The 41,195-nt window shown below is 43.3% G+C and carries 29 protein-coding genes; 12 read left to right on the forward strand and 17 right to left on the reverse strand.

What is annotated here, in order from left to right; all coding sequences use genetic code 11:
* Positions 1-121: 121 nt before the first annotated feature.
* From EO92_RS08650 to tatC (EO92_RS08665), 4 genes are all read right to left on the reverse strand, one after another.
* Entirely contained in the window at positions 122-643 is a 522-nt protein-coding gene (locus tag EO92_RS08650) for a Nudix hydrolase (protein ID WP_235283260.1), read from the reverse strand.
* A 145-nt stretch (positions 644-788) separates the two neighbouring features.
* A complete protein-coding gene (locus EO92_RS08655; protein ID WP_048131740.1) occupies positions 789-1,103 on the reverse strand; it encodes a twin-arginine translocase TatA/TatE family subunit in 315 nt (104 codons plus the stop codon).
* 346 nt (positions 1,104-1,449) lie between these two features.
* Positions 1,450-1,797 (reverse strand): twin-arginine translocase TatA/TatE family subunit, encoded by a 348-nt coding sequence (locus tag EO92_RS18805; protein ID WP_048170918.1) that lies wholly within the window; start codon positions 1,795-1,797, stop codon positions 1,450-1,452.
* 142 nt (positions 1,798-1,939) lie between these two features.
* On the reverse strand, positions 1,940-2,719 hold the full coding sequence (gene tatC, locus EO92_RS08665; RefSeq protein WP_048170920.1) for a twin-arginine translocase subunit TatC: 780 nt from the start codon (positions 2,717-2,719) through the stop codon (positions 1,940-1,942).
* Between the two features lie 487 nt (positions 2,720-3,206).
* Here tatC (EO92_RS08665) and tatC (EO92_RS08670) point away from each other — a divergent pair, with 487 nt between their 5' ends.
* From tatC (EO92_RS08670) to EO92_RS08685, 4 genes are all read left to right on the forward strand, one after another.
* Complete coding sequence (gene tatC, locus EO92_RS08670; RefSeq protein ID WP_048170921.1) at positions 3,207-3,968, forward strand: Sec-independent protein translocase TatC; 762 nt, start codon at positions 3,207-3,209, stop codon at positions 3,966-3,968.
* A 245-nt stretch (positions 3,969-4,213) separates the two neighbouring features.
* Positions 4,214-5,101, forward strand: coding sequence for a DMT family transporter (locus EO92_RS17110; RefSeq protein WP_082107994.1), 888 nt, complete (start codon positions 4,214-4,216; stop codon positions 5,099-5,101).
* Between the two features lie 494 nt (positions 5,102-5,595).
* The gene (locus EO92_RS08680) at positions 5,596-11,565 is read left to right on the forward strand and encodes a DUF3320 domain-containing protein (protein ID WP_048170957.1); all 5,970 of its coding nucleotides are present in this window, start codon (positions 5,596-5,598) and stop codon (positions 11,563-11,565) included.
* Between the two features lie 334 nt (positions 11,566-11,899).
* Entirely contained in the window at positions 11,900-12,871 is a 972-nt protein-coding gene (locus tag EO92_RS08685) for a DMT family transporter (RefSeq protein ID WP_048170923.1), read from the forward strand.
* A gap of 28 nt (positions 12,872-12,899) precedes the next feature.
* Here the strand turns inward: EO92_RS08685 and EO92_RS17685 are convergent, their stop codons facing one another.
* Complete coding sequence (locus EO92_RS17685) at positions 12,900-13,040, reverse strand: hypothetical protein (RefSeq protein WP_156165769.1); 141 nt, start codon at positions 13,038-13,040, stop codon at positions 12,900-12,902.
* A gap of 120 nt (positions 13,041-13,160) precedes the next feature.
* Here EO92_RS17685 and EO92_RS18505 point away from each other — a divergent pair, with 120 nt between their 5' ends.
* The 3 genes from EO92_RS18505 (at position 13,161) to EO92_RS08695 (ending at position 14,532) form a co-directional block, all read left to right on the forward strand.
* On the forward strand, positions 13,161-13,475 hold the full coding sequence (locus EO92_RS18505) for a hypothetical protein (RefSeq protein WP_235283261.1): 315 nt from the start codon (positions 13,161-13,163) through the stop codon (positions 13,473-13,475).
* 63 nt (positions 13,476-13,538) lie between these two features.
* Positions 13,539-14,324 carry a lipopolysaccharide assembly protein LapB gene (locus EO92_RS18515; protein WP_255350339.1) on the forward strand — a complete coding sequence of 262 codons (786 nt, stop codon included), beginning with the start codon at positions 13,539-13,541 and terminating at the stop codon, positions 14,322-14,324.
* A gap of 46 nt (positions 14,325-14,370) precedes the next feature.
* Positions 14,371-14,532, forward strand: coding sequence for a hypothetical protein (locus tag EO92_RS08695; protein ID WP_200896756.1), 162 nt, complete (start codon positions 14,371-14,373; stop codon positions 14,530-14,532).
* A gap of 148 nt (positions 14,533-14,680) precedes the next feature.
* Here the strand turns inward: EO92_RS08695 and EO92_RS08700 are convergent, their stop codons facing one another.
* From EO92_RS08700 to EO92_RS08710, 3 genes are all read right to left on the reverse strand, one after another.
* On the reverse strand, positions 14,681-15,232 hold the full coding sequence (locus EO92_RS08700) for a pyruvoyl-dependent arginine decarboxylase (RefSeq protein WP_048134946.1): 552 nt from the start codon (positions 15,230-15,232) through the stop codon (positions 14,681-14,683).
* A 288-nt stretch (positions 15,233-15,520) separates the two neighbouring features.
* Positions 15,521-17,479, reverse strand: a complete 1,959-nt coding sequence (locus tag EO92_RS08705) for a hydantoinase/oxoprolinase N-terminal domain-containing protein (protein WP_048170926.1) — start codon at positions 17,477-17,479, stop codon at positions 15,521-15,523.
* 414 nt (positions 17,480-17,893) lie between these two features.
* Positions 17,894-19,816, reverse strand: coding sequence for a hydantoinase/oxoprolinase N-terminal domain-containing protein (locus EO92_RS08710; RefSeq protein ID WP_048170928.1), 1,923 nt, complete (start codon positions 19,814-19,816; stop codon positions 17,894-17,896).
* Positions 19,817-20,177: 361 nt separating this feature from the next.
* On the opposite strand from EO92_RS08710, the gene iscB reads away from it, so the two are divergent.
* A complete protein-coding gene (gene iscB / locus EO92_RS08715) occupies positions 20,178-21,215 on the forward strand; it encodes an RNA-guided endonuclease IscB (RefSeq protein WP_082107996.1) in 1,038 nt (345 codons plus the stop codon).
* A 13-nt stretch (positions 21,216-21,228) separates the two neighbouring features.
* On the opposite strand, the gene EO92_RS08720 is transcribed toward iscB, so the two are convergent.
* From EO92_RS08720 to EO92_RS08745, 6 genes are all read right to left on the reverse strand, one after another.
* On the reverse strand, positions 21,229-21,522 hold the full coding sequence (locus EO92_RS08720) for an ATP-binding cassette domain-containing protein (protein ID WP_048170930.1): 294 nt from the start codon (positions 21,520-21,522) through the stop codon (positions 21,229-21,231).
* 214 nt (positions 21,523-21,736) lie between these two features.
* Complete coding sequence (locus EO92_RS08725) at positions 21,737-23,458, reverse strand: ABC transporter ATP-binding protein (protein ID WP_048170931.1); 1,722 nt, start codon at positions 23,456-23,458, stop codon at positions 21,737-21,739.
* Positions 23,459-23,460: 2 nt separating this feature from the next.
* The gene (locus tag EO92_RS08730; RefSeq protein ID WP_048170961.1) at positions 23,461-24,429 is read right to left on the reverse strand and encodes an ABC transporter permease; all 969 of its coding nucleotides are present in this window, start codon (positions 24,427-24,429) and stop codon (positions 23,461-23,463) included.
* Positions 24,430-24,442: 13 nt separating this feature from the next.
* A complete protein-coding gene (locus EO92_RS08735) occupies positions 24,443-25,426 on the reverse strand; it encodes an ABC transporter permease (RefSeq protein WP_048170934.1) in 984 nt (327 codons plus the stop codon).
* Positions 25,427-25,453: 27 nt separating this feature from the next.
* On the reverse strand, positions 25,454-26,314 hold the full coding sequence (locus EO92_RS08740) for a class I SAM-dependent methyltransferase (RefSeq protein ID WP_048170935.1): 861 nt from the start codon (positions 26,312-26,314) through the stop codon (positions 25,454-25,456).
* Positions 26,298-27,989 carry an ABC transporter substrate-binding protein gene (locus EO92_RS08745; protein ID WP_048170937.1) on the reverse strand — a complete coding sequence of 564 codons (1,692 nt, stop codon included), beginning with the start codon at positions 27,987-27,989 and terminating at the stop codon, positions 26,298-26,300. Before EO92_RS08745 ends, EO92_RS08740 begins: the two co-directional genes overlap by 17 nt.
* A gap of 927 nt (positions 27,990-28,916) precedes the next feature.
* Here EO92_RS08745 and EO92_RS08755 point away from each other — a divergent pair.
* Together EO92_RS08755 and EO92_RS08760 are read left to right on the forward strand one after the other, a co-directional pair.
* Positions 28,917-29,654, forward strand: coding sequence for a M48 family metallopeptidase (locus tag EO92_RS08755; protein ID WP_048170941.1), 738 nt, complete (start codon positions 28,917-28,919; stop codon positions 29,652-29,654).
* Between the two features lie 264 nt (positions 29,655-29,918).
* Complete coding sequence (locus EO92_RS08760) at positions 29,919-30,428, forward strand: hypothetical protein (protein ID WP_048170943.1); 510 nt, start codon at positions 29,919-29,921, stop codon at positions 30,426-30,428.
* 181 nt (positions 30,429-30,609) lie between these two features.
* On the opposite strand, the gene EO92_RS08765 is transcribed toward EO92_RS08760, so the two are convergent.
* Together EO92_RS08765 and EO92_RS08770 are read right to left on the reverse strand one after the other, a co-directional pair.
* On the reverse strand, positions 30,610-31,374 hold the full coding sequence (locus EO92_RS08765) for a hypothetical protein (protein ID WP_235283263.1): 765 nt from the start codon (positions 31,372-31,374) through the stop codon (positions 30,610-30,612).
* A 489-nt stretch (positions 31,375-31,863) separates the two neighbouring features.
* The gene (locus EO92_RS08770) at positions 31,864-35,223 is read right to left on the reverse strand and encodes a tetratricopeptide repeat protein (RefSeq protein WP_048170945.1); all 3,360 of its coding nucleotides are present in this window, start codon (positions 35,221-35,223) and stop codon (positions 31,864-31,866) included.
* 584 nt (positions 35,224-35,807) lie between these two features.
* Between EO92_RS08770 and EO92_RS08775 the strand changes: the two genes are divergently transcribed.
* Complete coding sequence (locus EO92_RS08775; RefSeq protein ID WP_048170947.1) at positions 35,808-36,620, forward strand: HD domain-containing protein; 813 nt, start codon at positions 35,808-35,810, stop codon at positions 36,618-36,620.
* 693 nt (positions 36,621-37,313) lie between these two features.
* On the opposite strand, the gene EO92_RS08780 is transcribed toward EO92_RS08775, so the two are convergent.
* Complete coding sequence (locus EO92_RS08780; protein ID WP_048170949.1) at positions 37,314-38,234, reverse strand: Nif3-like dinuclear metal center hexameric protein; 921 nt, start codon at positions 38,232-38,234, stop codon at positions 37,314-37,316.
* A gap of 531 nt (positions 38,235-38,765) precedes the next feature.
* On the opposite strand from EO92_RS08780, the gene EO92_RS08785 reads away from it, so the two are divergent.
* Entirely contained in the window at positions 38,766-40,370 is a 1,605-nt protein-coding gene (locus EO92_RS08785; RefSeq protein ID WP_048170951.1) for a BatD family protein, read from the forward strand.
* Positions 40,371-41,195: the final 825 nt, after the last annotated feature.

Consider the following 41,195-nt stretch of genomic DNA (forward strand, 5'->3'; position numbering starts at 1 on the left):
TGAACGGTGTTGGCGAGACAAACATTATTTGCTCTAGGGCGGTATAGCATAGGTGCAATCCCTTAGATGCCTGCCAATTCATTGGCGGGAGCCGTCACTCCTTTTTTAGTCCTCTTAAATGTCAGAAAAGGTATTTTCCGCACCCTTCTTCAAAGATTTTTATTATCCCTGCCCTCAGGGAAGGTGTATATTTGCCAGGTTCGATTTTAACAGCCCTGTGCAGGTCTTCAAGTTCCACCCACTCAACTGAAACGGCTTCCTCAGGGTCATGCCGGATAAGGCTTGCTGTTTCTTCCGAACATCTGCCTGAAAATACCGTATGGTAGGCTCCTTTGTTTTCGAAGATGCAGGGAATTTTGAACAATTTTCCGAAAGGGACTGAGATTCCTATTTCCTCAAGCATCTCCCGCGCAATGCAGGCTTCGTAGGACTCGTCTGCGACAGTACCGCTTACGGAGTATGTGTAACGGTTCGGATACCATTTCTTTTGAGATGCCCTTTTCTGGATAAGCATTTTGTTTTCTGGATTCAGCAGGATTAGATGGGAGGCCCTGTGGACGTGATTTCCCGAGTAAAAGTCCTCCCTCGGGCGCAGTCCAAGAAAGTTATCATCTCTATCAACTTCACTGATCAACTCTGTCACAGGGGACCTCCGGATTACCTTTGATCTTTAACACGGATGCCTTATAGATACCACATAGTTAGAACGACAATAAAAAGAAATTCCGAGAAATAAAATTAAAAAATGAAATAATATGAAAAAAGAAAATTTTACTTTTCGGGCGCTTTCAGGGTTCTGAGACCTCTTTTGGCTTCTCTGCGGATCTCTGGATCTCTTCAAGCAGCTGGTCGTCAGTCTTGCCTTTTATGTCAAGCCCAAGCTTCTCAGCAGTTTCCTGTACCTTGGTCTTTGGAGCTACGGGTTCCTTTAAGGATTTCTCAAAATCCTTCAGGTTCTGTTCGGATTCTTTCTGGGCTTTTTTGAATTCTCCCACCGAACTTCCCATGGACCGTGCAAGTTCAGGGAGTTTGCTTGCCCCAAACAGGAGCATAACTACTGCTAATATAAGTATCAGTTCTGTGGGACCTACCCCGCCAAACATATCTATACCTCGAATCTTTACCTTTTTTCTGGTGTTTTTAAGTTTATCAGTAAATTAAGTAGATTATAATACTTTTAGTAGAACAAAAATTATTCTGAAAAACTGCTGTTTAGCAGAGAATGAGGATTTACTTCTACTATATAAACCTTTTATTTTATATTTATTATTTGTCGTATTTTTATATATTTAGTTATTTAGTTATTTAGTTATTTATGTATTTATTTATTAAATTAGTTATTTATTTAGTTGTATATTTACTTGTTTATTATGTTAACTCTTAAGAACTCATGCTATTTTTGTTTCTAATCAATAACTGAAGCTTTGAACCCATATACAGTAAGCTTTATTATTCCAGGATTTTTCCATTGGTACCGGAAGCTTCGTGATTTTCTATATCTGGAATGGAAGATCTGGCTTCCAGTGAATTTTTAAGGCTCTGGTCTGTCCCGATTTTAGTTTTCGGGGCTTCATATTTTATATCCTTTTCGTCCTCTTTTACCCCGGAAACAGCCCCAGATTCTGTTTTCCGGGTATATGAATCGAAGGTCGTGAGCTCCAGTTCAGCGGCTCTCTGTGCTTTCTTGAATTCTCCTACCGCACTTCCGAGAGACCGGGCAAGTTCGGGGAGCTTCCTTGGCCCAAAGAGAAAAAGCGCAGCGATCAGGATTGCAAGCACTTCAGTGGAACCTATCATTGTCGGCTATTATCGACGATCAAATATAAAAATTCTTGCAACAAGCAGGGAAGGCAGGTTTTACGCGGAATCAACTGTCTGTTTATTTTTTATATTTATGCTTTTTTGACCTGACAGACTACGTTAAATTCCCAAACTTGCCTTAAAACAACCTGACCAGTAGCAGGCTGAACTCAAAGAGGACTACAAGCAGAAGCGCGACCAATATCTGGGCAATGAAAGTCGGGTCCGGCGAAAGGAATAGGGATAGCGTTACAATTGCGCTATAGACCAGTATACGCTGTTTCTTGAGGGTTTGATACTTTACAAGCCCCATTTTCACGGCAAATATTACAAGAAGGGGAGCCTGGAACACAATTCCGAAGCCTGCAAGTATTGTGGTCACGGCTGAGAAGGTGTTTTGCACGGAAAGCTGGGCTGAAGCCACATCCCCTGAGTAAAAGATAACGTACCTGAACATCACAGGCAGGACAATGAAGTAGCCCAGGGCAGCTCCCAGGATAAACAGGAGGAAAGATACAGGGACAACTTTCAAGAAAAAGCGCTTCTCATGCGGATAAAGCCCTTTCCCTGCAAACCTGTAGAGCTGATAGAATAATTGCGGAATTGATACTGCAAGTGCAAAGACCAGGCAGAGCTTGAGGCGGGCAAAGATCCATTCAAGAGGCGAATATACTGCCATATCCAGTCCCGAGCTTATGAATTCTTTCCAGACAAGCATCATCCCTTTTTCAGAGAAGGGGTATGCGACCAGCATAGCCAGAAAGAGCCAGACAAAGACTACAGCAAGCCGGTTCCTGAACTCATACAGGTGAGCCATAAGGGGTTCTTCTATATCCCCGGGAACTCCGGAAGAACAAGCGTTTCCGTTAATTTTGTTTCCTGTATCAGGGAGCTGGTTTCCGGTATTATGAGAGGTCATGGTTTTTATCTGTATTATCTATTTTTCTGTTGAGTTTGCGATATGTTTTCTCTGTCTTACACTGCATTTTAATAAATATATTAATATCGGAACATCTGATTACACTTATATCCCAGACCTCGATGATATCCCGCATGCTCTGGATATTCTGAAGTAGGGATACTCTAAAACCATATATCCATGATATATATTTACCGTCATCAATATTTACAGTATTTATTCGGATATCCCCATGATCCCCGTCATCAATATTTACAGTATTTATTCAGATATCCCCATGATCCCCGTCATCAATATTTACAGTATTTATTCGGATATCCCCATGATCCGTTGCCGTGTTTAATATTGTCTAAAAACACAAAGCTTGAAATATTATGCTTTGATCTGGAATCTTGCATTTTCTATCCCAAACATAAAAAACATATAACGGAATAGTAAGTTCCTGAATGATAACCAGTTCATTTTATTTGCCGGATAGGTACTCCATATGTCTGAAGCAATTGAAAACTTAAGTGTAATCCTGCTGACCCTGCGAAAGAAATTGATTGTAGTTGCTGCAGTCCTTTTTGCAGGCGTTGCTCTTTCGTTCCAGTTTACAGGTCCGCTGATTGAGAGAATGAAAGAGGACCTCCTGCCTGAGGGTGCAAAGCTGGTGTACATATCCCCTCTTGAAGTAATGATGCTGAAGCTCAAGCTCTCATTTATAGTAGGGCTGCTCTTTGCCATTCCTGTGATTGCATTCTATGCTTACCGGGCTGTATCGAGGCGTTTTTCGATCAGAAATCCGATACAGGTCGGAAAAAACCAGTTTGTACTCCTGAGTGCGGCTGCTCTCGTAATGTTTGCCCTCGGGGCTTCGTATGCTTACTTCTTCATGCTTCCCCTCTTTCTGGACTATCTTTACCTGAACGCAGCAGGTTCAGGGGTAACTGCTACCTACTCGATCTTCAAGTTCATTTCGTTTGCAGCTGCAGGCACAGCTCTTTTCGGGCTGATATTCGAACTTCCTATAGTACTCACCTTCCTGACCAGGAACGGCTTTATACAGTACAGTACCCTTGTGACCTACCGCAAGCATATTTATATCGTCTTCCTGGTGATAGGAGCTGTAATTACCCCTCCTGACATACTCAGCCAGGTCATGGTTGCAGTGCCCATGATAATCTTTTTTGAGATCAGCATGGTTGTTGTAAGGGTACTTGGCGTGAAGAATAAAGTTACTCAGACTGAGGCCGAAAAAGTTTGCTGAGCGGGTTTTTGAGGAAAAGAATCGGGAAAAAGGGAAGAAGAAGTGAAAAGGGAAGAATGCAGGAAGACTGACACATCCTGCCAGAAAATTGTGCGATATTAAGATATGATGCACCCGCTCCCCCCAGATATGCAGAATTTCATATAGATTCCCCTGTACGCCTTGTAATCGTCGTGGGTGTCCCGGAATATCTTCAGTGTGCTCGGGAAAGTATTATTTAAGCAGACCCCTTATTTGCAGAGATCATGGAGCCAAAGCATATAAAAGCAAGTGCCCAGGTAGTTGCCGCATCAGTCATCTATGGGTTTGCAGGAATATTTTTCCTGTACATAAAAAACATGGCTGCAGGTCCTGTTGTTTTTTACCAGCTCCTTTTAGGTTTTCTTGCCCTTGCAGTTTATCTGGCAGCCACGGGACAGCTCTCCGGGATACAGCTAAGGGGAAAAAGAAAAGCCCTTTTGTTGCTCGGGGCCTGGCACGCCGGAGTCATGCTTTCCTATTACACGGCTGTAAACTTTACGAACGTCTCGATGTCTGTACTTTTGCTTTATACGGCTCCTCTTTATGTCCTGCTGATTGCCCCTGTCATCCTTAAAGAAAAAATCAGCACAAAAAACCTTGCTGCTCTTGCGCTCTCCCTTATAGGGGTGGTGGTGGTTGTGGGTCCGGAGAGTCTTGTTTCCGGTACGGCAGAAGCCGGATCAGGATATCTCTACGGTGTGCTGATGGGACTTTTCTCAGGTTTTTTCTATGCCTGCATTATTTTAACCTCCCGTTACCTCAGAGACGAATATTCAGGCATGGAACAGCTTTTTATCTCAACAGGCGTGACCCTTGTGATCCTTTTTCCCTTTATGCTGCAAATATCTCCCTCAGCCCTGCTTGAGAACCTGCCTGTCCTTCTCTTCCTCGGGGTAATGATAACCTCCCTCGGCTCCATTCTCTATTTCACAGGGCTTGAGCATGTAAAAGCCCAGAATGCGAGCATAATCTCCCTGCTTGAGCCCGTAAGTGCTATCTTTTTTGCCTATCTAATCTTAAACGACCCGGTATCCAGGACCACCCTGCTCGGATGCGTCCTTATTCTTGCAAGCTCTCTCCTTATGAGCCTGGAAAAAGAAAGCAAGGCCTAAGGTAAAATTCGCCTCTCTCGAATCGCGCCTCGAGATCACAGAAAATAGAAGATTTTCAGGGAGTTGCGATGTAATCGCAACAGTATGCGGTCCGTTCCAGCAGAGTTGCGACTCTGCAGTACGCTGCCCTTTTCGCTGCGCTTAAGAGGGCTAATCTATGGGTTTTAGCAGTGAGCTCAGCTCGCTCAAGCGGACGAATTAAAAATATCCGGGTCCATAATCAAGGTACAAGGATTATTTAATATTAAGACACCCTCTTAGAAAAACATTTTATACTCTGTGACTAATGTTGTACAGTAGCATATTTACGGAATTGAATTATTTCAGAGCCTGAAGAGACTTTAAGAGGAGTTCGTTTTCTTTTTAGTAGAATTCCTCCCTGTCCAGAAGTCTTATTTTCCGGCAAAACATTATAAAATTTATTAAAAATCCTGTGTTCTTATCTGTATCAGAAATATATTTTATTGATTTATTTGAAAAGGACCTGGTATTTTATGGTAGACATAGTTAAGGAACTGGAAACACTAAGGCAAAACTTGCTTGATCTATCTCTTCGTAATAACCTTCTCAATTACCGTCCTTCCCTGAGAAGGACAATCTCAATTACGGGCAGAACCCCGGAGGAGGTCTATGACCTTTTTGTTCTCCAGGAAAAATCAATGAAGTTCAGGGCAGCAAAGACCAGGCCCAGAAAAAGAGGGAAAAATGAAAATGGGGGAAATGGGGGAAATGGGGAAGATGATGATGCGGAAAATGAAAGCAAGCTTCTGAAAACAATAGGAAAAATCCCTGTTTCCGAAGAAAAGAATAAACCCCATAACTCCCGTTTCGAACCGTTTCTTGAGACCCCCGACGACAGCGAAACTCTTGATCGGAAACTTTTTTACGTTTATAACCAGGCAAATTCTATTTTTGAAGAGCAGGGTTATCCTGTTCTCTATCTTGCAATGGGCTTTCTGCAGTGGAGTGAGAACAAGTCTTCGGTAAAGAACCCGAGGGCTCCACTTGTTCTGGTCCCGGTCGAACTCAAAAGGATGGGAAAAGGCAGGAACTTCAGCATCCAGTGGACCGGGGACGAGATTTTCACTTCTATTACCCTTCAGGCAAAGATGAAAGATTTCGGGATCGAGGTCCCTGAGTTTGAAATGCCTGAGGAGGCTTTCGGGATACAGGAATACTTCAGGACAGTGCTCGGAGCAATCCTGGATAAAACGGACTGGAAGATCATTCCGGAAGTCTGCCTTGACCTTTTCAACTTCAGGAAATTTGTCATGTACAAAGACCTGGAACCTGCAACCTGGCCTGAGGACATGTCTCCTGCAGAGCATCCACTGATCCAGAAGGTCTTCAACCCTGAAGATTCTGAGTGCGAGATTCAGGGCTTTCGGGAAGAGGAGGTCGACCTGAAGCTTTCGGCAAAAGATACCTACCATATAATGGATGCCGACTCCTCGCAGATTGCAGTCGTTGAGGATGTGAAAGCCGGAAAAAACCTTGTTGTGGAAGGGCCGCCTGGCACAGGAAAGTCCCAGACCATTGCAAACACAATTGCAGAACTGCTTGCCCAGGGCAAAAGCGTGCTCTTTGTGAGCGAAAAGATGGCTGCCCTTCAGGTTGTAAAGAACAGGCTTGATAATTCGGGGCTGGGAGAGCTCTGCCTCGAGGTCCACAGCCACCAGACCAGAAAAAAAGCCGTGCTTGAGGAACTGGAAAAAGCCCTTAACCGGGCTGCTCCTCCTGCTATCAGCGCTGAGAGAGATCTTAACGAACTTGAAAAGCTTAAACAGGAACTCAACGGGTATGCAGAGACACTCAGGGAACCGGCAGGAAATATCTATCCCAGTCTCTATGCACTTTACGGGGTAAAGGAAAAGACCCGGATTTACTTTGAGTCAAAGGGCCTGAAAATACCCCATTTTAAGTTTCAGGGCTCTGATACGTGGGAACCCAAAGCCTGGATGGAAGCTGAATCTGTTCTGGAAAAAATGGGGCAGGTGCTTCCTGCTCTCGGGCCTGTCAGGAAGAATCCCTGGTATGGCTGCGAGCCCGGGCTTATTCTGCCTTCTGACCTGGGGGAAATCGGGTCTATTGCAGATGAATGCACTTTTGCTTTTGAAAACCTTGAGAAGTCAATAAAAACCCTTAACGACCTCTCTGCAACCTCAAAACCCCAAACACTTCAAGATATTGCAGGCATAACCGAAGCTGCAAAACTGATAAGCAAATCAAAACCCCTGCCTGAAAAAATACTCCAGAACCCTGAATGGGACTCCGAGGCTTCAATATCCGAAGCTGAAGCCCTGGTCTCAAAAATAAGGCAGTACCGGGAACTGAAAACCTTTGTGGACAGGACTTTTCACCTGTCAGTTTTTGACTTTGACCCCTCCGGGTTTAAGGAAGTATCCGGCAAGTTGTTCGGCATTTTAAATTCCAGGTACAGGAAACTAAAAAAGGAGATTTCAGCCTGCTATATCTCAGGGGCGCCTTCAAAAGACAGCAAAATCCTTCTCGACCTCGCCTGCGTTTCCGAGTGTAAGGCTCACAGGCTGGAGCTTGAGGGTGCTGAGATAACTGGCAAAAAGTTCTTCTGGGAGTACTGGAAGGGCCTTGAAAGCGACCCCGCCTCCCTGGAAGAACACTGCAGGTGGATGATCCCCTTCCGCAGGCATCTCAAGCAAGGTACTCTAACTGACAGATCATTCAGGCTGGTAGAAGGCGGGATTAATGCAACAGCTCTTGAGTCCGCTATAAACGACGTCCTGACAGCAAAACAGGTTTTTGTTTCCTCCCTGGAAGAACTCGGCTCCCTTGTAGGAGCAGATTTCGGGAAAATGTTCGGAAACGATATGGAAGCTGTAAAGCTCAGCCAGTTAAAGTCCCGTGTAACCAGATGGAAAGATGAGACTTCTTCCCTCGTGTTCTGGAGCCAGTACCTTGGATACAGGCAGGCTTGCCTTGAAACGCTTGCTTCTCCCATGATGGAGGACATAGAAGCCGGAAAAATAGAATCAGAAGACCTGATCCCGGCTTTTGAGGGAAACTATGCCGAAAGCATGCTGCACAGGGCTTTCAGGGAAAAGCCGGAACTCTCTGCTTTTATCAGGGAACTTCATGAAGGCAAGATAAGCAAGTTCACCGAGCTTGACAAAAAAGTCCTGCTTGAGAATAGGAAGAGAATTGTCTGTTCTGCTTATGAGCAGGCCCCCAGGCTGACCTCGGGAGCATCAAGAGCTTCCGAAGCCGGAATTCTGCTCAACGAATTCAACCGCAAACGCGGGCACATGCCTATACGTACCCTTATGAAAAAGGCGGGCAGCCTTGTACAGAAAATAAAGCCCTGCTTCCTGATGAGCCCGCTTTCCATTGCGCAGTACCTGGACCCGAGGAGTACAAGGTTTGATGTGATTATCTTTGACGAGGCAAGCCAGGTCAGGCCGGAAGATGCTGTCGGCGCACTCCTGCGCGGAAAACAGGTAGTGGTAATGGGAGACTCAAAACAGCTTCCTCCAACCGACTTCTTCGATACTGTTGTCGATTCCCCTGATAGCGAGCCTGATGACTATGCTTCCGCAGGGGACATGGAAAGCATCCTGAATGTCTGCAAGCGCAGCTTCCCGGTAAAGACACTGCGCTGGCACTACAGGAGCCGGCATGAGTCCCTTATTGCGATTTCAAACCAGGAGTTTTACGACAACCGCCTCTATGTTTACCCCTCTCCAATGCAGAAAGATGAAAGCCTGGGGCTGAAGTTCATTCACCTCCCTGATGCGGCTTATGACAGGGGCAAGAGTGGAGCCAACAGGATCGAGGCAAGAGCCGTTGCCAGGGCAGTGTTCGAGCATTTCCAGAAGTATCCTGGAAAAAGCCTGGGGGTCGGCACCTTCAATGTAAAACAGCAGGAGGCTATCCTAGAAGAGATCGAAGTTCTCCTGAAAGCAAACCCGGGCGTTGACCTTAACTCAGGGAATGATAGGGGCGAACACTTCTTCGTAAAGAACCTCGAAACCATCCAGGGCGACGAGAGGGATGTCATTCTTCTGAGTGTGGGTTTCGGTTTTGATAATAACAGGAAACTTTCCCTGAACTTCGGCCCCCTTAACCGGGAAGGAGGAGAAAGGCGCCTGAATGTGCTTATCACAAGGGCAAGGGAAAAGTGCGTTGTCTTTTCCAACTTTACTTCAAGAGACCTGTCCCTTGACGAAAACTCCTCTTTCGGGCTCAAAGCCCTCAAAGTCTTCCTTGAGTTTGCTGAAAGCGGCACCCTTCCGGCTCCTTCATGCGGCAGGCAGGAGCTTGATTCTCCTTTCGAAGAAGCGGTCTCCGATTTCCTGACTGAAAACGGGTGTGAGGTGCACAGGCAGATAGGATGTGCCGGCTACAGGCTCGATCTTGCAGTCCCTGACCCCCGCCATCCGGGCAGGTACGTGCTCGGGATCGAGTGTGATGGGGCAAGCTACCATTCTTCTCCTGTTGCAAGAGACCGGGACCGCCTGCGCCAGCAGGTTCTCGGAGGGCTGGGCTGGAAAATCTACAGGGTCTGGTCTACGGACTGGTACCTCCATCCAAAAGAGTGCAGGGAAAAACTGCTTGATACCGTAAAGGCAGCTGTTAAACAGGCAAAATTGCAGGCAAAATCCGAACCTGAACCCGAAGTTGTGATAATAAACGAACCTCCCGCCTGGGCAAAATCCGCCAAAACTAATGAGATCGCCACAACTTATGAGATAGCCGGAACTTATGAGGTAAAAGCCGTTCCTGCTGCAAGCCTGTTTTCACCTTTAGAAAGCAAAGCCTTTAAAGAGCCTGTAAAAAACTTTAACGAGCCTGAAATAAGACCCTTTGAAACGGCATCCCCGACAAAAGTTTCCCCTGAAGTCGAGTTTCTTTCGGGAAACTCATCTGAAATAGAGCACCTGGTCGAAGATTCACCTGAAAAGAAGTCTATTGCACAGATTTCCTTTGAAGCGGCATATGAAGAAAAAGAAAAAGCAGACGAAGAGGAAGTAAAAGAAGCAGATGAAGAGGAACTGGAAGACGAGGTGGAGTATGAAGACGAAGCAGAAGATGAAGAATCCTTTACTGCTGCTTTCCCCACGCTTGAAGGAGGATTTTCAACCTATTCAGGGCCGGACTTCCTTCCTGAAATGACTTTAAAAGCCGAGTCCATGGCTACTCTCGCTGACGAAAACTCCAGAAAGGAACCTGTCAGAAGGTTAAAGAAATCAAAGCTTCTTAAATTCAGTGTTGACCCACGCTCTAATTTCGAAACGGATATTGACGGAGGATCAGATCCCATTCCTGAGCCTGAATCTGAAAGAATAAACTTCTTCCAGGCTTACCCGGAGATCGATTTCAGTGCAGGTCCGGAAAAGAAACGAAAAAGCAGAAAGATTAACGAGTTTGCTTACATCTACGGCTCAGGAGGCTTCTTTGAACCTGAAGATCCTGAAGACGACGATTATCCCGATTCGGAATGGAGTTCTGAACCCGAAATAGGTCCTGAACCTGAAATAGAACTCGAACCTGAAATAGAACTCGAACCTGAAATAGAACTCGAAACTGAAATAGAACCTGAACTCGAAACAGGACCTGGAGTTAGAGCTGGATCTGACACCGAATATGGAGTAAAACCCGGCATCAAATCAGGACTTAAACCTGTTCTTGATAAACCTGTTCTTGAAGGCGCTTTTGAGCCGGAGCCCTCTATAGAACCTGAAACAGGGCCTGAATCTGAACTTAAAGTTAAATATGAAATTAAATCTGAAACTGGGTACGGCAGCGATCCAGAAGCTGAACCAAAACCCGATTTAGAATCAGGGCTTGAGACTAAAGATCCCGGAATCATCGAACCTCATGCTCCCGAGAATATGAAAGACGGAGATGAAAAACTGTCCGGGAAAGGGAATTCTCTGGAGGCTCTTGTGTCTCCCTACAAAACCTGCCTCTCCTCCAGACTTCCGCAGTCTGGAGACTTTTCTGAAGTTTCCGATGAGCAGATCGAGGAGGCAATTATAAGAATTGTGGAATGCGAAGGTCCTATTCACTCAGAGGAAATACTCCAGAGGATAAAATCCCATACAGGACTCTCCCGCATGCTCGGCAAAATCAAACAGAGAGTACTTGACTCCATGTCATCGGCTGAAAATTCGGGAAAAATCCTGGCAAGAGGAGAATTTTACTGGCCACTCTCGGAACCTGAATATCTCCTGCGCAGGCGTGATGCTGATGCATATGCAAAGATTGAATGGATCTGCGATGAGGAAATAAAAGAGGCTGTCCGTTTTGTCCTTAACAACCAGTACTCAACCCCTATGGAAGACCTGATTATCCAGACATCAAGGGTACTGGGGATTAAAACAACCCGCAAAAACACCTGGGATAGAGTAGAGAAACTTATTCAATCAGGAATTGAAAGCAACGAACTGACCCGCACTCCCAATGAAATGATTTATTTTGTAGAGTAAGTGAAGACACAGGTTAATTTGTTCAATCTGTTAAAGATATTTTTTTAATTTGACTTTATTTCGTTCTTTCGTTCTTTCTTTCGTTTACCCTTGTTCTACTTTTTAATTACTCTTGTTCTACTTTTTAATTACCCTTGTTCTACTTTTTAATTACCCTTGTTCTACTTTTTAATTACCCTTGTTCTACTTTTTAATTACCCTCGTTCTACTTTATAATTTTTCCATTGATTTGCTTGCCGTAACCCTCTTTTAACTATCTTAACTTTAATAATCCATCATAATTAATTATTTTCAAATAGTTATATATCCCGGATCTAATATTTATCTTGCAATCATGCCCCTAACAATTAAAGAAAATAACAAACCATTTGCAGCAGTTATCACGTCCTGTATCCTTTTTGGGATGATAGGCATATTTGTAAAAGAGATAAGAGGTATGGACGCAGGTTCTATCCTGTTTTACCGGCTATTTTTCGGATTTGCGGTCATTCTGGGGTATCTTGTGGTATCTGGAGGGATAAAGAAAGTTGGACTGAAGCATAAAAAATTCTATATGTTTTTACTTGGAGTTCTTAACACAGTAACGATGTTTGCGTACTTTTCCTCAATCAAATATACCGGCATTCCTGTAGCTGTGCTTCTCCTGTACACAGCGCCAATATATGTTACCCTGCTCTCTCCTTTACTCCTTAAAGAGCAAGTAACTTTTAGGGATATGCTTGCACTTATCCTGTCTATCTCGGGTATACTGCTTGCTGTCAATCCTTCAACTCTTTACGGGATTCCAGGTTCCGAAAATGGAAACTACATCATAGGAGTCCTTTTTGGGCTGCTTTCCGGGCTTTCTTACGGCTGTTCGATCATGACCATAAACTACCTGAAGGAAACCTATTCGGCTGTCGAACAGATGTTCTGGTCAACAGCAATAAGCCTCGTACTGCTCCTGCCTTTCGGGGTCTCTGTATCAGCACCGATCCTGCTCGAAAACCTGAATTTGCTGGTACCTTTAGGCGTTATAGCTACAGCTTTTGCCTCCATTCTGTACTTTAGAGGAGTGGTGCATATAAAGGCACAGACTGCAGCTGTGCTCTCCCTGCTTGAGCCGGTGAGCAGTATCGGTTTCTGCTGCATGCTCTTTGGAGAGCCTGTGCAGCCAAACACAATTGGGGGCTGCCTCTTCATCCTTGCAGGTGCCACACTTATTGGTTACGGTCCGATCCGGCCAGGAGCTTCAGAAACATATTTCAGGAACATGTGGGCAAGGTTCTTCCAGCCTTACATGCCTCTTAGACCGGGGAAGCTTTGATTTTCTTCCCCTTTATCCCTTTTCAAAATCAGCTTCTTCTTTCCTTCTTTAACTTCTTCTTTAACTTCTTCTTTAACTTCTTCTTTAACTTCTTCTTTAACTTCTTCTTTTTTACTTCTCGATTCTTCTCCCTCTTCTTCTTTTGATTTCTCGGAAAAATATACTGCATTTCAGGACAACTTTTTTGAAAACTCTTTCCTTGAGTCCGAATTATATAATAAAGTATTTATCGGCTGAAAACCGTGGATAAATAAGGAGGAAGCTGAAGCTTTTTCTCAGGGAATTATTTTTGAGGGAATTGATTTTTATGGACCTTGACATGATCAATAAGCTTGTTTTTGACGTTGTGGAATCGGTCAGGAAAAATGAGGACGAACCCGGTGCAGGAGTTGAATTTGCAGTCCAGTTTTCAAGGAAAAACGGGATTTCTCCCGATTATCTCCTGAACATCGCAAAGATATGTGACTCAAAGGGGATGTTCAGGGAAGAATACGTGTTCATGAAAGCCTGCGCCCTCCTGGGAGAAGGGGGACAGCGGGTTGAGGCTTATTTCCTTTCTGGTGTGCTTGCGTATTTCATGGGGAGGAAGGAAAATGCTCTTTAGGAATTCGATGAAGCCCTGAAACTTGATCCCGGACACGTCAACTCGCTCTGCAACCAGGGAATTATCCTTGCCGAGCTTGGACGGAAACTTGAAGCAGAGAGCCGGTACAAGAGGGCTCTTGAACTTGAGCCGGGGCATGTCAGCACCCACTGCAACTATGGAAATCTCTTTTTTGAGCTCGGGAAACTGCAGGAAGCGGAACGCGAGTTCAGGACAGTGCTTGAACTGGACCCTGGAAATGCAAACACCCGCTGCAACTATGCCAACCTCCTTGCCGAACTGGGGCGGAAAAAGGAAGCCGAAGAACATTTCGTACAGGTGCTTGAACAGGTGCCGGAGCACGTGTCAGCCAACTATAATTACGCCAATTTCCTCAAGGAGGAAGGAAAGGTTGAGGAAGCTGAAGTTCATTATAAAGAGGTTTTGAAGGTAAGCCCCGGTCACATAAGTGCTCTCTGCAACTACGGCAACCTGCTCTCGGAATCCGGCCGGACTGAGGAGGCGACAATGCAGTACAGGCTTATCCTCAAGTTGAAACCCGAGGATGCGGATACCAGGGCTAATTACGGGCAGCTCCTTTTTGAGCTTGGGCGGTATCATGAAGCTGAAATCCAGTACAAAAAGACCCTTGAAATAGACCCATGCCACGTCTCTACGCTCTGCAATTACGCCAACCTGTTGAAACGGCTAGGAATGTTCCGGCAGGCTGAAGCCATGTACCAAGAAGCCCTGGAACTGGATCCCGAAGACATTAACACCCGCTACAACTACAGCCTGTTCCTCTTCAAGCTTGAGCGCTTTGATGAGGCAAAGGAACAATATATTAAAGCTATATTCTCGGATGCTTGAACCGATGAGCAGTATATGTTTCTGCTGCATACTCCTTGGAGAAACTGTGCAACCAGACACAATTGAGGGGGGCCTCTTCATCCTTGCAGGTGCTGCACTTATTGGTTACAGCACTCCAATCCGGCCAGGAGCTTCAGAAAAATATTTCAGGGACATGTGGGCAAGATTCTTCCAGCCTTACATGCCCTTTAGACCGGGGAAGCTTTGATTTTCTTCCCCTTATCCTTTTTTAAAAACAGAGTATTTTTAACTCTACAGAGTATTTTTAACTCTATATCCTTAATTTCTTCTAAATTTATTTTCTTAAATTTCTTTTAATATTCATCTTCTTTAATATTCATCTTCTTGTGGGTTTTTCAACATTTACTTGTAACAAAGACCATAGCAGCCACTACTGTAGTCCAATTTCCGTCCTTGTCTCCTTTTGCGGTCTGGCACATATGGAAGGTATCAAAAATGTGTCCGCTTGCCTTGTACACCTGTTCTCTCTCATGCCAGGCCATCTCCGCATCAAACTCTATGCCGAGAGTTGTTGCCAGCATCGTTGCGGCCAGATCTTCAGCATATTCCCCGGCAATTACTTCTTCTTCTCCAAACGAGTGGTGTTCTGAAATGTAGCCGTAGTTATCCTCATTCACAGGTACAGCAGTTCCTATGGCTGATGCCATCAGGCGGTGCGGCTCGTTAGTATCGTTCCTCGCAAGAACACAATGGACAATGGCACCGGGTCTCAATTCTGAGACGCCTTCTTCTTTAGGTACGAGTTTACAGTTAGGAGGAAGAATACTTGAGACGCTCACAAGATTGTATTTTTCTATTTTTGCAGCCCTCAGTGCGAGTTCAAAAGATGCTAATCTGTCCTTATGGACCCCGGTACCTTTTGTCAAAAATGCTTTTCTAGGGATCATGTTAACTCCTTTAAGTATCTATATTTCATACATCTGTTGTGCGATTTTCCATTGTTTGGGCAACCAATACACAAATAAAGTATTTATAAATGATTTAAAATTTTTCTGCAGTATCAGGTGAACTATTAGGATTAGGCGTATAACCAATATTTCATGTTCCAAATGTACAGGAGATTTATGAACTTTCCCCTCTTTTCACGTCCAATTATCAGCTATGGAAGTCACTTCTGCATAGTTGCAGTCCTGAGATCATGTCTATCCTTAAGGTTCATCAAAACTTTGTAAAAATTATTTATGCTCGGATACCGCTTTCTCGTAAACATCTGAGTTTGAGGTTCCTTCGAAAATAAACCTGGTCTCAAGGGGAATATCGCCTGTATGAACCTTTATGTCCTTCTTTTCTACAGTGATTGTGACCTGGTCCGGAGAAAGCCCTGATTCAGCCATGTAGTCAAGAACAAGCTTTCTTCCGAACTCCTCAGCGAACTCGAGAGCCTCACTTCTTATGACGAAATGCCTTCTTCCCACAGGAGTGTAGACAAAAACCCCTTTTGTCCTCAGGTCATACTTTGATTCACTGTAAGTTGTACGGACTATGATTTCAACGCGTTTTGTCCCTTTTCCCACAAGAGCTCCCACCGCATTTCCTACATCGGAGTATTCCGGGACAATTATTTCGGCATCAACCAGGTTTTTCAGGTTATCCACATACGCTCTGACCGGCCCTCCCAGAAGTACTACAGGAATATCTACCTTAAAGCGGGAGAAAAATTTGCCTTCGAGCATTTTCTCAATCTCATTCCTGTCAACTCCTTCCATAAGGAAGGAAAGAAGATCTCTTGCCATATTCCTGGCAAAAAGCTGCTTCACGTTTATACAGAACTCCTGCCTACTGGTTCCTGTGAAGTTTGCAAGCAGCGTAGCCCCTATTTCCGAGGCTTCGGAATTCCATTCAGCATATTCCCCCAAGACATGCAAAGCATCAGTTGGGGTAAAGCCAATAACCTGGACAAGCCGCTTCTGGATCAGGGAGTCCATTACTTTTTTAGAAGGAAGGATATTTCTGTCCCAGTAGACGTCTTTAAGGGAAAGCGGTTCATTTCTTATAAGGGCAAGGAGCTCCTCTTCCTCCCGACTCAGGTCAACAGCTTTTTGTTTTGTCCTTACAAAGAATTTTGTTGCCTGGATATGCTCATTCATTTTCAGCCTGTCAGGAATCCAGCGCTTTTTCAGGGTATTCATGAACGAAGGGTAGAGGACAGCAGCCCTGCAGAGCGGAATAACCCTTCGAGGTCCTATGTTTGTCCTGCTGCCCTGGACCCAGATATGGCTGTCCCCTCCCATTGCCGAGGTCTCCATCCTGAGTGCCCTTACTTTTGTCTGCCAGCCTCCTACAATAGCTCCGGTTTCACTGAGGTAAGGAAGTCCTTTATGGATAAGGGAGACATCCGTGCTTGTCCCTCCAACATCGATAACAGCACAAGTCTCATGCCCTGAGAGGTAGGAAGACCCAAGAAGACTTGCAGCAGGCCCGGAAAAGACCGATTCTATGGGCTTTTTCATGGCTTCGTGCATGCTTACGACAGACCCGTCACAGCGGAGCATTGCAATTCTGGATTCAAGCCCTCTCCTTTCGATCTCGCCTACGACGGTCTTCAGGAAACCCTCTGCTACGGGCAGGAGCTGAGCATTCAGGTAAGCTGTAACCCCTCTTTCATAGGCTCCCAGGGACTGAGCAAGTTCATGCCCGCAGACAACAGGAAGCCCTGTAAGTTCCTGGATCAGGGCTTTTATGCGCAGTTCATGCTCAGGGTTGCGGACGCTGAAATATGAAGAGACTGCAAACGCCGAGACCTTGCCCTTTAGCCTCAGTACAAAGCTTTCAACTGTGGAAAGGTCGAGGGCTGCGACCTCATCTCCGTAGCTGTTGTGTCCTCCCTGCACCATTATGCAGTTTTCAATTTCAGAATCCGCAGGGATTTCATAATCTCCTACAAGGACAAGCCCTACAGGATATCCTGTCTTTTCAAGGATGGTATTTGTTGCAAGGGTTGTGGAAACCGAAACCATGGTTACAAGCTTCAGCTTTTCCTGGTCAAGCCCGTCAATAGAATTAGTAATTCCTTCAAGAAGGTCGGGATATGTTGTGAGTGCCTTGTTTGAGTCGACAACCTTTCCATCCGAGTTCCTGAGTAATATGGAATCGGTATATGTCCCGCCTGCATCGATGCCTAGACTGTATGCCATTTTTTAACTCCTGTTACACATATTAAATATCTACGGATCACTCATAAGGTGCCATTTTGTGATCCCGTTTATGATTTAATCTCTGAGTCATTCGTAAGTCATTTTTGTATATTCGTAAGTCATTTTATTTTTCATTCCATAGCTTCCTGCTCAAATCAAGGAAATACCTTAATTCCAGTTAGTTTCCTCCTGAAACTATTTCTTAGAATCAGAATCCTAAACGAGTAGCTAAAGAATAAATTTCGAGCTCAAAAGCAAATCTTGAGATTAAGAACAGTTCCAAACTCAAAGCTTCTATTCATCTGTATTTTTATCTTTACTTTTGAATCACTGTAATCCAAGACACAATATCTGCATTATTGCGGGAAAATATAAATGTTCCGGAGACTGTCCGGAACTCAGACTGTCCGGAACTCAGACTTTCGGCATCCCGACTCCGACAAAAACAAGTTTTGATTCTACGGGCATTGAGCCTGCCGCACTCAGGGAAATATCTTTTCTACTCATCTCAATCTGGACCTGCCCTTTGTCAAGACCAGCCTCGGTCATGTATTCCATTACAAGTTTTCTTCCGAGGGATTCTGCATATTCCAGGGCTTCCGGATAGCTCCCGAAGGTTACCCTGCCCTGAGTGGAAAAGAGGAGGACAAGCCTTTTTCGATCTTTTGAATAGGTACTCTGGATAAGGATTTCAATCCTTTTTATGCCCTTTCCGACAACAGCTCCGACGGCATTTCCTACTTCCGAGTACTGAGGGACTATAATGTCAGCATCAAGAATCTGTTTTAGTTCCCCGGTATAGGCGACTACGGGCCCTCCTATAAGCACGACAGGTATCTTCATCCTGAACTGTGCAAACCTATCGGAAAGAATAATTTTTTCAATTTCCTGGGAGGAGACGTCTTTTAAGACAAAAGACATCAGGTTTAATGCCATGTTTTTTGCAACATCCCTTTTTATGCGCTTGCAGAGTTCAATATAGTCTGTTTGAGTGTAGCGTTCGAGAAGTTTTGCCCCAGCAATTGAGGCTTCCACATCCCAGCTCCGGTATTCTCCAAGCACATGCAGGGCGTCAGTCGGGGTAAAGCCAATTGCCTGGATAAGGCGTTTTCTTATCAGGGAATCAAGCAGTCCGGGGGACAGAGTTTTCCGGGTCTCCCAGAAGATATCGTTAAGTGAAGTTGGGGTATCTCCTATACTGTCAAATAGTTCCTGCTCGAAACTTCCAAGATTTGAAGCCTCTGCCCCTGTCCTTATGAAAAACTTTGTGGGCTGCACATTCTCTTCAAGGTGCATGTTTCCGGGGATTCTTCCTTTTCTCAGGACTTCAAGAAAGCCAGGGTATTTGACAGCTGCAACGCAGAGTGGAATTACTCTCCTTGGACCTATATTGATTTTCATACTCTTTACCCAGACGTGGCTGTCCCCTCCCATTGCCGAGGTCTCCATACGGATAGCCTTGACTTTGGTCTGCCAGCCCCCAACCACAGCCCCTTCCGAGCAGAGTTCAGGAAGCCCGTTTTCAAGCATGGAAACATCCGTACTCGTCCCGCCCACATCTATGACTGCACAGGTCCCGAGCCCTGAAAGGTGAGCTGCCCCTACAAGGCTTGCAGCAGGGCCTGAAAAGATCGATTCTATGGGCTTTTCAAGGGCTTCATTGATGCCCACTACAGAACCGTCGCATTTGAGCATGAGCAGCCTGGAGTTCATTCCCCTGCGTGTGATCTCTTCCCGGATCGAACGGATAAACTGACTTGCAATCGGGATTAGCTGAGCGTTCAGGTAGGCTGTAACCCCTCTTTCATACGCTCCGAGGTCAAGGGAAAGCTCGTGCCCGCACACAACAGGAAATCCCGTAAGTTCCTGAATGCGGGTTTTGATTGCCAGCTCATGTGCAGGGTTCCGGATACTAAAGTATGAAGAAACTGCAAAAGCCGAGACCTGGTCTTTTACCTTTCCGACAAAAGCCTCAACTGCTTCCATATCAAGAGAAAACAGTTCAGCTCCGTGGTGGTCGTGCCCTCCTTTTACCACGGTATAAAACTCAGCATTCATTTTTTCCGGGATCTCGTAATCCCCTACAAGGATTAAACCTACAGGATAGCCATTTTGTTCAAGAATTGTGTTTGTAGCAAGAGTTGTAGAGACTGATACCATTTTCACATCTTTTAAGTATTTTTCATCCAGCCCATCAATGGAGTTTTTAATTCCTGCAAGAAGGTCTGGATAGGTCGTAAGAGCTTTGTTCGAGTCCATCACCTTGCCATCGGAATCCCGGATGATGATCGAATCGGTGTATGTCCCGCCTGCGTCAATACCCATGCTGTACTGCATTTGAATAGCTCCTGTTGATTTTTGTTCTTGAATGGGGTTCATGAAATATTCATGAAATATTCATCAGATTTATTTGCTAAATATAAAATAATACCTAAATATATAATAGTTAGTTAAAAAATAATGTATTTCCTTACTTTGAAATAAGGGTCAGAAACCTAATTCAGGAGTTTTTATAATAGGCAGTGTTTTTCTTTTCAGTCAGGTTTTCCTTATTCTAGTTACGCACTTGAGACGTAAAACCAGGTATCTGAGAGCTTGCCATGAATAATATGCTTTAGACAGTTTGGTGTTTCATGCTCTTATTTTTGTTCAACTGCTTAAATCCTAACATTTATATAGTCTCCGCCCTCCGGAAGAAATAACTGCTGGCGCAGACCATCAGAATCGAAAAACCAGGTATAGAAAACCCAGATTCAACAACAGAAAACGAAAAGAAGGTTGGCTTCCTCCATCCCTGCAAAGCAGGGTAGACAACATCCAAAATTGGGTTGCTAAACTGCAAAAGTTATGTCCTTTGACTCATATTTCGTATGAAAATGCCAAATTTGATACCCAGCTAATGCAAAATCCTGAAATTTCAGGTGTTGAATATCAGCAGGGAGAACTTCAGGGATACGAAGTTAGGGAATATTTGCTTGAAAAATGGGGGAGAAAATGCGCATATTGCGGAGCAGAAAATGTTCCACTTGAAATAGAACACATCACACCAAAAGCAAGACATGGAACGAGCAGAGTTTCTAATTTGACATTAGCCTGCAGGACTTGCAATGAAGCAAAAGGAACCATGACAGCAGAAGAATTCGGGTATCCTGAGATTCAAAAACAAGCAAGAATACCACTGAGGGATGCTACACTCGTAACTGCTACACGATGGAAAGTCTACAACACACTCACAGAAAAGGGACTTGAAGTCGAATGTGGGACAGGTGCAAAAACGAAGATGAATAGAATCAGGTTGAATCTACCCAAAGATCATCATTTTGATGCAATTTGTGTTGGTGCTTCAACACCAGATAAAATAATATTCAAAACAAATTCAGTACTTCACATCAAAGCAAAAGGCAGAGGATCACATTGCAGAACCAATCTTGATAAGTACGGATTTCCTAGAGGGTATCTGAGTAGACAAAAGAGTTTCTTTGGGTTCCAAACAGGAGATATTGTTAAAGCGGTTGTTCCGAAAGGAAAATACAAAGGAATTCTTTTTGGTGCTGTAGCTTGTAGAAAAACAGGGTATTTTGATATTAAAAATAAAGACAGTGTTAGAATAGGGCAGGGAATTAATCATAAATATTGCAATATTTTGAGTAGAGCAGATGGATACGAATATGCCACAGAGCATTTTGAAGTTGACGGAATTCCTCCTACGATTGAAGTCATAGGCATCCTTCCTTAATTTATCGTGAAATTCAAGATTTTTCCCTCCCGGTAAGTCCTATATCGAGCGAAGGATCCTGAAATATTATTCCGATACTATTCCTGATCTCACCAGGATCTCTCCTAAGGTCATATCCTGCAATTTCAGCATCACCTGCCGTAGGAAGAAGAAGAATAGTCAGCATATTGAGAATAGTCGTCTTTCCCGCACCATTAGGGCCTAAAAGTCCGAAAAGCTCTCCGGGCTCAACCGAAAATGAGACGCTGTCTACAGCAGTAAATTCCCCGAATTTTTTTGTTAGCTCTTTAATAATTATTGCACTCATATTAAACAAAACCTTCAAACTAAACAAAACCTTCAAACTAAACAAAACCTTCAAACTAAACAAACCTTCAAACTAAACAAAACCTTCAAAACGGGATTTTTGAACAATTATCAGAAATTCACATATCAGAAAATCACATATCAGAAACTCACCTTTCATTGACAAAAAATAAACAGTGCAGATATATGAATTGTAAAAACAAGATCCATAGGGCTTAATGATTATGACAGCACAGTCCTATTCTTGAACCCACCAGCCTTTTTGTATACTCATCAGAAGGTGAAAGCATCACATCGTGGGAATTCCCCATCTCTACAATCTTTCCGGAATTCATAACGGCTATTCTGTCAGCAATCTTCAGTGTCATAGAGAGATCATGTGAAATATATATCATTGCAAACCCTCTCCTGTTCTGAAGGCCCTTTAAAAGACGCAATACATTTGCAGAGGTTGAAACATCCAGGGCCGAAGTTATCTCATCGGCAATAAGAAGTTTTGGCTCCATAACCATTGCTCTGGCAAGTGCAACCCTCTGCCTCTGCCCACCGCTGAGTTCACCGCAATATTTTCCGAGGAAATTATCATTAGTGGGAAGACGAACAAGTTCAAGGGCATTTTTAACCATTTGCAGCCTATCCCCATTGGACCCGATCTTATTGATATAAAGAGGCTCTTTGATTGCATCAAGCACGGTAAACCTGTTGCTGGTCGAACTGAACGGGTCCTGAAATACTATCTGAATGCCGTTGAACCTGTTTCCATAATTTTCCCCACTGATATTTCCGTCCATAAACAATACGTCTCCAGATTCGGGCCTTATTACGTTTGCAAGGATATGTGCAAGGGTTGACTTGCCCGAACCGGTCTGACCAACAATTGCAAGAACCTCTCCTTCTCTTACTTCCAGATTAACATTATCAACCGCCTGGAGATATTCTCCATCTGGAAGACGATAGCTGAAATTCAGGTTCTTTGCTTCCAGAAGGCTTGCTATGCCACCTCTATGACACGCAATTTCCCTCCCACCTCCTACAGGCATCAGGACCGGAGAAGTTTTATTGCAAATATCGATTTTTTGCGTACATCTCGGGCTGAAAGGACATCCCTTAAACTCGTCCCCTGCCGGCACGTCCCCGGGAATTCCCCATAAATCTTTATAAACGAAAATATCCGGCGTCGAATGGACAAGCCCCCTTGTATAGGGGTGACGGGGAGATACGAGAATATCCCTTACAGGTCCGGTTTCAACAACCCTTCCTGAATACATAACAGCAATCCTGGACGCCACAGAAGACACAAAAGTGATATCATGAGAGATCATTAACATCGTATAACCGTTCTTCTTCTGAAGGTCAACCAGAAGATCCCTGATCTCCTTTCGGGTAAATGCGTCAAGGGCAGAAGTAACTTCATCAAGAATCAGTAATTTCGGATCGCATGAAAGAGCCATTGCCAGAAGAACCCTCTGCCTCATACCCCCTGAGAGCTGATGCGGATATGAATCCATCCATTTCGGATCAAGGCCGACAGTCCGGAAGAGATCAGCACATTTACTCCTGGCTTTTTCAGGGCTGAAACCAAGATGCCTGATCATCGGTTCCGTTACCTGAACGCCTACTTTCATAACAGGATTCATAACCTCCAGGCCGTTTTGAAAAACTATTGCGATATCCTTCCATCTGAATTTGTCCATCCCGGATTCAGGTAGAGAAGAGATTAGCTCATCTCTGTAAAGAATTTCACCGGAAAAGACTGTATTTTCCGGTAAAAGCCCCATGATCCCGAGGGCAACCGTTGTCTTGCCGCTTCCGGATTCTCCGACGATGCCAAGAATTTCTCCTTCTTCAATTTCAAAAGAAATGCCGTCAACAGCCTTAACAGTATTAATGTCGGTTAGATAGTGACATTTAAGATCATTGATTTTAAGCAGACTCATGGTCAGAACCCTTTCTTTATCTTTAATTTCGGATCAAGTATCCTTTCCATATCCCTGCTTATGAACGCAAGACAGAGCAGGAGGAAAATGAGCATAAACAACGGAGGCAAGAGCCACCATTGCCAGTAAGGCGTAAAATATATCGAACGAAACCCGGTTGCATGATTAAGCATCATCCCCCAGCTCTTGGAAGTGGGGTCCCCAAGGCCCAGAAAGGCAAGGCCGGCTTCAGCTATGATTGCGTGGGAGGATATTCCGATAACAAGCACAAGCAGAACAGGCATAACTTCAGGAAATATATGCCTCCAGAGCAGGTAAAATGGCTTTGCACCGTAATTCCTGGCAGCAACAATGTAGTTGTTCTTCTTTAATGACAGCGTCTGGGAACGTGCAATGCGTGCGGGTTTTGCCCAGCTGAAAAGAACAAGTACAAAGATTACGTTAAGAATACTCGGTCCGAGAAAAGCGGATATTACAATCAGAAGAGGAAAACCTGGAAGGGCCATTGTCACATCGATTATTCTCATCAGGCCCTGGTCAATGTGCCCTCCCATATATCCGGCCAGTATTCCGAGAGCTCCTCCTCCAAAACCTGCCGCAAAGGCTACTGCAAGCCCTATTGTAAGGCTCATTCTTGCCCCGTAACATATCTGTGACCAGATATCCATACCAAGTTCATCGGTTCCGAGTATGTGTCCTGGTCCCGGAGGTTCAAGGGAATCCCCTGTGATCTTCTGAGGAGGATAAATTGTTATCATGGGAGCAAAAACTGCCATTAAAATGATACAGAGAATACCAAGGACACCAATTTTGCCTTCGGTACTGAACCTGGAGAATGGCTTAACTATAGTACTAAATTTAGAAAATTTCCTGGCTATACTGCTGACAATTTGATTAATTTTATTAATATTCAAAGCCTGAATAAAAGAGAGTATACCGGCATTTCCAGAGGCAGCAATATCCTTTATCATATCCCCACTCTCATCATATCCCAACTCTCGGGTCAAGTTTCCCGTATATTTTGTCAACCAGCAGGTTGCAGATAAGTATGGAAACTGCAATTACCAGGAGAATGCCCTGGATAAGAGGATAATCCCGGCCGACTACAGCACTTCGGAGTGTCATCCCTATGCCGGGATAAGAAAAAACACTCTCAACAAGCACAACCCCACCCATCATTATGCCGATCATAAAACCTGTTCTTGTTACTACCGGAAGCAGTGCATTTCGGAGAGCATGCCGGATCCATACGGTATTTTCCCCCAGCCCTTTGGCCCGGGCAGTCCTGATATAATCCTTTGTGGTCACTGTAATCAGGGTATTTCTGGTGAGCAGGTACACACCGGTCAACTGTGAAAGTGATAGAGTCACAACAGGCAAAAAGGCATGGTACAGTATATCCCATGCCTGTTCTGCCGGACCAGTATAATCTGCGAAGGGGGTTACAGCACCTGCAAGCGGGAAAAGCCTGAGATATACGCTAAAAATCAGAAGAAGGATCAGGCCGAGCAGAAATGAGGGAATTTCTGCAAAGGCAATCATACCCATCATCATAATTCTGTCACTCCCCTTTTTCCGGTTCATTGCCGAAAGTGTTCCGAGAACCACACCGGAGATTGTACTGATCACTGTTGCGCCAACGACAATCAGCACAGTCCAGGGGAGATGGAGCATTATTACATCACTGACCGGCATTTTGTAATAAATGCTCCTGCCCAGGTCGCCCGTAATCAGATTTTTCATGTATACTAAAAACTGTTCATAAAGCGGCCTGTCAAGTCCGTAATAGTTCAGGTAATAAAGCCGCTGCTCTTCTGTCATTACGATAATTTCTTCCCCTACTTCATCTGCGGAGGTGGTTGAAAACGGGTCTCCGGGCATCATCCTCGGAAGGAAAAAATTAATGGCAAGAATTACAAAAAGGGTCGATAATAACCTTAAAATAAACGAATTCCTGTCCTTTTCCATCCAATCATCTGCCCCTTTGCCACCCTATCATCTGCCGTTAACTTCCCAGACCATCATCCCGGTATATACATCCGACTCGGAACGGTAGTTTCCATCCGGAGAGGCATTTTGATAATAGTTCATTATTTTTTCCTTTGTTTCGTCATCAAAATCCCGGCCTCTCCCAATGAACCCTATTGCCTGCTCTGCCGCTTCTTTCCAGTTTGTTTCGTCCTTCCATTCGGAATGGTTGATCTTGAGGGAGGGACTATAGCCTGAGAGGTAAAGATACATGAATGGGTAAATTATGCCGTTCATGTTATTCTCGGATTTTTCCCCGAGTATCGAACTCCGGATATCACGATACGCCTTATCCTCAACTCTTCTAAGGAAGTTACTGTAATAACAGAGATTTTTTGAGCAGGCCATCATCATATTAAAGTTTTCAACATCCTTTATTCCGGGGGTCATGGAGGCAATTACAAGGTCGAATTCGTTCCGGAATCCAAGCTCATCTATGTCTGCCGTCCACCAGGAGCATTCAATGACATCTACCGGAAGAGACTCATTTTTTATGGCATCTTTTAGTCTGTTAAGCATTCCGGACGAGATATCAAGTGCAGTCACCTCTGCTCCGAGCCTTGAAAGAGGAAGAGAAAGGGTACCGGGTCCACACCCGATATCCAGGACTCTGGAACCTTCCGGCTTAAAACCGGCTTCTTCAAGAAATTCGAGAATCTCATCGGTTCTCTTCTTTCTTTTATCTTTTTCAATGTTATTGGCATAGTTATCGGAACGTTTGTTCCAGAAATCTGCCATCCTGCCCTCATCATGGATCAGCCCGTTTCCTGTGGCTTTATTCCAGCATTCGATCAGGATATTAATATCATCTTTATTCTGCAATTCCATCCCTCTCAAGATATGAAAGAATGCTGTGTGTTCTTGCATGATGATCGTACATATTCATCCAGCCGTTGTATTTTGAAATGCGCCATACATCATACGATGTAGTATAATAGAGCGGAATTGCAGGCACATCATTTGCAAGCACGGTCTGCATGTCGTATACTATTTCTTTCCGTTTCTCATCGTCAAGTTCCTGCAGTTCCTGAGCACCAAGAGCATTCAGGGTGTCATTGTGGTAACCATACACTGCTGCACCGGATGACACACTGTTTGATGAATGTGAATCCGTATCACAGTACCTTGTACGAAGATAATCCGCATCCTGTCCCCAGCCTCCAAAGCCGCTTATCAGGAGTTCAAAGTCTCCGTTCTTCAGGTTTGTATCACGGGACTTGCTCTCAAGGGCTTTTACCTGAACGTCAACCCCCACTTCACTCAGCCTCTCTTTTATGAGTTCCCCGATACGAACTTCGCCACTGCCAAGGGACAATACATATGACAGTTTTTCCCCGTTTTTATCACGTATTCCATCCCCATCCGTATCAATCCATCCGGCCTCTTCAAGCAATGCTCCGGCCTTATCCGGATCGTAGCTATATTCCGGCTGGTCGGGATTATACCAGATGTGATCTTCTGGGAGTATGCCCATTTCACCGGGTTTTCCTGCACCTCTTGCGATCTTTTCCACCAGTTCCTCACGGTCAATGGCATAAGCAAAGGCATGCCTTATTCTGCTGTCATTAAGCTCCTGACATTCTTTCATGTTGAAATAAAACTGGTAACCCCAGAAAGCCGGCTGCTGGACTACTCTTACATCAGGTTCTGATGTAAACCTATCAAGAGTGTCAGGGGATATACTTGTGAAATCTATTTGCCCCTGTTCAAAAGCTATTAATGAATCACTGACCGGAATAAATTCAACGGACTTAACAGCAGTCTCCGGTCCCCAGAAATTGTCGTTTGTTACAAACCTGTATGAGCCGTGCTCTTTATTGTACTCATCAAGAAGGAATGGGCCAGTACCGATGACTGCCTGCGGACCCAGGAAACTGGAAGGGTCCGAGACATTTTTGTAAATATGCTCAGGTATGACATTAAAACCCGTGAGCTTGTAAAGGAATGTTGAAACAGGCTGGACCAGCACGAATTTGACGGTATTGGGATCCACAACCTGGACATTATCTATAACCCCTGACTCAATTCCACCTGAGATAGGTACATTTTCCTGCTCATAATCGAAAGTAAATTTGACATCATTTGCCGTGAAAGGTTCCCCATCACTCCAGGTGACACCTTTGCGGAGATGAAATGTATATTCTGTTCCATCTGCACTGACATCCCAGCGTTCAGCCAGCCAGGGAATTATACCGACTTCATCTCTTTCTAACAGACTGTCAAAGATCATTCCGACCTTTGATGAGCCAGGACCCCTCGGATATATAGTAAATGGCTGGGGATATCCATAATCTCCACCGCTAAGATAAGCAACATCCGTATGCTGTGATCCTTCAGCAGTATTCTCAGTCAGTGTCTCCTCAGCCAGGGCTTCTTCAGCTAGCGCCCCCTTAGCCGATATTTCCTCGGCCTGGGCACTGTCCTGACTAACGCAGCCTGCTGTCATTAAGATCAGGGCTGTCAGGAAAACAGAAAATAATACAAATAATTTTTTTTTCTCCATTACAAAACACCCTTTTTTGTGAATTACCCTATGAGCTCATCCCAAAACCAATTTTATTCTCAAATCAGTAAAGTTTCAGAACTATTTTCATGATCATAAACTCTATTGATTATTCTGAATACGGGATTTGGAGAAGCAATTTTGAGTTTTGGGATCGGCTCTATAATAACATGATAATTTGATATGGATATTAACAACGCATATGAGTATCACATATATATATAAAAGTATTACTAAATTGACCTGCTACAAAGAGAACCTCGAATTAAATCCCAAAATTCGGTTTAATATGACAATATTTTCATAAATATTCTGATTTCAGTAATATTTAATATTTCTATTAGTATTAGTTATTGAGGTTCTATGAAGATCTATAGAGAATAGTTTTCTACCTTTTTTCTTACACTTCTAAATGACATATAGAGTGGCAGTTCACCCATCAGTCCCCAGAAACCTGAAATAGCCGTACAGCCTCGATCAACCGTTATATGATTATGTAAAAAAGCGCCTCAGCCTCCTGGCTTATAAGCCTGAAATGGGCTGTTCTCTTGAGGCAGAGTTTCAGGGAAAGTGGAGGATTCATATAGGACCCTTTGTGCTTATTTACACCTTTGATAGTGCCGGCAATACCCTTACCCGTCTTTTTTTGAACACTATACAAAAGCATATGATATGGTACGGCTTATGTCTGAATCCTTTCTTTAATATGAAAGTGCTTTCAAGTACTTTCACTCATTTGTGCCTGTCATTCGAAAATTTCATTTGTGTTTTTGAGAAAGGCCGCTCTACTGCATCAGGTGTGATAAGAATGACCCGGTATAGAGAGTATGGTTATGCGGATCATAATATTTCTAATTAAAGAGACAGGTTTAAACAGGGTGAAATATAAAAACGGATGAAATTCAGAACTCGGGTGCGAGACCGGCTATGAGAAAAAATGATTGCATTAAAGCGTGCGGCAGGACAATAGACTACGAAATAGTCTACAGCAAAAAGAGGAGAAAAGCAGCTATCGTAGTCCGCCCGGACCTAAAGGTGGAGTTCCGAGCCCCTAATGGGTTAAGCCGTGAGGCTATCAGGGACATGGTAGAGAAGAAGGCTGGATGGGTATGGGAAAAGCTTGATTGGTTTGAGGCAAACAGGCTGCCCAACCAGGAGAAGCGATATACTGACGGCGAAAAGTATCTCTATCTGGGCAGAGAGTATCCTCTGAAAATTCTGCCTGTGGACGGAATTAAAAAATCCCTTGCTTCCTTCAGCGAGTCTGGACTTACTATTCTTATTCCTGAAACCGTTCCTGAGGAACTGAGGCCGGTACTTGTAAAAAAGGCTGTCTGGAATTTTTACCGAGACTGTGCCGAATCAGATGTTGACAGGCTCCTGAAGGACTATTCGGAAAAACTGAATATAGCTCCTCCAACATTTAAGGTAAAGCACCAGAAGAGACGCTGGGGAAGCTGCTCTGCAGACAATGTCCTCAGGATTAATTTCCAGCTTATGATGGCTCCACCTGAACAGCTTGAGTATGTGGTTGTGCATGAACTCTGCCATGTAAAGGAAAAAAATCACTCATCCCGGTTCTGGAAACTGGTAGGTGAACTTATGCCTGGCTATGAAGTACACAGGAAGAGCCTGAAAAAAGACGGCTGGAGATATGTACTTTAATTTTTGTGGTTCAACTGTGTTCAGGTTCTGTGCTTTAGGTTTTTGTTTAAGGTCTGTGCTTTAGGTTTTTGTTTAAGGTCTGTGCTTTAATTTCTGTTTTCAGGTCTGTGTTTAAGTTTGTTTTCAATAGAGTGCCTTAATTTTTTTAGTTGTTATTTTAAACCCTGAATTTATTCAATTTCATTCTTTTTTTCAGTATCCTCGCGTTTTAGAAGATAAGAAACATTAAATACGGTTACATGCCTCCACTTTGTAGAGATATTTATGACTAATTCGGAAAATATAAATTTTAAATATCTTCTTTTCTTTTTCATAGGGATATTTTCTTTTTTCCTGAGTGGGTATACCCTGAGAGGAATTCATCCTCCCACATCAATTTATCTTATGTTCGTGATTTATGGGGTCCTCTTTGCAGGTGGGCTGTTAGTTTCAAGGGAAAGGTCTTCGGGTTTTATCCTGAAAGCATTTGCCGTTTCTTTTACAGCCCTTCTCCTGATCTCCGTAGCTTTCTTTGCCCTCGGAGCTCTCAGCCATGAGTATTCCAAATTTATGGGAGCCGAAAAACTGGAATTTGCACCTGATGAATTTGTTATCGTGACAGAAGAGGAACTGGATGAATATCCTGCATTGAAAAGAGCTGTCGAATCCCCCGGAGAGTACTTTAGTGTGGATCCTGAGGAATGGAGACGGACAATTGATTTCCTTGACGAAAAAGGGGCTTATGAAATAAAAGTCGGGAATGAGTATTATAGCATCTCTTTCATGACAGCATGATATCCTTCCTGCAACCTGAAAATTGTTGGAAAGGATTGATGTCAATCCTTTTAAGGAATAAAGGGCAACCGGCAGCAAAACCGCAATTCCGATTTACATTTTTGATTACGGTGCTTTTACAGAGATATAAGCTGGCAGGCTCTGGTAAAAATGGTTCTTTTTCTGCTTTTAAACTTACTCTTCATGAACCGTGGGCATAAATGCTATGGTTAATCGTTTTTTCAATTTCGCTGATATCCTCATGCCCACACAGAGTACATTTATAATATCTTCTAATAATCCTCTTATTTCCAATCTCTTTTATATCTGGTTTCTTGAATTCTACAACTGTACCTGACAAGCTACATTTTTTACATTCAATACCTTTCAGGTAAATTACGGGCAACATTTCTCCTTTTTCAGTAAAGATATTCTCAGGTCCTTCCCTTGTATCCACATTCCCGCAGCACCTGCACTTCCAGTGTCTCGTAACTGTTAATGTATAGTCTCCGAAATTGCTTTTTTCCTTCATAACTGGCTCGCCTATTTCCTCACAGGCAAGCTTATTCCCACATTTTCTACAAAATGTGTCCTTATGATATTCCAGCACATTTTGTATACATAAAGAGATAATAAGCGGAACCAGGGATACCATTATACCCAGAATATAAAACCAGTCTAAAGTTTCATTATCCAGGAAATTAATTGTCGTGACCAGAGCTATGGTTATACAGAGAAGAACGAAAATTTTGCTCATTATTTCAAGGAGTTTTTCATCAAAAATGCTTATTAAAAAAAGAGATACAGTCTTGAACCTGTGTTTCTTATATTCAACTGTGCCAGTAAATATATGAACATCGGGGATTTGTTCGCAGCTGGTATTTTCACTGTATTTCTTTTCTAACAGATAATTTTCGAGGTTGCCAAACTCGGAGTGGTTGTACAATTCAAAAGCGCCTTCTGTCATTTTTTAAAATTACTATATGTGTACCAGTTTAACAGTACTTCTTCAATTGTTAAAAAAATTGCTATATTAATCTGTGAGAATTATCTGTTTAAAGAAATTTATTTAGTCATGATCTTACCAACATACCAAAAAATAGGACGAAATCTCCGCCCGTGAGGAATACTATACTGAGACCACACGGGCTATGTATACTCTTCTCTTTTATTTTGGGGAGGGGCTCAGATTAGAGAAGGATATCAACCGATCAACAAAGACCATCAAGCTGTATTAATTGAAGAAAAATCAGCTTCAGCAAAAAGAATTAAAGTTACACAAAAAAGGTACCGAAAAACTGCTGACAGGAATAATTTTGATCTGGTTTCTTTAGAAAAAGTTTACCGGTATGCCTGAAACCTTACACGCATACCGGAATAATTCATTATTTTCACCTTATTTTAAGTTTTCTTTTCAGCTTATTTCAAGCTTTCTTTTCACCTTATTTTAAACCTTTTAAACCTCATCGGGTTCCGGAACATACCAGTCTTCACTATTATCAGTTTTCTGATCTTCGTCAGGTTCAGGAATATACCAGTACCCTGTGTCATCATAATCGTCAGTAGTTTCATCAGCGTTATCATATTCCCCACCTTGTTCAGAGGAAGTGTTGTTTAACTGCTGATAAATTTCGGTCATGTTCACACTAACGTTTTCAGAAATATTTTCTTCTCCACCATACCATCTTGCAGGCAGCGGATAGTTAAGGTCGCCTCTGTATGTTTCGGGAAGGAAGATGCGGGTTCCCCTATTCTGAAGGGCTGCCACAAAGCCAGGGTCAACAGCATCAAGCCTTGCCTTATATACTGAAGCCTCCTCGTATTCCTTTATGCGGTAGTGGGCAAAACGCTTGTTATAAAGGGCAGAAGGTGCATTGGGGTTGATTTTAAGAGCACCGTCATAAGAATTGACTGACTCATTAACGTCTCCCATTACATTGTATAGATACCCCTGGTTGTACCATGCCGTTATGCAGTCTGGTTTAAATTGTACCACTTTATTAAAGCATTCAAGGGCAGCATTGTTACTGCTTATTGCGAAATAAGCGCATCCTTTGAAATACCAGGCTGCAGCATTGTCTGGAGCATACTCAAGGGCTTTGTCATAGCTGGCAATTGCTTCCTGATATCTCTCCATTTTAGAGAAAACAAAACCCTTGTTATTAATCGCATCAACATTTGTCGGGTCCAGCTTAAGAATCTGATCATAACAGGCGATTGCTGCTTCGAAATCTCCCATCGCTTCCAGAGCCTTGCCCTGCCGGTACATTATCTCTCTGTTTTCGGGCGTAATCCGGAGAATCTCCCCATAGGTTGAAGCAGCTTCCTCATACCTGCCAAGTTCTTCATACAAAGAGGCTTTCTCAGCCAGCACCTTTGAATTGGCAGGGTCAAGTTGCATGATTCTGTCGTAATCCTCCAGAGCCGCATCCTGCCTTCCGGATCTGGCTAAAGCAAAAGCTCGACCCTCCAGAGCCTCTATATTTTCCGGCTCAAGTTCAAGAAGAGGATTGAAACAGGAAACTGCTTCTTCGTACCTACCAAGGCTTACAAGGGCCAGAGATTTTCCCTGAAGGGCTTCAGGATCACTGGAATTAAGAGCAAGTAACTGATCGTAGTAAGCAACTGCTTCTTCTGATCTTCCAAGGGTGCTCGATGTAGAAGCTATCCCATACCAGGCATTGCTCGACTGAGGGTCAATATCAAGGGCTTTTTTGTAACACTCCAGAGCTTCCTCGCCTCTTCCGAGTTTGTCAAGGGCAGAGCCTTTCTCATACCAGGCCTCGGTGCGTACAGGATTAATCTTAAGAGTCATTTCGTAAGAATAAAGTGCATCCTCGTACATCTCAAGTTTGCTGTATGTTGAAGCTTTGCCGTACCATGCGGAATCGTAACTGAATTCCGGACTCAGGGCGTTAAAGCTCCCTGAAAAATCCGAGCTCTCTTCTGGGCTTGCATACTTGTAGCCCAGAAGGTAAGACCAGAAACCTCCTGAAATTGTCCTTTGTGGGCTGACATCCAGCCTATTACCTTCAACTGACCTGGAAGTCGAGTTTCCGGATAATACTTCCATATCCTTGTTCAATCTGAAACGGGCAATAGAATACCCTGAATTTATCTGGAGAGCCTGACTGTAGCAATCTGAAGCTTCCTGGTATCTTTCGAGCTGATCAAGGAGAAGACCTTTGTTGTACCAGATTTCAGCACTATCAGGGGCAACGGCAAGAACTCTATCATAGCACACAAGAGCATTTTCATATTCCCCTATTTTTGCCAGGGCAAAAGCTTTGCCGTACCATGCAAGTGTGTAATTTCCATTAAGATCGGTGGCTTTATTATAACTTTTTACGGCATCTTTGTATTGTTCGAGTTTTGAAGAATCATATCCTTTTCTATACCAGACTTTAGCATATCCTGAATCCAGTTTAAGGGCTTTATCGTAGCAGTCAGCGGCTTCTTCATACCTGTTAAGTCTGTCAAGGTCCTGACCTTTTAAGTACCAGATCACTGCATGATCTGATTCGGTCTCAAGAATCCGATTATAGCACTCAAGAGCAGATTCGTAGTTCTCAAGTTTATCAAAAGCCAGCCCTTTATCGTACCAGATTTTAACTGCAGAAGATTTAAACTCGGGAACTTCAGAATAACTGGCAAGTGAAGAGTCGTAGGCATTAAGCTTTCCGAGTACAGCATCTCCAGCCTCTTCTATCGCAATTCCTGCATTGGGGTTAAGAGCTCTATCATAGCAGACTATTGCATCATCGTACTTTCCCATATTATCAAGTATAGAGCCTTTGCTATGCCAGGCTTCAGAGTTATCAGGACTGTAAATGAGTATCTGGTCATAACACTGCAGAGCCTCTTCATTTCTACCAAGCTGTTCGAGACAGAGACCTTTCTTCTGAAGGGCACTAAAGTTTTCAGGCTCTGAAAGGAGGACAAATTCATAGCAGGTCAGGGCATCCTGATACATCTCCATCCTCTCAAGGTTTACGCCTTTATTATACCAGGCCTCCACAAGGTCAGGATTAAGGGAGATAGCCTGATCGTAACACTGTATTGCAGCTTCATAATCCCCGGACATATCATACATTATTCCTTTCTGAGTCCAGAGGTCAAAATCGTCAGGAGTAATGTTAAGAGCTCTTTCAAAACAGCTCATTGCTTCGCCGTATTTTTCAAGCCCGGCATAAGCCTTTCCCTGCATTTTCAGAGTTTCGGAAGAGTTGGATCCACGTTCAATTGAACTCTCATAAGAGGCTAAAGCCTCCTGGTCAAGGCTGAGTTTCTCAGAAGCAAGGGCTTTCTGGAACCAGACTCTGGAAAGATAATTATCCGTAGCGAGACTTTTCTCGTAACAGTTGATAGCTTCGACATAATTTTGTGTCAGAAGGTTCTCATTGCCTTTTTCATACCAGACCCCGGAAGAAACCGGAAAGGTTTCAATAGCCCTGTCGTAGCAGTCAATTGATTCTTCGTATCTCTCCAACGCGGTCAGAGCACATCCTTTTCCATACCATGCCATTGACGAGTTAGAGTCCATTTCAAGTGCATCTTCAAAGCATCCTATGGAAAGCTCATATTCATTAAGAGAATAAAGTTCATTGCCTTTACTTAACAGGCCTTCTACAGAAGCCGGGCGCTGCGCAAGTACCTCTTCAAGAGTGGGAATAGCAGCAGGTAAGTTATCTCCTACAATATTTGTCTGGCTTTCAGCTGCTTCCGCTGCAGGTAAAAAACCTGAGGTAAAAGATGAAACAAAGGCCAGAAGAATGAAAGAACAAACGATCAAAGAAGTTTTTTTAATTGAGCTCATTAAATACCCCGATTCATTCTAATGAGTTCCTGTGGAAAATTTTCATAAGCAGTCTATCAGTATCATCTAAGATCACTCTGATATGTAGTTTCCTAAATGATGTAAACGAGAACATCCAGAGATAAAAGTCACTGTACAAATTCCTTTTGTTCCCCCCGACGAGAATTTACCTAGTTAGAACCGGATTTCTTCCTATAACTTTCCAGTAGATACTCATTTAATTTGAAGAGCTCCTTCCATATATAATTAATGCAGTTTAAAAAGGGGACTACCGGGTTAATATAAGAATTATCAGTTTTTACTAATTTATAAATCTCATATTAGTGTCATATTTTTTTGGGTGTTTGGTTTGCAGATAACTGTTCAATTCACAGGAAAACGTTGAATTTATAGCAGATAGTCATGGTGTTTACAGGTAAGGGTTGGGTTCCGGTAAATTGCAAAGTTATTATCTTGAAGGAAACTATAATTATCTCATAATTGTCCGGAGTAATTAATATTATTATTTAAACAAAAACCTTTTCAGTACAAAATCTGCAAGATATGCATAAAGTATATACCTCAACATTTCTTATTGCAGAAGCATGCAGAAAGAAGACCTGGTTTATTTTCGGAGATGGTTTTTCGAGTATGTGAACAGATTATTTTCTCCCGACTCTTTCATCCAGGAAAATCTTGAGCTAAAGATCGAACACACGGGAAGAGTTTGTGAAAATATCCTTTTACTTGCAAAATCGACGAAAATCAGCGAAACGGAATGCATGCTTGCCGAAGCAATAGCCCTGTTTCATGACCTGGGTCGTTTTGAGCAGTTCATTAAATACAAAACGTTCAGAGATTCAGAATCGGAAAATCATGCGATTCTGGGCGTAAAAATTCTGAATAAAGAAAGAGTTCTCTCCCGCCTTTCCGGAGAAGAAGAAAACCTCATCCTGAAAGCTATAGAATATCACAACCTGATGGAAATTCCAGAAAATGTAGAGACCTGCAGTAAACTTTATTTTTTCTCCAGGCTGATAAGGGATGCAGACAAGATTGACATCCTGAGGCTTGCCAGTGAAGAATATGCAGAAGAGGGACGCAGGAACCCGGCGCTTGAACTATATCTGCCAGATGCTCAGGGGTATTCGGAACCCATAGTATCAGAGATCCTGAATAACAGAATGGCAAGAATTGGGGATATGAAAAACAGAAACGACGTAAAACTTCTTCGTCTGAGCTGGATTTTTGACATAAATTTTCCTGCAACTTATTCCCTTCTTAAAGAGTACGGATATCTAGAGGCAATAATGACCTCTCTGCCTGAAACAAAAGAAACGGGCATTTTGAGAAGGCATTTTGAAAACTATTTGAATGCAATAGAATCAGGGGCCAGAGACTGTAAAAGTAAGCCTTAAAATCGGAAATCAAGTCTTAAACAAGCAGGCTACTAAAAAAGCTGTTTGAAATACGTTGTCTCCGGGAGTATTGGTCATCCACCTTTACATGGTTGATATTTTTGAAAAAACAATGCCTGAATCAAACTCCCGGATTCTGACCCGGCAACGTTATTCGCTATCATGAACCGTTTTTGCCCCGCTCGACGCAGGAGAGCGGTCTTTCCCGAAAAGACTGAAAAGAAGAAGAAGAAGAAGAAAGAAGAGAAACAAGCCCGTAAGTAAAATCGACCTGATACCTTCAAGAACTAACAATTAAAACTGATAGGAGAAACGGATTACTTTCTGCTTTTTTTGCTTTTTGGAAAGGGCCGCCAGACAAGCTGGCGGAGGCGATGATATTTAGCTGTGAATTTTAATGAGGTCCCCCGGATCAAGATCTGAATTCGTCTGTTCATTTATTACGTTGCAGACGAGACAGGTTCAGTCTGCAAGAAGTAGAATCAATAATACAAAAAATTCCGGTTTAGGATATCCGAATAATATCAACCGATTAATAAGGGGCCACCGGGGTATTTGAGATACTATAAACGGTACCCTATTGAAATCTATTATTGAAACACATTCAGTTTAAATATATCCATGAATTGAACAATCTCTCAAAATTGAACCATCTTCAGGATATATTGTTTGGGTAATACTGGTTGAAGTAGCTTACTCGAGGTATCTTCTGCGATTTTCATTGCCAAGGCTGCGCCGATAATCTGAACGTATCTGGTTTCTTGACTGTTCTTCAAGCATGAACTCAAGAGATTCCTTCCCGGGTTCTTCCTGTTTACAGGCCTCCTTTCCTTCGTTCAGATCGAGTGCAACCTTATTTCTGTCAAGCCTGCAGTTAACCGCCAGGAGTCCGGAAGGCTGGTCAATGAATTCCACCTCAATTCCAGGAAGCCTGCGCAACCTGGAACATAGGGCTTCCATACCCGGGTTCTCCGTAGCATAATGAGTTGCGTCAATCAGGCAGAGATCTTCGTGAGTCCGAAGAATGTCATGCTTAAGTTCGGATGAGATAAAGGCATCAACTCCGTTTTCCCTGGCGATTTCAAGATATTCGTTCCGAAAGCCGCTGCCCCCTATAACCATCACCTTACTGATTTCATCCTTTTCTCCGGCGTACATAACGGGGGTCTGCAGACAATCCGAAACATGGGCTGCCAGTTCAGCTGAGGAACACGGTTTGATTTCCCCTATCCTTCCGATTTCTGAAGTCCGGATATTTTTGAGCCCCAGGCGGGTGGCAAGAACATCATTAATTCCTCCTTCAGCTCTGTCGTAATTAGTGTGCATGCTGTAAAGGGAGATCCCGTTTTCAAGAGCAATCCTGAGGGAAGCTGCCAGAGGCTTTGAAATTATATTTACCGGATGAAAGATAAGGGTATGATGAGTAATCAGCATGTCTGCTCTCATTTCTGCCGCTTTTTTAAGAACGTAGGAGTTTGCGTCCAGGGCAACTGCTATCCTGTTCACCTCATCCTCAAGACCAAGGATCAAACCAATTCTACCTGTATCAAAGTCATCAGCAAGCTCAGGTGGAGCTATCTCTTCAAGGATATGCACAATTTCAGTAAGTTTCATGGAAAAAACCTCCGGAAACCGGAAAATTTAAAAGTACTCGTTTTCGCCAGTCAGAATTCTAATTGCCAGAATTCAGATTAAGTGTTTATGACATTTAATCCCAGCCCTGAGTTAAAACTTCATTCATAAACTAAAAGCTCATCAACAGAACAAAGATTCCATTCTAAAGGAGGTCCTCTTTCAATCAAAATTTGGTAAATCATTAGCAAAAATTAAAATAGAATATGTGAAGATAATTTATAGAGATTTACTTAAGATATTTTGAAGAGATGGACAAACTTATAAAATTTATATTTATAAATACATTATTGAAAATAGAGATCTAAAACTAATAATTTAAGAGGGAGTGGGCTGGGGCGAAGACTATGCTACGCATAAAAATAATACGGCTGTTGTAGAATATCACATAAAAAATAAAAATATATACACATATAAAATATTGACTAAGCCGCGAATTTCACAGAAACGCAAAATGTACGTTTCCATTGCCCGGGCCCGATATAAACATAATCAAAATCAAGGAAGGTAACCATGGCTAAAAGGATTGCACTGATCGTATTACTTGCCGTTTTTATCTTCTCCGGCCTCTCAATGGCCGCTTTTGCGGCAGATGAAGTGGAGTGGGTGGAGAAACAGAATAATGCAAAACTATCTTGGGGAAGTACAATAACCGTAGACGGGTATGAAATAAAAGCAGAGGATTTCAACGAAGACAAGATGGTTTTCGTTTCGATTTCAAAGGATGGGGAAAAATTAAAGACTTCTCCTCTTACGGCAGGTCTGGAATTTGAATATAATGATGAGATAAAGGTTTATGCCCAGAGTGTAAATCCGAATTATGAAATACTTACCAAAGATGGAAAGGAATTCAAGACCGGAAATTGGAATCCATATGCTGAACTGGATGTTCTTGTAAGAGGAAAACCAGGTTTTGACATAAAGATCGAAACTAAAAAAGATACATACGATTCTAAATCTACAGGGGATGGCAGAATCGATGTAACGATAACAGTTAAAAATAACGGGAAAGCAAAGGCTGAAAACGTTGTGCTGACTGTTGATACCGCCGGGTTGGAAGTACTTAGTGGAAAAACAAAATACACATACACAAAGATCCTCAAAGATGAGACTGTTGAGCCCATTACTCTCACACTGAAAACGCCCACTCCCTGGGAAGATACAAATTTCAAGATAACTGCAAAAACCACATGCGAAGACATCAAGGGTAATAAGTATGAACACGAAGGTTCCAAAAATATAAAAGTCGAAAAAAAATGGGACCTCATCGTTTCGAAGAGTGCTACACAAGAGCGCCATATGGAAGAACAGGTATATGTTTCAGTCACTGTTCGGAACGCAGGTATATGCGACATAAACAATATCGACCTCAAAGATCAGATTGTTTCCGGAATGCACCTTAAAGAAAGTGTATCCCTTGAAAAGACACTTTCCCTGAAAGCCGGAGAAGTGGCTGAAAAGGTTTTTGAGTATACCCTCGTTCCGGAAAGACCAGGGAGCTTTACCGTCCCGAAAACCACAGCTACTTTCACCCTTGCAAACGGGCAGAGCGGGAAAGTGGATTCCGAGAAGTCGGATACGATAAAAATTTACGGGCCTTATATTGAAATTACGAAAAAGGTTGACAAACAGCAGCTAAACCCCGGAGACGAACTGACTGTAACGGTCACTACAAAGAACACTGGAAATGTTGATGCAAGTGTAACAGTAACCGACGTCGTGCCCTCCGAGGCCAAATTAATAAGTGGAGAAACGAGTTTCAAGCAGGTACTTGGAAGCGGCAGCTCAAAGACAATCACCTACATCCTGCAGATGCACAAAGAAGGAGAAGTCCAGCTTCCTGCCTGCAAAGCAACTTTCCTCGATCTCGATAAATATTCAGGAGAGGTCAACTCAGAAACTCCCGTTGTTTATGTAGGAACGCCAATGACCCTTGAAGGAAGCAGCTCACAGCCGGAAGGGACAACCGGATCCAACCAGGAGAAAAATGAACCTGCAAGCCAGACACAAACCGGCGGGACGGAAGAAGATTATGGAGATACCCCTGGATTCGGTTCCATACTTGCTGTAACAGGGCTTCTGGCGGGAACAGGGCTCCTGAGAAAGAGAAGCAACTGAATGACTATAAAAGTCAAATATTATTCCGGATGCTTCCGGGTTTTCCGGAGCATCCTTTTCCGCCCTGCCCACTACACTTATCTGAATGCTAAAACCAGCATCTTCAGTCATTAATTTTTTTGCATGGCACCCTTTTTACTTGTCTTTCAGATTCTCTACATGGCTCACTATATGCCCTGTGAACCAATCCATACACATTTTCCTTTGTAGCCATATTGCTGCTGTTCTAATCTATGGGTTATACTACTGGGCTCCACTCAAGAGGAACAAGTTACAATATCTCTGACCCATACTACGTCATTTGCTTTATTATGTATTTCTTGTTAAGCTCGACGCAGGAGAGCGTTCTTTCCAGCAAAAAAGCCCGAAAAGAAGATCGAAAATAAAAGTCAGCAAGCAAAAACTATCAAGGAAAACGTAATATCGAGGAAACCGTAAGACCCAACAAAAAAGAACAAATCAAATTCTACCTGAAAAATACTTTTTTAAGTCTCTTTTTCTGCTTTTTTTTACAGGGCCGCCAGACAAGCTGGCGGAGGCGCTTGTATTTACCTGTGAATTGAAAATCAGTTTCCGGGATTAAGGGAAGTATTCTCTCAGTCCCTGGGGCATTTCTCCAATGTATTGTTTCTCTTTATTGCGGTGTTGTTTTGCCGGGCACTTATTATCTGGCTGACGGCTGGCTCAGGTCCAGTGCGGCGCAGGAAGAGAGAACTGAAAGATTTCCTCAGAGGCTGTCTGAATATTCATTTTTCATTCGGGTAAAGTTACTATATTAGCCAGTCTTCTGCTCATTATATGGATCATAGCAGCATAAATGAAGGC

This window comes from Methanosarcina sp. 2.H.A.1B.4 (assembly GCF_000979385.1).
GTDB lineage: Archaea > Halobacteriota > Methanosarcinia > Methanosarcinales > Methanosarcinaceae > Methanosarcina.

Excerpts from the sequence above, each read along its gene's own strand:
- tatC (WP_048170920.1), bottom strand. The coding sequence starts at position 2,719 with ATGACCTCTCATAATACCGGAAACCAGCTCCCTGATACAGGAAACAAA.
- EO92_RS08655 (WP_048131740.1), bottom strand. The coding sequence starts at position 1,103 with ATGTTTGGCGGGGTAGGTCCCACAGAACTGATACTTATATTAGCAGTA.
- EO92_RS08725 (WP_048170931.1), bottom strand. The coding sequence starts at position 23,458 with ATGAGTCTGCTTAAAATCAATGATCTTAAATGTCACTATCTAACCGAC.
- EO92_RS08710 (WP_048170928.1), bottom strand. The coding sequence starts at position 19,816 with ATGCAGTACAGCATGGGTATTGACGCAGGCGGGACATACACCGATTCG.
- EO92_RS08775 (WP_048170947.1), top strand. The coding sequence starts at position 35,808 with ATGCAGAAAGAAGACCTGGTTTATTTTCGGAGATGGTTTTTCGAGTAT.
- EO92_RS17110 (WP_082107994.1), top strand. The coding sequence starts at position 4,214 with ATGGAGCCAAAGCATATAAAAGCAAGTGCCCAGGTAGTTGCCGCATCA.
- EO92_RS18805 (WP_048170918.1), bottom strand. The coding sequence starts at position 1,797 with ATGATAGGTTCCACTGAAGTGCTTGCAATCCTGATCGCTGCGCTTTTT.
- tatC (WP_048170921.1), top strand. The coding sequence starts at position 3,207 with ATGTCTGAAGCAATTGAAAACTTAAGTGTAATCCTGCTGACCCTGCGA.
- EO92_RS08785 (WP_048170951.1), top strand. The coding sequence starts at position 38,766 with ATGGCTAAAAGGATTGCACTGATCGTATTACTTGCCGTTTTTATCTTC.
- EO92_RS08680 (WP_048170957.1), top strand. The coding sequence starts at position 5,596 with ATGGTAGACATAGTTAAGGAACTGGAAACACTAAGGCAAAACTTGCTT.
- EO92_RS08735 (WP_048170934.1), bottom strand. The coding sequence starts at position 25,426 with ATGGAAAAGGACAGGAATTCGTTTATTTTAAGGTTATTATCGACCCTT.
- EO92_RS17685 (WP_156165769.1), bottom strand. The coding sequence starts at position 13,040 with ATGCAGTATATTTTTCCGAGAAATCAAAAGAAGAAGAGGGAGAAGAAT.
- EO92_RS08720 (WP_048170930.1), bottom strand. The coding sequence starts at position 21,522 with ATGAGTGCAATAATTATTAAAGAGCTAACAAAAAAATTCGGGGAATTT.
- EO92_RS08740 (WP_048170935.1), bottom strand. The coding sequence starts at position 26,314 with ATGGAATTGCAGAATAAAGATGATATTAATATCCTGATCGAATGCTGG.
- EO92_RS08755 (WP_048170941.1), top strand. The coding sequence starts at position 28,917 with ATGAGAAAAAATGATTGCATTAAAGCGTGCGGCAGGACAATAGACTAC.
- EO92_RS08700 (WP_048134946.1), bottom strand. The coding sequence starts at position 15,232 with ATGATCCCTAGAAAAGCATTTTTGACAAAAGGTACCGGGGTCCATAAG.
- EO92_RS08745 (WP_048170937.1), bottom strand. The coding sequence starts at position 27,989 with ATGGAGAAAAAAAAATTATTTGTATTATTTTCTGTTTTCCTGACAGCC.
- EO92_RS08730 (WP_048170961.1), bottom strand. The coding sequence starts at position 24,429 with ATGATAAAGGATATTGCTGCCTCTGGAAATGCCGGTATACTCTCTTTT.
- EO92_RS08765 (WP_235283263.1), bottom strand. The coding sequence starts at position 31,374 with ATGACAGAAGGCGCTTTTGAATTGTACAACCACTCCGAGTTTGGCAAC.
- EO92_RS08760 (WP_048170943.1), top strand. The coding sequence starts at position 29,919 with ATGACTAATTCGGAAAATATAAATTTTAAATATCTTCTTTTCTTTTTC.
- EO92_RS08705 (WP_048170926.1), bottom strand. The coding sequence starts at position 17,479 with ATGGCATACAGTCTAGGCATCGATGCAGGCGGGACATATACCGATTCC.
- EO92_RS08780 (WP_048170949.1), bottom strand. The coding sequence starts at position 38,234 with ATGAAACTTACTGAAATTGTGCATATCCTTGAAGAGATAGCTCCACCT.
- EO92_RS08685 (WP_048170923.1), top strand. The coding sequence starts at position 11,900 with ATGCCCCTAACAATTAAAGAAAATAACAAACCATTTGCAGCAGTTATC.
- EO92_RS08770 (WP_048170945.1), bottom strand. The coding sequence starts at position 35,223 with ATGAGCTCAATTAAAAAAACTTCTTTGATCGTTTGTTCTTTCATTCTT.